Genomic DNA, 57,671 nt, shown 5'->3' with positions numbered 1-57,671 from the left:
CGCCGTGCCCGGTGCGATGACGCCATTGGCCGGCGAGGCGGCGCTGCAGCCGGCGGCGCCGGCGCGCGATTGGAAGACCTGGACGCTGTGGGGCGTGCTGCTGCTCGGCGTGCTCGTGGTCGGCGGCTTCGCGCTGAGCCTGTTGCGCGGACGAAAGGACGTCTGAGGCCGCTGCGCCGCGTTTGCCTGTCCGCGAGGGCTGCGCCGACAATGCCCGGTGCGCACCGCGTCCCGGGGCTTCCCGTGACACGCGATTCCAAGGTCGCGATGCGGCAAAGCGCGCTCCTTTTCCTTCTTCTCTAGCGAGTCCAGTCCCCATGACCATCGTCCGCATGACCGACCTCGACCTCTCCGGAGAGCGCGTGCTGATCCGGCAGGGCGAGCCGGTCTGAGCGGACTGCCTTTCCGGCAGTCCGCGCGGCGAGCGCCCGGCCAGGGATGGCCGGGCAGGTGCATCCGAAGCCGCACTGCGACGCCATGGACGGCATGGCGCGATCCTTTTTCCTTCTTCTCAAGCGAGTCCAGTCCCCATGACCATCGTCCGCATGACCGACCTCGACCTTTCCGGAAAACGCGTGCTGATCCGGCAGGGCGAGCCGGTCTGAGCGGACTGCCTTTCCGGCAGTCCGCGCGGCGAGCGCCCGGCCAGGGATGGCCGGGCAGGTGCATCCGAAGCCGCACTGCGACGCCATGGACGGCATGGCGCGATCCTTTTTCCTTCTTCTCAAGCGAGTCCAGTCCCCATGACCATCGTCCGCATGACCGACCTCGACCTCTCCGGAAAACGCGTGCTGATCCGGCAGGACCTTAACGTCCCCGTCGATGGTGGCAAGGTCACGTCCGATCAGCGCATCCTCGCCTCGCTGCCCACGCTGCGTCAGGCGCTGGCACAGAACGCGGCCGTGATGGTGACCTCGCATCTGGGCCGGCCGAAGGAGGGCAGCTGGAGCGAGGCCGATTCGCTGGCGCCGGTCGCCGCGCGCCTGTCCGAGCTGCTCGGCATCGAGGTGCCGCTGGTGCGCGACTGGGTCGACGGCGTCGAGGTCGCGCCCGGGCAATTGGTGCTACTGGAGAACTGTCGCATGAACGTCGGCGAGAAGGCCGACGACGAGGCGCTGGCGCGCAAGTATGCAGCGCTCGCCGACGTGTTCGTCATGGACGCGTTCGGCACCGCGCATCGCGCCCAGGCCTCGACCCACGGTGTGATCCGCTTCGCGCCGCAGGCTGCGGGTGGTCCGCTGCTGATGGCCGAGCTCGACGCACTGGCCAAGGCGCTCGATGCACCGGCGCGTCCGCTGCTGGCGATCGTGGCTGGCAGCAAGGTGTCGACCAAGCTCGAGCTGCTGTCGTCGCTGGTAGGCAAGGTCGATCAGTTGATCGTCGGCGGCGGCATCGCCAACACCTTCATCGCCGCGCTCGGGCACGGGGTGGGCAAATCGCTGGTCGAGACCGACCTGATCGACACCGCCAAGCAGATCATGGCCGACGCCAAGGCGCGCGGCGCCGAGATTCCGGTGCCGACCGATGTCGTGGTGGCACCCGCCTTCGCGGCCGATGCGCCGGCGACGGTCAAAGCCGTGGACGCGGTCGAGGCCGACGACATGATTCTCGACATCGGCCCGGACACCGCGAAGCGCTATGCGGCGATGATCGCCGATGCCGGCACCGTGGTCTGGAACGGCCCGGTCGGGGTGTTCGAGTTCGACGCGTTCGGCCACGGCACCGAAGCGCTGGCACGCGCGATCGCCTCCTCGAAGGCATTCTCGATCGCCGGTGGCGGCGACACGCTGGCGGCGGTCGACAAGTACGGCATCGCCGACGACGTGTCCTACATCTCGACCGGCGGCGGTGCGTTCCTGGAGTTCCTCGAAGGCAAGACGCTGCCGGCGGTGGCGGCGCTGGAGGCGCGCGGGGCGTGAGCGGCGATGCGCTGTTCTTCGATCTCGATGGCACGCTGATCGATTCCGAGCCCGGCATCCTGGGCGGCATCGCGCATGCGCTCCACACCTTGGGCCATGCGCCGCTGCCGCGCGAGACGCTGCTGCCTTGGATCGGCCCGCCGCTGCGCGACAGCTTCGATGCGCTGTTTGCAGGGGATGCCGACCGGGTCGACCGCGCGATCTCGATCTATCGCGAACGCTACGACGCGATCGGCTGGCGCGAGCACACCGTCTATCCCGGCGTGGCAGCCGCGATCGAGACCCTGCGGGCGGACGGCCGCACGCTGGCGGTGGTGACCTCGAAGAACGAGCGCTTTGCGCGCCGGATCGTCGAGGCGCTGCCGTTCGGCGATGCGTTCGCGACGATCGTCGGCGCCAGCGACGATGGCGCGCGCCGCTACAAGCGCGAGCTGATCGCCGAAGCGCTGTCGCGGCTGGCGCTACCGGTCGCGCGCTGCACGATGATCGGCGACCGGCGCATGGACATGGAGGGCGCGCGCCAGCACCGGATGCGCGCGATCGGTGTGCTGTGGGGGTTCGGGTCAGCCGACGAACTGCGCCAGGCCGGTGCCGACCGCGTGGTCGATTCGCCGGCCGCGTTGCTCGCGGCGGTGGGCTGATCGCAAGCGGTCGCCATGCCGTTGCAAGCGTTTCCAAGTAAGCTCCCAGGCGGCATGCCGTTCCGGGATGCCTCGGGCGCGTTGCCCGCCAGCGCGCGCCTGACCATCGGTGGACACTAAGATCGCGGAATGACTGCCAACGAATTGCCTCCTGTCCCGGCGCATCGGCGCCGCACACGCATCCTCGCCACGCTCGGCCCTGCCACCGACGCGCCGGGCGTGCTCGACGCGCTGATCGCGGCCGGTGTCAACGCCGTTCGCCTCAATTTCTCGCATGGCGACCCGGCCTCGCAGAAGCTGCGTGCCGAGGCCGTCCGCGCCGCGGCCGATCGCGCCGGTGTCGAGATCGGCATCCTGGCCGATCTGCCGGGACCGAAGATCCGCATCGAGAAGTTCGCCGACGGCAAGGTGACGCTGCGCGCAGGCGCGCGCTTCGACCTGGTCGCCGATCCCGACGCGCCCCTGGGCACAGTCGACGAGGTCGGCGTCAGCTATCTGGGCCTGCCCGGCGATGTGGCCGCAGGCGACGTCCTGTTGCTCGACGATGGCCTGATGCAGTTGCAGGTGACCGCCGTCGAGGGCGTGCGTATCGTCACCACCGTGCTCAACGACGGCGTGCTGTCGAACCGCAAGGGGCTCAACAAGCAGGGGGGCGGCCTGTCGCTGGGCGCACTGACCGACCACGACCGCGCGCTGATCCAGGTCGCCGCCGAGATCGGCGTGGACTTCATCGCGGTTTCGTTCTGCCGCAATGCCGCTGACATGGAAGAGGCCCGGTCGATCGCGCGTGCGCACGGCAGCGATGCCGCGCTGGTGTCGAAGATCGAGCGCACCGAGGCGATTGAGAACCTCACCGAGATCATCGACGCCAGCGATGTGGTGATGGTCGCGCGTGGCGATCTGGGCGTGGAAATCGGCGATGCCGAGCTGCCGGGGCTGCAGAAGAAGATCATTCGCGAGTCGCTGGCGCGCAACAAGGTGGTGATCACTGCCACCCAGATGCTGCAGTCGATGGTCGAAAGCCCGATGCCGACGCGCGCCGAAGTCCTCGACGTTGCCAACTCGGTCATCGACGGCACCGATGCGGTGATGCTCTCGGCCGAGACCGCCGCCGGTGCGTATCCGGTGCGGGCGGTCGAGGCGATGGCGCGCGTGTGCGTCGGTGCCGAGCGCCAGTTCGCGCACGACACCGATTTCGAGAAGGCGCAGCGCAACCTGGAACGTGCCGACCACGCGATCGCGATGGCGGCGATGTTCCTGTCCGAGCACGTCGGCGTCGGGGCGATCGTCGCGATGACCGAGTCGGGCGGCACTGCGCGCTACCTGTCGCGCTTCCGCGGGGGCGCTTCGATCTACGCGTTCTCCCGCCACGACGGCGCGCGCCGGCGCATGTCGCTGATGCGCGATGTGTTCCCGTTCAACTACGACAGCCGCGGCCAGACCCCGCGCGAAGCGGCGCGCGGCAGCATCCGCCTGCTGGTCGACGCCGGTCTGCTGGGGCCGGGCGAGCGCGTGGTGTTCACCAGCGGTGAGCACATGGAAACGCATGGCGCGACCAATACGCTGCGCCTGCTGCAGGTCGGTGCCGACGGCCGGGCCGAGGGGCTGGGCGAACTGTAGCCCGCCTGCGCGCGGGACCGGTCAGTTCCGGCCGTCCCGCGCGGATCGCAGCGCGCTGTAAACGTTTTCCCCGACGTTGGGCGCGATTTCCGCGCGCGGCGGGGCTGCGTGCTGGGCGTTTGCTTGAGGTGGGCGGGCTATAATGGGCGCCTTTCCCCGCCGATGGACGTCACCGCCACATGAGCATCGAACAGCTTGCAGACATCGCCCAGGCCATGGTCGCCCCGGGCAAGGGCATCATCGCGATCGACGAGTCCACCTCCACCATCGCCAAGCGGTTCGAGGGCGTGGGCATCCCGAACAACGAGGAGAACCGTCGCGCCTACCGCGAACTGCTGCTGACCACGCCCAAGCTGTCGGACCACATCAGCGGCGCGATCCTGTTCGACGAGACGATCCGCCAGTCGACCAAGGACGGCGTGCCGTTCGCCAAGTACATGAGCGATCACGGCATGATCCCGGGCATCAAGGTCGACAAGGGCACGCACGCACTCGCCGGTTTCCCGGGCGAGCTCGTCACCGAAGGCCTGGACGGCCTGCGCGCGCGTCTGGAGGAGTACTACAAGCTCGGCGCCCGCTTCGCGAAGTGGCGCGCGGTAATCAACATCGGCGAGGACATCCCGTCGGGCACCTGCATCGAGGCCAACGCCCACGCGCTCGCGCGCTACGCCGCACTGTGCCAGGAACAGGGGCTGGTGCCGATGGTCGAGCCGGAAGTGCTGATGGACGGCAGCCACGACATCGAGACCTGCTACGAGGTCACCGAGGTCACGCTGCGCGCGCTGTTCGACGCGCTGTACAACCAGAACGTCATGCTCGAGGGCACGATCCTCAAGGCCTCGATGGTGCTGCCGGGCAAGGACAGCGGCGAGACTGCCGAGGTCGACGAAGTCGCCGAAGCCACGCTGATGTGCCTGAAGTCGGCCGTGCCGGCGATCCTGCCGGGCATCGTGTTCCTGTCGGGCGGACAGAGCGACGAGCAGTCGACCGCGCACCTGGACGCGATGAACCGCCTCGGGCCGAATCCGTGGCCGCTGTCGTTCTCCTATGGCCGTGCAATGCAGCAGGCTGCGCTCAAGCTGTGGTCGCAGGACCTGGCCAACAACGTCGCCAAGGCCCAGGAGACGGTGTTCGCCCGCGCCCGCGACAACGGCCTGGCCGCGCAGGGCAAGTGGAAGAAGGGCTGAGCCTCATCTCCCGTTCGCGCTTTGAGACGCCGGCCTTGCGCCGGCGTTTCGCGTTGTGGTCCCGCCCCGTCTGTCCGCTCGGGTCGCACCTGAGTCGGCGGCCTGACCGCGGGTCGTGCGGTTCAGGCCGCCAGTGCTGCGGTGTAGCGCGCCAGCATCGCGGGGTCGTGGCAGCAAAACAGCACGTTCAATGGGCCCTCGGCCAGGCACTCGCGCACCTGGGCGACGGCGATTGCGACCGCGGCATCGGGCGGATAGCCGTAGACGCCACAACTGATGGCCGGGAACGCGATCGACGCCAGTCCGTGCGCCCGCGCCAGCGTCAGCGCGTTGCGGTAGCAGGCGGCGAGCAGTGCGGGCTCGCCGTGCTGGCCGTCCTGCCAGATGGGGCCGACGGTGTGGATCACATGGCGTGCCGGCAACCCGAAGCCGGGCGTAATCCGGGCTTCTCCGGTCGGACAGCGCACGCCCGGCGGCGATTCGGGCAGGGCGCGGCAGGCGCGCAGCAGGTCCGGCCCGGCCGCCCGGTGGATCGCGCCGTCGACGCCGCCGCCGCCGAGCAGCGACGGGTTAGCGGCGTTGACGATGGCATCGACGTCGCAGCGGGTGATGTCGGCCTGCAGGGCGCGGAGACGGTCCATCGGCGCAGCATATCGATGGCGGCTGGATCGTGGCATCACACCGTCTGCGCGATGCTGGCCGCCGATCTTGTCCTTAAGAGTGACTATTCGATGAGCGATCGCGCGCCCCTGCACGTCCCATCCCCCGTCCACGACCTGATGCGCCGCGGGCGCACGATCGAGGCGATCAAGGCGCTGCGCGATGCCAATCCGGGGCTGTCGCTGCGGGCCGCCAAGGACATGGTCGAGACACTCGATGGGCGCGACGACCCCTACCGCCCCTCATCCCAGGCGCGCCCCGTGGGCGAGGCGACGCTGCCCACCGAGGTCGCGGCGCGGATCGCGACGGGCAATACTGAGGACGCGGCGCGGCGCCTGCGCGAGCTCGACCCGGCGCTCGACGACGAGGCGGCGCGGCAGACGGTGTCCCGGCACGCCTCGCCGCTGCTGCGCGAGGCGCGCCAGGAAACCGTCGTCGTCGGCGACAGTGGCCGCTATGGCTGGCTGCTCTGGGTGGCGCTGTTGCTGATGCTCGGTGTCGGTCTGGCGCTGTGGATGGGGCGGGGCTAGCGCCGGGTGGCGCTCAAGGCAGGCCCGCGAGCCAGTCGTCGTCGGAGCCTTCGTTGACGTCGGCGAACAGCGGCGTGGAGAAGTAGCGCTCGCCGGTGTCGGGCAGCATTGCCAGGATCACCTCACCGTCGCTGGCGGTCTTGGCGACTTCGAGCGCGGCAGCGACGGTCGCCCCGGCGGAGATGCCGACGAAGATGCCTTCCTCGGCCGCGAGTCGGCGTGCGGTCTCGATCGCCAGCGCGTCGTCGATCGACAGCAGTTGCGCGGCGATGTCGCGATTGAGCACCTCGGGCACGAAGTCCGGGGTCCAGCCCTGGATCTTGTGCGGCGCCCAGTCCTTGCCCTGCAGCATCGCGGCACCCGCGGGCTCGACGGCGGTGACCTTGACGTCGGGGCGGGCGACCTTGAGGACTTCGCCCACGCCGGTCAGTGTGCCGCCGGTGCCCCAGCCGGTGACGAAGTGGTCGAGCCTGCGGCCGGCAAAATCGCGCAGGATCTCGGCCGCGGTGGTGTTGCGGTGGTAGGCAGGGTTGGCGGGATTGGCGAACTGGCTGGCGAGGAACCAGCCATGCTGCTCGGCCAGTTCCCGTGCCTTGCGCACCATGCCCGAGCCGCGTTCGGCGGCCGGGGTCAGGATCACCTTGGCGCCGTAGGCGCGCATCAGCTTGCGACGTTCGATCGAGAACGTCTCGACCATCGTGGCGACGAACTTGTAGCCGCGCGCAGCCGCGACCATCGCCAGGGCGACGCCGGTGTTGCCCGAGGTGGCCTCGACGATGGTGTCGCCGGGCTTGAGCAGGCCGCGGCGTTCGGCGTCGAGCACGATGGCCAGCGCCAGACGGTCCTTGACCGAGCCGCCGGGATTGAAGGATTCAACCTTGGCGTAGAGTGTGACGTTGGCCGGCGCCAGCCTGTTCAGCCGGACGATGGGCGTATTGCCGACGGTGTCGAGGATGCTGTCGTACAGGGCCATGGAGAGAACTCGCGGGGCAGGCGCGGTGCGCGGTCGTCCCAGACTGCGACAAAACGCGCCGGTGAACCATGCGTTGACATGGAACGCTGTTTTTTCGACACCATCCGATGGCACGGTCGACGTCACGGGGCAGCGGGTACACTCCCGCGCTTTCACCGTCTCAGGGTCTTCCCTTGTCCGAGCAAGCCCAAGGCCGCCGCGGCACCGTGTCGTGCGCGCTCGTCGCCCTCCTCGCATCGATGCTTGCAGCCTGCGGCAGCCCCGAGAGCGCGTCCCGCCCGGAGGGCGGTGCGGCGGTTCCGGTGACCACGACGGTCGCCGCGCTGCGCGACTGGAACGACACGGTCGCGGCGCTGGGCACGGTCAAGGCGCGCGAGTCGATCATGCTCACCGCGAAGGTCAGCGAAACGGTGCAGCGGGTGCACTTCGATAGCGGCGACGATGTCGACGCCGGCATGGTGCTGGTCACGCTGACCGGCAGCCAGCAGCAGGCGGCGCTCGAAGCGGCCGAGGCCGCGGCGATCGAGGCCGAGCAGCAGTACCGGCGCGGCGCGGGGCTGGTGGATCAGCAATTGATCGCACGCGCCTCGCTCGACACCCTGCGCGCGACCCGCGACGCCGCGCGTGCGAACGTGGCCGAGATGCGCGCCAACGTCGGCGACCGCACCATCCGCGCGCCGTTCGCCGGCGTGCTGGGCATCCGCCAGGTCAGCCCGGGCGCCCTGGTCACCCCAGGCACCCCGATCGCGACGCTCGACGACATCTCGACCGTCTATGTCGATTTCCCCGTGCCCGAGACCCGGCTGGCGGCGATCGCACCTGGCCAGCGCGTGTTCGGGCGCAGCGCGGCGTACCCGGCCGACGAGTTCGAGGGCGTGGTGCAGACGATCGATGCCCGCGTCGATGCCAACACCCGTGCGGTGACCGTGCGCGGCGCGTTCGGCAATCCCGACCGCCGGCTGCGGCCTGGCATGCTGATCCAGGTCCGGCTGCAGCAGCGGACCCGCCAGGCGCTGATGGTGCCGGAGATCGCGGTGATCCAAGTCGGCCGCGACACCTTCGTCTACCGCGTGCGCGAGGACGAGACGGTCGAGCAGGCGCCGGTCGAGATCGGCGTGCGCCAGGACGGCCTGGCCGAACTGGTCGAAGGCCTGACGCCGGGCGAGCGCATCGTGCTCGACGGCACCGGCAAGCTGCGGCCGGGCATGAAGATCGTCGAAGGCACGGTGCAGGAGGCCAAGGCGCAACCGGCCGAGGATGCCGCCACGCCCAAGGACGACGTGCGATGAAACTGTCGGACGTCTCGATCCGGCGGCCCGTGTTCGCCGCGGTGATCAGTCTGCTGCTGGTGGCCCTGGGGATCATGGCGTTCACCCGGCTGACGCTGCGCGAGTTGCCGAACATCGATCCGCCGATCGTCTCGGTCGACGTCAGCTATCCCGGTGCCTCGGCGGCCGTGGTCGAGACCCGCATCACGCAGATCCTCGAGGACGCGCTGTCGGGCATCGAGGGCATCCGCACGATCGAGTCGCGCAGCCGCAACGGCCGCTCCGACGTCACCATCGAGTTCAACCTGACCCGCGACATCGAGGCCGCCGCCAACGACGTCCGCGACGCGATCAGCCGGGTGATGGACCGCATGCCGATCGAGGCCGACCCGCCGGAGATCTCCAAGGTCGAAGCCGACGCCGACGCGATCGTGTGGCTGAACTTGCGTTCGAGCACGATGAATACGCTCGAGCTGACCGACTACACCGACCGCTACATCCTCGACCGGCTGTCTTCGCTCGACGGCGTGGCGCGCGTGCAACTCAGCGGCGGCCATCGCTACGCGATGCGAATCTGGCTCGACCGCGACGAGATGGCCGCGCGCAACATCACCGCGGCCGACATCGAGAATGCGCTGCGCACCGAGAACGTCGAGCTGCCGGCCGGCCGGATCGAATCGCAGACGCGCGACTTCACGCTGCGCGTGGAACGCGGCTTCCGCGAACCTTCGCAGTTCGCGCAGATCCCGGTGCGCCGGGGCAGCGACGGCTATGTCGTACGTCTGGGCGATGTCGCGCAGATCGAGCTGGGCTCGGCCGAGCGGCGCTCCTACATGCGCAGCAACTCGGTCCCCAACGTGGGGCTGGGCATCGTGCGCACCTCGACGGCCAATGCGCTCGATGTCGCGCGCGCCGCGCGCGCCGAGGCCGAGCGCATCCAGCAGACGCTGCCCGAAGGCACCGAGATCTTCGTCGCCTCCGACAACACCGTGTTCATCGATGCGGCGATCACCCGCGTCTACTGGACCCTGGGCGAGGCGATGGCCCTGGTGTTTCTGGTGATCTGGCTGTTCCTGGGCAGCCTGCGCGCGGCGCTGATCCCGGCGCTGACCGTGCCGGTGTGCCTGATCGCCGCGTTCATCGCGCTGTACGTGTTCGGGTTCTCGATCAACCTGCTCACGCTGCTGGCGCTGGTGCTGTGCATCGGCCTGGTCGTGGACGATGCGATCATCGTGCTGGAGAACGTGCAGCGCCGCGCCGATCTCGGTGAGCCGCCACTGGTCGCGGCGCGCCGCGGCACCGCGCAGGTCGCCTTCGCGGTGATCTCCACGACCGCGGTACTGGTCGCGGTGTTCCTGCCGGTCGGCTTCATGGAGGGCAACTCGGGACGCCTGTTCCGCGAGCTGTCGGTCGCACTGGCCGGTGCGGTCGCGCTATCGGCGTTCATCGCGCTGACGCTGACGCCGATGATGTGCTCCAAGCTCGTGCGGCCGCATACCAAGCAGCGCGGTTTCAATGCGTGGATGAACCGGCAGCTGTCGCGGCTGGGCAGCGGCTACGGTCGCCGCGTGGACACGCTGGTGGCCTTGCCTGCCGGGCGCTTGCTGCTGCTTCTCGCCGCGGCGATCGCGGTGTGCGTGGCGGCCGCGGTGCTGCTGTTCGCGCGCGTGCCCAGCGAACTGTCGCCGGCCGAGGACCGCGGACGGTTCTTCGTCGGCGTCGACGGCCCCGAGGGCGCGGGCTTCGATTACACCGTCGGGCAGATGCAGCACGTCGAGGCGATCTTCGCGCCACTGGTCGGCGACGACCAGCCGATCGCCCGCGCCAACTCGCGCGTGCCACGCGGTTGGGGCGGCAGCGAGGACATGCACACCGGTCAGGTGATCGTGTTCCTGCAGGACTGGAAACACCGCAAGCAGAGCACGGTCGAGGTGGTCGAGACATTGCGCGCCGAGTTCGCCAAGCTGCCCGGCGTGCAAGTGCGCGCCAACGTGCCGGGCGGTCTGGTCGGCAGCCGTGGCCAGCGCTACCAGTTGGTGCTCGGTGGGCCGGACTATGCGGAGATCGCGCAATGGCGCGACCGCATGCTCGCGCGCATGCGCGAGAACCCCGGCATCCAGGACCCGGATTCGGACTACAAGGAAACGCGGCCGCAGATGCGCGTGGACATCGACCGCCAGCGCGCGGCCGACCTGGGCGTGTCGGTGCAGGAGATCGGGCGCACGCTCGAGACGATGATGGGCTCGCGCCAGGTCACCACCTTCGTCGACAACGGCGAGGAGTACGACGTGCTGCTGCAGGCCGGTCGCGAGCGGCGCATGAATCCCACCGACCTCGCCGATACCTATGTGCGCGGGCGCGACGACGCGCTGGTGCCGTTGGCCAATCTGGTCACGCTGAGCGAGATCGCCGAGCCCGGCAGCTTCAACCGCTTCAACCGGCTGCGCGCGATCACCATCAGCGCCGGTCTCGCGCCGGGCTACTCGATGGGCGAAGCGCTCGAATGGACGCGCCAGGTCGCCGCCGAGGAACTGCCCGACTACGCGCAGATCGACTGGAAGGGCGAGAGCCGCGAGTTCCAGGAAGCGGGCGGCGCGGTGCTGCTGACCTTCGCGATGGCGCTGATGATCGTCTACCTGGTGCTGGCCGCGCAGTTCGAGAGCTTCATCCATCCGCTGGTGATCATGCTGACCGTGCCGCTGGCGGTGCTCGGCGCATTGCTCGGCCTGTGGGCGACGGGCGGCACGCTCAACCTGTTCAGCCAGATCGGCATCGTCATGCTGATCGGCCTGGCCGCCAAGAACGGCATCCTGATCGTCGAGTTCGCCAACCAGTTGCGCGACGAGGGTCGAAACGTGCGCGAGGCGATCGCCGAAGCCTCGGCGGTGCGTCTGCGTCCGATCCTGATGACCTCGACCGCGACCATCGTCGGCGCGATCCCACTGGTCGTGGCCGGTGGCCCCGGTTCGGCGAGCCGGGCGACGATCGGCATCGTGATCATCTTCGGTGTCGCGTTCTCGACCCTGCTGTCGCTGTTCGTGGTGCCGGCGTTCTACGCGCTGCTCGCGCCATTCACGCGCTCCCCCGAAGCCCTGGCCCAGGAGCTCGAGCGCCTGGAAGCCGAAACGCCCGCCGTCGGCGGCCACGCCTGACCCAAGAACCGGGGTCAGAGTGCATTTTTAGGTGCAATCGCGCGCGCGAAATTGCACTCTGACCCCGGTTCTTGGGTGGAGGCGGGCGATGCGTTGGGACGAGGTGCGGATCGAGGGGGACGGCTTCGTGCTGCGGCGCTGGCGCGACGCCGATCTCGAGGTATTGCTGCGCTATGCCGACGATCCGCTGGTCGTGCGCGGGCTCAGCGATCGCTTTCCCAACCCCTACACGCGCGCCGACGGCGAGGCGTTCCTGGCCGGCAAGGTGGTCGATCTGTCCGGGCCGGTGCTGGCGATCGAGATCGACGGCGAGGCCTGCGGCAGCATCGATGCCCGGCAGGGGACAGGCGAGCGTGCGCATTCGGCGGAGCTCGGCTACTGGCTGGCGCGCGTGCACTGGAACCGCGGGATCATGCGCCGGGTGGTCGCGGCCTATGTGCCCTGGGTGATGGACGTACTCGGGCTGACGCGGTTGCAGGCCAACGTGCTCGATCTCAACCCGGCGTCTGCGCGGGTGCTCGTCTGCAACGGCTTCGTGGAGGAGGGCCGATTGCGCGGCGCGATACGCAAGGCCGATGGCCCACACGATCTTCGCCTCTTCGGATTGCTGCGCGGCGAGCCGCCTGAGTCGGGCTGACCCCTGGCGCCGGAAGGTGCAATGCCCGCCGCTGCGACAGTGCGTCGCATTCGGACCCCTGATCGTGGAAAATCGATCCTTCGTGCGTCGTCCGCGTCACCCGCCCCCGTCCAGCCCGGAGCCAGATCGATGGATCAGTTGCTTACCGCCCTCAATGGTCTGATCTGGAGCAAGGCGCTGATCGCGCTGTGCCTGGGCGCCGGACTGTGGTTCACGCTTCGCACCCGCTTCATGCAGGTGCGCGGCTTTGTCGAGATGACACGGCTCACGTTCACCGGCCAGAAGTCCGATGCCGGTGTGTCCTCGTTCCAGGCGCTGGCGATGTCGATGGCCGGGCGCATCGGCATCGGCAATATCGCCGGCGTCGCCACCGCGATCGCGTTCGGTGGCCCGGGTGCGGTGTTCTGGATGTGGGTGATGGGCTTCCTCGGCGCCTCGACGTCGTACGTCGAGTGCACCCTGGCGCAGATCTACAAGGAGAAGGACGCCGAAGGTCGCTATCGCGGCGGTCCTGCGTACTACATCGAAAAAGCGATGGGACTGAAGTGGTATGCGCTGGCGTTCGCATTCGCGACGCTGTTGGCGGCAGGCCTGCTGATGCCGGGCGTGCAGGCCAATGCGATCGCCGACAGCATCGCCAATGTCTGCGCCGGCAGCACGGTGTGCGGCGATCTGTCCGGCCAGTGGATGGGCATGGAAGCACGCACCGCGCTCAAGGCGGGCATCGGCATCGTCGTGGCGTTGATGCTGGCGGTGATCATCTTCGGCGGCGTCAAGCGCATCGCCGCGTTCGCCGAACTGGTGGTCCCGTTCATGGCGATCGCCTACATCCTCACCGCGGTCACGGTGATGGTCATCAACTACGACTTCGTGCCGACGATGTTCCGCATCATCTTCGAGAGTGCGTTCGGCGTGCACGCCGGCTTTGGCGCGATGCTCGGGTTGGCGGTGGAGTGGGGCGTCAAGCGCGGCATCTACGCCAACGAGGCCGGTCAAGGCACCGGGCCGCATGCCGCCGCGGCGGCCGAGGTCTCGCACCCGGCCAAGCAGGGCTATGTGCAGGCCTGGGCGATCTACTTCGACACGATGCTGGTCTGCACCTCGACCGCGTTCCTGATCTTGGCGACCGGCATGTACAACGTCGTCGGCCCGGAAGGCGCGATGCTGCACGAAGCGCTGCCGGGCGTGGAGGCCGGGTCAGGCTTCGCGCAGGCGGGCATCGAGTCGATCCTGCCCGGCTGGGGCGCGATCTTTGTCGCGGTGGCGCTGTTCTTCTTCGCGTTCACCACGATCATGGCCTATTACTACATGGCCGAGACCAATCTGACCTACCTCAACAATCACGTCGCGCGTCCGGGCCGAACGTTGCTGCTGCGCGTGGCGCTGCTGGGCATGGTGATCTTCGGTGCGATCCGCAGTGCCGAGATGGCCTGGATGCTTGGCGACATCGGTGTGGGCCTGATGGCCTGGCTCAATATCGTCGCGATCCTGATCCTGCAGAAGCCGGCATTGCAAGCCCTGCGCGACTACGAGCAGCAGAAAAAGCAGGGGCTTGATCCCGTTTTCGATCCCGACAAGCTTGGGATTCGCAATGCCGATTTCTGGCGCAAGGTGCCCTGACATGACGAAGTCCCCCTGGTCGGGCAGCGGCCGCGACACGCCCCGCACGTCGGCGCCCACGCCGGGTCGTGACAGCCCATGGGGGGCGCGCGCGCGCACGACATCGCCGGCCGCAGCATCGTCACGGCCGGTCCCTGCCGCAGCGTCTGCGGAAGCATCAGGTGAGGACCGTCGCGAACTGCGCCTGTATGGGCGCAATGCGATCGAGGCGGTGTTCGCGCGGCGGCCCGAGGCGATCCGCAAGCTGTATCTGCTCGAGGCGCGCATTCCGCAGTTGCAGCCGATGCTCAAGTGGTGCGCGGCCAACCGCGTGGGCTACCGCGTCGTCGGCGAGGACGACCTGCGCAAGCTTGCCGCGAGCGCGCATCACGAAGGCATCGTTGCCGACGTGCTGCGCGAGGCGCCGCTGCCGCTCGGCGATTGGCTGCAGGCCCTGCCCGAAGGACCTGCCTGCGCACTGTGGCTCGATGGCGTCGGTAACCCGCACAACCTCGGCGCGATCCTCCGCTCGGCCGCGCACTTCGGGGTCGGTGCGGTATTGCTGCCCAAGGACGCCTCGCTCGCGCTGTCGGGGGCGGCCGCGCGTGTTGCCGAGGGCGGCGCGGAGGCCGTGCGCTTCGTCCGCCTGGGCCGCGACGAGAACGCGCTGGCGCAGTTGCGCAGCGCGGGCTTCAAGCTGGCCGCCACGGTCGTGCGCGGCGGCGAGGATCTGTTCGAGGCCGCGCTGCCGTCGCGGCTGGTCTACGTGCTCGGCGCCGAGGGCGAGGGCATGGACGCCGCACTCGCCGAGGCCTGCGACAGCAAGCTGGGCATCCCCGGCAGCGGCGCGGTCGAGAGCCTCAATGTCGCCTCGGCCACTGCGGTGCTGCTGGCGCAGTGGCGGCAGCAGCACCGCTGACCGCCACGCGTGTGCGCGCCTGAGGGCGCACTGCCTCAGTGCGCCGGCGTGGCGTCGGTCTTGGGCGCGCTGCCGAAGCTTTCGTCGGACTCTGCCGCCAGCCACGCGAAGACCGCATAGGCGGCCGTGTTCTGCGCGACCGCGTCGGGGTCGACCTTGTCGAACGTGTCGTCGGCGTTGTGGTGCAGATCGAAGTAGTCGGTGCCGTCCTGGCCCAGCCAGCCCCAGGCGCCGCCCTTGGCCGCCAGCGGCGAGATGTCCGGGCCCGGGCTGCCCTTGTCCTGCAGATAGTCGATCCCGAGCGGGCGCAGCACCTCGGCGATCGCATCGCTGGTCGCACGCTGCCCCGCTGGGGCGCTGGTGTTGAAGCCGTAGATGCGACCAGCGCCGAAGTCGCTTTCCGCGCCGATCACGTGCCGCGCGATCACATCGGCGCCGCCGTGCGCGTCGGCATAAGCGCGCGCGCCGAGCAGGCCCTGTTCCTCGTTCGCGAACGCGACCACGCGCACGCTGCGCCGCGGACGCTGCGGCTGCTGCGCGATCAAGTGCCCGGCGGCCATCGTGATGCCCACGCCCGAGGCGTCGTCGACCGCGCCGGTGCCCAGGTCCCAGGAATCGAGATGGCCGGCAATCAGTACGATCTCCTCCGGCCGCTCGCGGCCAGTCAGCTCGGCGATCACATTCTGCGAGGTGTACGTGCCATTCCAGCCGCAGTCGAGCGCAAGCGCGACTTCGACCGGCCCCAGCCGCAGCAGGCGGGTCAGCTGGTCGGCGTCGGGCAGCGACAATGCGGCTGCCGGGATCGGCGTGACGTCGGCATCGAAGCGGGTGATGCCGGTGTTGGCGACGCGGTGCGGGCTGGTGCCGATCGAGCGCATCAGGTAGGCGGCCGCGCCCTTGCGCGCGGCGATCGACGGCCCGCGGCTGCGGATCGCGCCGGCGGCACCGTAGCCGCTGCCGTCGCGCGAGCGTGCCATCGGGATGTCGACAAACACGATGCGTCCGCGCAGCGTCGCCGGGTCGGCGGCCTCGAGTGCGGCGAGGCTGTCGAAGCGCACGATCTGCGCCGACACCTCGCCGCCCGGACTGCCGCCCAGTGCGGTGAGCACCAGCGGCTGGGCATGGGCGCCGACGACCGCCGCGTGCTCGCTGCGCCGTTCCCACTTCGGGAAGGTCACCGGTTCGGTCCACACCCGGTCGTAGCCGAGCTCGGCGAAACGCGCCTTGGCCCATTCGACCGCGCGCGCATCGGCCTCGCTGCCCGGCAGGCGCGGGCCGATCTGCGTGGTCAGCGATTCGATCAGCCGGTAGGCGGTGCCATCCTGCAAGGCGCGCTCGCGCAGCTGCGCTGCCGCGTCCAGTGAGGTCTGCGCCACCGGTGCGGAAGCGCGTTCGCGCGCAGTCCCGGTGCCCGGAACCAGCAAGGCGCCCGACAGCAGAGCGAGGGCGAGGACATTCAGAAGCGGGGCAGGACGCATGCGCGATCTCCGGCTGGAATAGGAACGGGCCGTGCGCATTGTCGCGCGCGGCCCGTTCTGAGGCGATGTGCCAGAGGTCCGGCGTGGGAGGCGGGTCAGGCGATCGGGGCGTCGGGCTTGCGAAGCGAATCGCGGATCTCGCGCAGCAGCTTGACTTCTTCGCTCGGCTCGGCCGGCTTCTGCTCGACCGGCGCTTCGGCCTGCTTGCGCTTGAGACGGTTGATGAAGCGCACTGCGATGAAGATCGCGAACGCGACGATGACGAACTGCACGATCGTGTTGACGACGTTGCCAATGCCCAGCACCAGCGCCGGGATCTCCTCTCCGGCCGCATCGACCTGGGCCGCGCGCAGCGTGATCGCCCATCTGGAGAAATCGATGCCACCGGTCAGCAGGCCGATGAACGGCATGATGAGGTTCTCGACGAGTGCGGTGACGATCTTGCCGAACGCCGCTCCGATGACCACGCCGACCGCGAGATCGATGACATTGCCGCGGACGGCGAATTCCCTGAACTCGGCGAGTATGCCCATGGTGTCTCCTGCGCTGTAAGTGGAATGCGCGCAGGACTATAACGGCGGCGAAGTGACCTTGCAGTGGAGCTCGAGCACATCGTCGAGCCGGGCGACGCAGACATCGCCCGGATGCAGGGCGGCGACACCGGCCGGCGTGCCCATGAACACCAAGTCGCCAGCGCGTAGCGCGAACAGCTTGGACAACTCATGCAGGATCTCGGGCACATCCCAGATCAGCTGCGCGAGCGTCGACGATTGCCGCAGCACACCGTTGACCTCGAGCGACAACGTCCGCGGTGCCAGCGTGCCAACGACTGCTGCCGGCACCAGTTCGCCGACCGGCGCCGAGGCGTCGAACCCCTTGGCCACGTCCCAGGGCAGGCCCTTGGCCTTGGCGGCGGCCTGCAGGTCGCGACGGGTGAGGTCCAGGCCGACTGCGTAGCCGTAGACGAGCTCGGCGGCGCGGTCGACCGGCAATTCGCCGGGCGGCGCGTCGCGGCCGATCGCCACGACCAGTTCGACCTCGTGATGCAGTTCGCGGGTGGCGCTGGGGTAGGGCACTTCGCCGGCGGTCACCACCGCATCGGCAGGCTTGGCGAAGAACACCGGCACGCCGCGCTCGGCCTTCGAGGCGGGCGCCTGGGCACCCATCTCGCGCGCATGGTCGGCGAAATTGCGGCCCACGCAGTACACGCGCCGGACCGGAAACTGGCCGCCACCGCGCACAGCCAGTCGGGTTGGCGCCGCAGCGGGCACCACGTCGTACGACGGATCGGTCATCGACTCAGGTCTGGATTCAGGCGCCGCTGCACGCTCAGCGTAGCAGCGGCTGGTCGCGATTGCGCACGACGCGGTACTCGGCCTCGACGATGCGGTCATCGCGGGCCGGCGACGCGTCGCCACGCACCAGCAAGCGGCGGGCAAGTCCGAACAGCAGCATCGCCGCGCCGACGAACAGGCCGGCCACCAGCAACACCGCGAGCAGGGCGACGCCGACCAGGCCCAGCAACACCCGCAACACCGGGTGCCGCGGCTTGCGCGGCGCGAATACCGCACGGACACCGGAGGCATCGAATCGGGCGTGGAGATCGCGGAAGAAGGCGTTGGACATGGCGGCTGCAATGCTCGTGACACAATGGCCGGGTTGGCCGAGGGGTCCAGTATCGGTCGGTCGCCTCCCGGAGTTGTAATGCCTTCGTTAAAACCATGTGACGGCGCCCGTCTGCTCGCAGTCGATGCCATCGCTGATGGCGGCTTCGCCGAGGCGGAAGGCGTCGTCGACGGCGAAGCCGAGTCGCTGGTGCTGCACCGCGACGGCGGTCAGGTCCGCGCCTGGCTCAACATCTGTCCGCATGCCGGCCGTCGGCTCGACTGGGCGCCTGGTCAGTTCCTCGCCTCCAAGGACGGGCACCTGGTCTGCGCCGCGCACGGTGCGAGTTTCCGCACTGACGACGGCGTCTGCGTCGCCGGGCCGTGCAAGGGTGAGGCGCTGCGCGCCGTTCCGGTGCAGGTGCACGAGGGGCAGGTGGTGCTGGGCTGAGCGTCGCGGACTGGGGCGGCACTACGCGCCCGGTAGCCGGACGTCGCCGGCTGAGTCCTCAGTCGAACAGCAGGTTGACCATCAGCACCACGATCGCGGTGTACATCAGCGAGATCGGCAGGCCGATCTTCCACAGCTGCTTGGCCGTGTAGCCCGCCGGGCCGATGATCATCGACATCACCGGATTGGACTGGGTGACGAAGTTGTTGGAGGCCGACAGCGCGACGATCAGCGCGAATGCGGTCGGGTTGCCGCCGGCGGCCAGGGCCAGGTTGATCGCCAGCGGAACCACGACGATCGTCGCGCCGACGTGGCTGATGACCAGCGAGAACGCCGTGGTCAGCAGCGCGACCGCGATCTCCAGCAGCCAGACCGGCAGACCGGTCGGCAACCGTTCGATGCTGTGACCGGCGACCCAGGCTGCCGCGCCGCTGGAGTCCATCGCCCAGCCCAACGGGATCAGGCAGGCCATCAGGAACACGGTCTTCCAGTTGATCGCGCTGTAGGCCTCGTCCATCTTCAGCACGCCGAACACCAGCATGCCCGCCACGCCGGTCATCAGCGCCACCGAGGTGGGGATGCGCGAGGACAGTGCGATCAGCATCGTCACGGCGAAGATCGCCATCGCGATCTTGAACTTGTGCGGCCGCTGCTCGCCCTTGGGGTAGTCGGTCACGATCAGGAAATCGAGCGACTTGGCGGTGCGCGCCAGATCCTGCCAGATGCTGTGCAGGACCAGCATGTCGCCGGCACGCAGGGTCATCTTGCGCACGTTCTCGCGCAGCACGGTCTTGTCGCGGTTGATCGCCAGCAGACGGACGCCGTACTTCTTGCCCAGACTCAGCTCAGCGGCCGACTTGCCGATGAACTTCGAGGTCGGCGGGATCACCGCCTCGGCGATGCCGGCGCGACTGGGATTGAACAGGTCGCCGAAGTGCCGCAGCCGCGAGCTCATGCGCAGGAACTGGTTCTGCGCGAAATCGGCCACCTGCTGCCGCGGACCCATCGCACCGAGCACGCTGCCCACCCAGATGCGCGAGTCGGCCGGTGGCGCCAGGCGCGACTCGTTCTCGGACTTGAGCGCCAGCAGCAGTGGCGCGTGGTGGATCGCCTCGGCCTCGGCGAACGTCATGCCCACCAGCGGGCTTTCGGCGGTGACCACCAGTTCGAACACATCGCCTTCGATGCCATAGGCGCTGGCGAAGTAGCTCTGGGTCCGCGCCGGGGTCACCGGGCCGTCGCCGCCGTCGCTCAGTTCGCCCAACTGCCGGTTGCCGAAGAAATGGAAGTAGGCGAGTCCGGCGATCAGCAGCGCCAGCCCGATCGGCAGCGGCGCGAACATGTTCAGCGATTCCAGCGTCGCCGCGCCGGAGGGCATGTTGGCGTTGGCCGCGGTCAATAGATCGTTGAGCAGGATCAGTGGCGAGTTGCCGACCATCGTCAGCGCGCCGCCCATGACGATGGCCACGCAGACCGGCAGCAGAATCTGCGCCAGGCGCAACCCCGAGCGCGACGCCAGTCGCGCGGCGACCGGCATGTACAGCGCCATCACCGACGGGTTCTGCATGACCGAGGAATTGAGGCCGGCGGTGGCCGCGGTCAGCAGCAACAGGCGGTTCTCCATGCCCTTGGCCCGTCGCAGCAGCCAGCCGGCGAGGCGGTTGAGCGCGCCGGTGCGGTCCAGGCCCATGCCCAGGATCATCGTCGCGATGACGCTGATCACCGCGTTGGAGGAAAAGCCGTTGAAGACATCCTCGGGCGCCACCAGGCCGGTCAGGCCCAGCATCACCAGCACCACCAGCGCCACCAGGTCCGCGCGCACGCGCTGGAACAGGAATAGCACCATCGTCAGGCCCACCAGGGCCAGGACGATCTTCATATCGGTGGTGAGTGCCAGGCCGGTGTCCATCAGGGCGATGACGCTTTCCAACGCGACCGGGACCAGCGGAAGCCGGTGTGCTTCCGCGCCGGGGAGGCGCCCTGCTGGTCCCGATCACGCATCACGGATTACGGATCCCGGTCGTAGAGCAGATCCCAGACCCCGTGGCCCAGCTTCAGGCCGCGGCTCTCGAAATGCGTCTGCGGGCGCCACGGCGGTCGCGGCACATGGCCGCGCGGACCGACGCGGTTGCGCAGACCGGGCGTGGCATCGAGCACGTCCCACATCTGCTCGGCGTAGTCCTGCCAATCGGTCGCCAGATGCAGGCGCCCGCCCAGCCGCAGCTTGGTCACCAGCAGCGCGGCGAACGCGGGCTGTACCAAGCGGCGCTTGTTGTGGCGCTTCTTGTGCCAGGGATCGGGGAAGTAGATCCGGATCTCGTCGAGCGCGCTGTCGGCGATCTCGTTGCGCAGCACCTCGACCGCATCGTGGTGGTACACGCGGACATGGTCGCTGCCGTCCTCGGCCAGGCCGTTGAGGACACGGCCCACGCCCGGGGCATGCACTTCGATGCCGATGTGGTCGCGGGCCGGATCCATGCGCGCCGAATGGCGCAGCGCTTCGCCGTTGCCAAAACCGATCTCCAGAATCCGCAAGGCCTGCCGTCCGAACGCGGCATCGAGGTCGCGCGGCGTGCCGGTGTAGTCCAGGCCGAAGCGCGGCCAGGCGTCGTCGAACGCGCGTTGCTGTGCAGGCGTGAACCGGCCCTGGCGCAATACGAAGCTGCGCACCTCGCGCCGGCCCTCGGTCACCGTGAACGGCTTGGGCGGCGCCTTGGCGCCTTCGCTGGAGAACGGGTCGGTCATCGCGCGGGCGTCAGCCGACCAGACCGTCGACCGGCGAGGATGCGCTGGCGAAGCGCTTGCGCGGGATGCGTCCGGCCAGGAACGCTTCGCGGCCGGCCTCGACGGCCTTGCGCATCGCCGAGGCCATCAGCACCGGGTCGCGGGCGCCGGCGATCGCCGTGTTCATCAGTACGCCGTCGCAGCCCAGTTCCATCGCGATCGCCGCATCCGAAGCGGTGCCGACGCCGGCGTCGACGATGATCGGGACCTTCGCGTTCTCGACGATCTCCAGCAGGTTGTAGCGGTTCTGGATCCCTAAGCCCGAGCCGATCGGCGCGGCCAACGGCATCACCGCCACGCAGCCGATTTCCTCCAGGCGCTTGGCCAGGATCGGATCGTCGGAGGTGTAGACCATGACCTCGAAGCCGTCGGCGACCAACTGTTCGGCGGCCTTGAGCGTCTGCACCACGTCGGGGAACAGCGTGCGCTGGTCGCCCAGCACCTCGAGCTTGGTCAGGTTGTGGCCGTCGAGCAGCTCGCGGGCCAGGCGGCAGGTGCGCACCGCCTCTTCGGCGGTGTAGCAGCCGGCGGTGTTGGGCAGGATCGTGTAACGGTCGGGCGGCAGCACGTCGAGCAGGTTGGGCTCGCCGGGATTCTGGCCAATGTTGGTGCGGCGGATCGCGACGGTCACGATCTGCGCGCCAGCCGCCTCGGTGGCGAGGCGGGTCTGTTCGAGATCCTCGAACTTGCCGGTGCCGGTCAACAGGCGGGAACGGTAGGTCTTGCCGGCGATGACAAGGCCGGCGTCGCGCGAGGGAGAAGGAGTGCTCATCCCGGGATTATCGCCCAAGCGGCGCGGGAGTGCCGGACGCACCGACGGCGCGTTGCGCGAGGTTCTTGGGCGTTCGCCCCCCGCATCCGATGCCGGATGGCATCGGATCGGCGCCCAGGCGCAAGAGGCGCTGTGGCCGCCGTCCATGGCGCGGTCGTGCTGGCGCTGGGCTGTCCTGCCCGCACATCCCTGTGCGGGCGTTCGCCCCCGCATCCGATGCCGGATGGCATCGGATCGGCGCGGGGGCTCACCCCCGCCCAGGGCGTGGACGATCTCGACGTGGTCGCCGTCGGCCAGGACGTGGGCGTCGTGGCGACCCCGCGGGACGATCTCGCCATTAACCTCCACCGCCACGCGGCGCCCGCCCAGTCCCTGGGCCTGCAGCAGGGCGGCGATCGTGCTGCCCGGATCGATGTCGGCGTCTTCGCCGTTGAGTCGGATGTTCATGCGGCGATTGTCTCCGTTCGCGAGGCGCGGCGCACGCCGGCCGGGCCACGGGCATGACGCAGTGCGGCGTGCTGCGCGCAGCGCACAGCGGGATCATCGCGGCAATGCGGTCCCGTACGGGGCCGGTCGCCAATCGGCAGATAATGCCGCCCTTTTTTCAGGAGAGCCCCCCATGTCGTCGTTCAGGCCGATCCGTGCCGCCCTTGCCGTCGCGCTTGCCGCAGCGGCTGTTCCGGCGTTCGCCGCCGACACCTTTTCCCGCACCGTGTTCTTCGGCGACAGCCTGACCGACGCGGGTTACTTCCGGCCGGTGTTGGTGCGTGAGGTCGGGCCAGAGACTGCGATCCTCGGCCGGTTCACGACCAACCCCGGCCTGACCTGGGCCGAGCACGTCGCCGATCGCTACGGCACCGATGGCAGCGCCAACGGCAACGGCCAGACCGGCGACAACTACGCGGTCGGCGGCGCTCGTGTCGCGATCGATACCAACGGCGCCCTCGGTGCGACGCCTTCGCTGGCGACCCAGGTGCGCACCTACCTATCGGCCAACGGCGGCCGCGCCGATGCCGACGCGCTGTATTCGGTCTGGGGCGGCGCCAATGACCTGTTCGCGGTGGCGGCCAATCCGGGCCAGGCGCAGCAGATCATCGGCGCGGCGGTGACCGCGCAGGTCGGCCTGGTCGGCACCCTGCAGGGCGCAGGCGCGCGTTACGTGCTGGTGCCGTCGATCCCGGACGTCGGCCTGACCCCGCAGTTCCGTGCCGGCGGTGCCGCGGCGATGGCGCAGGGCACCGCGCTGTCGACGGCCTACAACGATGCGCTGTACGGCGGTCTCGCCTCGCAGGGCCTGCGGGTGATTCCGGTCGACACCTTCCACTTCCTGCAGGAAGTGACCGCCGATCCTTCTCGCTACGGATTCACCAATGTCACCTCGGTTGCCTGTGCGACCCAGCCGGCGCCTGCCGGTGCCTCGTCGCTGTTCTGTAATCCGAATTCGCTGGTCGCGCCCGACGCGGCCGACACCTATCTGTTCGCCGACGGCGTGCACCCGGCCAGCCGCGCGCAGGCGATGATCGCGGATCTGGCCGTGTCGATGATCGACGGTCCGCAGCAGATCGCCGTGTTGCCGCAGTCGGCGTCGATGACCGGCCGCGCGCGCGCCGATCGCGTCGCCAACCGGATGAGCCTGGCCGCCGCGCCGGTCGAGGGGCGGCGCTGGTGGGCCGACGTGCGCGCCGACATGCAGCGTTACGACCATGGCGACGCCTACGATGGCGTCGGCCCGGCACTGACCGCCGGTCTGGACTGGACGATGGGCACCGCGACCTTCGGCGGCTTCGTCGGCTACGGCCGGCAGGGCAATGATTGGGGCCTGCGCCGCGGCAGTTGGGACCAGAGCGAGGCGACCGTCGGCGGCTTCGCGCATTGGCGCAGCGCGGCCGGCGGCTGGGTGAACCTGCAACTGAGCTACAGCTGGCTGGACTTCGACACCGACCGCGCCGTGCAGATCGGGCCGGCCACGCGGGTGCACAGCGGTCAGGCCGACGGCAGCAACACGACCGCCGCGCTGTATGCCGGCTGGACCTTCGGCAATGGCCCGCTGGAGCATGGTCCGGTGCTGTCGGTGGTGGGGCAGCGCATCGAGGTCGACGGCTTCGCCGAGAGCGATCCGGCGATGTCGACCTCGCTGGCCTATCCCTCGCAGGACATCGACTCGCTGATCGGCAGCGCCGGTTGGCAGTTCGCCTATGCCGGCGATGGCGGCGTGCGGCCGTATGCGCGGCTGACGGTGGATCGCGAGTTCGAGGAGGCACCAACCCAGGCTTGGGCGCGCGCGCAGTCGCTGCCCTCGACGCTGGACTACGCGGTGCCGGCCCGCGGCTACGACCGCAGCTATGGCACCGCGACGCTTGGCACCCAGGCGCGCCTGTTCGGCCTGGATGCCAATGTCGGCGCCACCCTGACGGTCGGTCAGAAGGCTGGCAGCCACACCACGGTGTTTGCGACCCTGGGCGCTGGCTTCTGACCGCCGCGCGGCCGGCACGCCGCCGCCCGCGCGGCGGCGTTGCCAAGCCGCGCCGCGGCGGCATAGACTGGGGCCCTGCGCGGGTGTAGTTCAATGGTAGAACTGCAGCTTCCCAAGCTGCTAGCGTGGGTTCGATTCCCATCACCCGCTCCAGTTCCAGCGGCGGCACCATCGACGATGGTGCCGCCGTTTTCGTTGCAGCTGTTCCCGTCGATCCTCGATGCGGCCCGTCGGCGCCGCGTGCTTGCCCGGTCCTGCGATGAAGCTCGCGATCCTGTCCCGCAACACCAAGCTCTATTCCACCCGCCGGCTGGTCGAGGCCGCACGCACGCGCGGGCACACCGTGCGCGTGCTCGATCCGCTGCGCTGCTACATGCGCATCAGCAGCGAGGGCTTTTCGCTGCGCTACAAGGGGCGTTCGATCGAGGCATTCGATGCAGTGATCCCGCGTTTCGGCACCTCGGTGGCGCGCTATGGCAACGCGGTGCTGCACCAGCTCGAGCTGATGGGCAGCTTCGCGCCCAATCCCTCGGCAGCATTCGCACGGGCGCGCGACAAGCTGCGCTGCCAGCAGCTGCTCGCTGCCGAGGGTATCGGCCTGCCGGTCACGGTGTTCGGCGACAATCCCGACGACACTGACGACTTGCTGGCGATGCTCGGCCCGCCACCTCACGTGATCAAGCTCAACGAGGGCATGCAGGGCGCTGGCGTCATGCTGACCGAGAAGCCATCGGCCTCGCGTGGCGCGGTCGAGGCCCTGCGCGGCCTGTACGCCAACTTCCTGGTGCAGGAGTTCATCGCCGAGGCCCAGGGCGCGGACCTGCGCTGTTTTGTGGTCGGCGACCAGGTCATCGGCGCGATGCTGCGTCAGGCGCCGGCGGGGGACTTTCGTTCCAATCTGCATCGTGGCGGCAGCGCGAGTGCCGTGGTGGCGACCGAGGAAGAGCAGGCGGTCGCGGTGCGCGCGGCCCAAGTGGTGGGCCTGGGGATCGCCGGGGTCGATCTGATCCGCTCCGATCGGGGGCCACTGGTGCTCGAGGTCAACGCCTCGCCTGGGCTGGAGGGCATCGAGGCGGTGACGGGGCAGGATATCGCCGGGGGCATCGTCGAGCATCTGGCCGCACGCGTCGGAGCTGGACGTCCGCGACGTGCGCGGCGTCACGGATCCAACGGAACCTGAACGTTTTTTTTCCGTATTTCGACGGATCCCACCCTAATCTGAGCGTCCGGAATGCGCTTGCGCTCTCTCCCCCGGCTTCGGCCGGGGCGCAGCGGATAACGGCAATCGGGGCAACACTCCTTTGACCCGGGCGGCCAACGTCCGGGTCTTTTTGTGTGTCGCGTCTTGGCATGGGCGGTGGCCCGTTCGATGGCATGATCCGCAGGTGGCGCGACGGTAGCGTCGCGATCGGATCACCAAGGAGTGGCACATGAAGCGGTCGATAGGCTTCGGTCTGGTTTTGATGTGCGCAGTCGCCCAGACATCGTGGGCTGTGGACAGGAAGGTTGACATCACGAGTGGCACATTCGAGCAACAGCGCGCTGAAATTGTGGTCGAGATGTCCGGTGACGCCTACGCAGAGCTTTCTCCGCAGGATCGACAGACGGTGGTTTCGTTGCTCGACCGCATGCAGGGCGTGATGGAGAAGGCGCCGAGTGTGGACGCCTTACGCGAGACAGAGCGGGTGCGGTTGTTCAATGACCAAGAACAGATCAATACGATTTTGACGCGTGCAAAGGCCGACAGTCGGCTGATCTGTCGCCGTGAGGCGCCAGTCGGGTCGCGTATGCAACAGACAGCGTGCATGACCGTCGCCGAGCGGCGGCGTGCGATGGAGACATCACAGGAACGGATGCGGCAGCGTGGTCCAATGAAACGATCTGATTCCAGGTAAGAAGAAGGCACATCCATGCATATCCTCGTCATCGAAGACAACCAGGACATCGCCGCCAATCTCGGGGATTACCTCGAGGACCGCGGCCACACCGTCGACTTCGCCGCCGACGGCGTCACCGGCCTGCATCTGGCGGTGGTCCATGATTTCGATGCGATCGTGCTCGATCTCAATCTGCCGGGCATGGACGGCCTGGAGGTTTGCCGCAAGTTGCGCAACGATGCGCGCAAACAGACGCCGGTGCTGATGCTCACCGCGCGCGACAGCCTCGACAACAAGCTCGCCGGCTTCGACTCGGGCGCCGACGACTATCTGGTCAAGCCGTTCGCGCTGCAGGAGGTCGAGGTTCGCCTCAATGCACTGTCGCGCCGCGGCAAGGGCGCGCACACGCGCGTGCTGGAAGTCGGCGAACTCGAGTACAACCTCGACACCCTCGAGGTGCGTCGTCAGGGCAAGCTGCTGCAACTCAACCCGACCGCACTCAAGATCCTGCAGTCGTTGATGGAAGCCTCGCCGGCCGTGGTCACGCGCCAGGAGCTCGAGACCCGCGTCTGGGGCGAGGAACTGCCGGACTCCGACTCGCTGCGCGTGCATATCCATGGCCTGCGCGCGGTCGTCGATAAGCCGTTCGATCCGCCCTACATCCAGACGCGGCACGGGATCGGCTACCGGATCGCCGTGCCCGATGCCGCCAACTGAGGTCGCGACGGGCCGTCCGGCCCGGGTCCGCGAGCGCCGCTACCGGCGGCGCCTGCGGAGCCGCATCATCCTGTCGTTCGTGCTGCTCGGGCTCGGGCTCACGACCCTGTTCGCGTTCCTGACCCAGGAAGCCCGCGACCGCGTGGAGAACACGCTGGTCGAGGACCTGATGAATCGCAACATCGACGAGTACGCGCGGCGCTACTACGTCGACCCCTCGCGCAACCCCGCCGCCCCGGTGGAGCAGATCCGTGCGCGCGTGGTCAAGCGCGACCGGTTCGAGGAGCTGCGCTACGAGCAGCCCGATTGGTATGAGCTGGGCGACGGCATCCACAACCTCAGCGGCGTCGACGAGGATGGCACTCCGTTCATGTACAAGCTGGCGGTGCGCAAGACGCCGGAGGAGTGGTTCTTCCTGGCCTACGACATGACCGAGACCGTGCGCGGTGCGACCCAGTTCCAGCGCGCCATCTTCGGTTCGGTGGTCATGGTGTCGTTGCTGTCGGCGTTGATCGGCTGGTGGTCGGCTGCGCGGGTCATGAGTCCGGTCTCGGAACTGGCCAAGCGGCTCAGCCGCTCCGGCGACAGTTCACGACCGCAGGCGCTGGCGCCGCATTTTCCCGACGACGAGGTCGGGCAACTGGCCAGTGCGCTGGACGACTACGCCTTCCGGTTGACCGAAGTGGTGCAGCGCGACCGCGAGTTCAATGCCGACGTCAGCCACGAACTGCGTACGCCGCTCGCGGTCATCAAGGGCGCGGTGGAATTGCTGCTGTCGCGACCGGACCTGGACGAGAAGACCCGGACCCGACTGCTGCGCATCCAGCGCGCCGAGCAGCAGTGCACCGACCTGATCAGCGCGCTGCTATTGCTCTCGCGCGAGGAGCGCGGGCATGGCGCGACCGACATCGGCCGTGTCGTCGAGCAGTTGTTCGACGCGCACCGCCCGCAACTGGTCGGCAAGCCACTGGAACTGCGGCTGGAGGCCGAGCAACCGCTCGTCGTCGACGCCCCCGAGGCTGCGGTCACCGTCGCGCTGGGCAACCTGGTCGGCAATGCGATCAAGTACACCCAGGAAGGCGAGGTGGTCGTACGCGTGCGTGCGCACACCGTGGAGGTCGCTGACAGTGGCCCGGGTCTGAGCGCGGAAGATGCAGCCCGGCTGTTCGAGCGTGGCTATCGCGGCACGCACGCCGAGCACTCGCAGGGCGGTGGCATCGGCCTGTCGATCGTACGTCGACTGTGCGATCTGTATGGCTGGCAGGTGCGGGTGGTCCCCGGCGCGGTGCGCGGAGTCGTGGCGACCCTGTCGTTCCGCCCTGATTGAGCCGCGCGTGTGCGGGGCGCCTTCTTCGCCGTGTCCGGCAGCCATCAGCACCAGTGTGCGCAATGACCCGCGGCTAGAGCCGGATCCACCAGCAGTCGAAATGGCGGTGGAGCGAGAACACTGTCTGCGAGGCGCCGGTCCCGCCGGGGCCGGTCTGGGTGACGCGCAGCGACGAGGGCGGTTGCACACGCGCGGCGGCCGGCAGCTCGCGTGCGCTCGCCCACCCGGCGAACCCGCCAGGCGCGCTTGTCGCCGTGGCGGCCGGGCGCTGGGCGACGATATCCACCAGCGGCCGCTGCGCGATCGCGTCCAGGCGGTCGAGAACCCGGTCGCTGCCGGTGCTGTTCATCCCGCGCCAGTGGTAAAGCGATGCCAGGCGGTTGGTGTCGCGGCTGTCGATCGCATGGCTCAATTCCTGGATCAGGCCACGCAGATGGCGCTGGCACCCACTGCGGTAGGCGGTGACCGCGGCCGTGCCGGCGCCCCGCTTGGGACCGGTCGTCGCACCGACCGCGCTGCAGGCCCGGTCGGTGTAGACGGTGCCGCCGTCGGGCGCGACGCAGCGCCGGATCTGGGCATGCGCTGTCTTGTCCGGCATCGCGGCGACGACGGCGAGCAACGGGAGCAGCAGCGTGACGGTGCGACGGGGCATCGGCGCAGCCTAGCGCCTGGCCGGTGACCGCGACAGTGGCCTCAGGCCAGGCGGGACAGGATGGTCTGGGTCGGCTTGGCGAGGTTGAGTGTGTAGAAATGCAGCGCTGGTGCGCCGCCGGCGATCAGCCGCTCGCACAGGCGGGTGACGATGTCGGCGCCGAGCGCGCGGATCGCCGTCACGTCGTCGCCGTGGGCTGCCATGCTGCGTTGCATCCAGCGCGGGATCTCGGCGCCGCAGGCCTCCGAGAACCGACGCAACTGGCTGAAGTTGGAAATCGGCATGATGCCCGGCACGATCGGGACCTCGACACCGGCACGGCGCGCGCTGTCGACGAAGTGGAAGTAGGCGTCGGCGTTGTAGAAGTACTGGGTGATCGCGGCGTCGGCGCCGGCATCGATCTTGGCCTTGAAGTGCGCCAGATCGCGGCGTGCGTCCTCGGCCTGCGGATGCACTTCCGGGTAACAGCCGACTTCGATGCGGAAGCGGTCGCCGAACTCGCTGCGGATGAACGCGACCAGGTCCGAGGCATGGCGCAGATCGCCGGGCTGGCCCATGCCCGAGGGCAGATCGCCGCGCAGCGCGACGATACGGGTGCAGCCGATCGCGCGATAGAGCTTGAGCAGCTCGCGGATCTCCTCGCGGCTGCCGCCGACGCACGACAGATGCGGGGCCGCTTCCAGCCCGTGGTCCTGCTTGAGCCGGCGCACGGTCTCGGGCGTGTGGCTCAGGGTCGAACCGCCGGCGCCGAAGGTGCAGGACACGTACTCGGGCGCATGCGCGGCGAGCTTCCCGGCGGTCCGGTGCAACTGCTGGCGTTGCTCGTCGGTCTTGGGCGGGTAGAACTCGAAGCTGACCGGGATCATGCGCGACCTGGGGCGGAGGTGAGGCAAAAGCATATCTCTTTATCGCGATGGATATAAGCGCTGGTGGATGGGCTGATATCGGGCATTCCCATGGGCTTGACGTCGGATTCACTACGCTCGCCGATGGGTGCCGCATTCGGCTCCTGGCTGGCGCCGGTACCCGATCGTCGAGGAGTCGGAAATGAAAAAGATCTTCAAGGCAGGCGTCGTCGGTCTCGTCGTGCTCGCGATCGCTATCGGGCTGTTCCTGTACTGGCCGCTGTTCGAGCGCGCGCCGCCGGAACCGGAGAATGCCGAGCCGGTGGATGTGGTGCTGATCGGCGCCGGGATCATGAGTGTCACCCTGGCCACCTACCTGCAGGAACTCGAACCGGACTGGCGGATCGAAATCTACGAACGGTTGGACGGGGTGGCGTTGGAGAGTTCGGACGGTTGGAACAATGCCGGCACCGGCCATTCGGGCTTCGCCGAACTCAATTACACGCCCGAGCGCGAGGACGGCTCGATCGAGACCGCGCGTGCGGTCGACATCGCCGAACAGTTCGAGATCTCGCGCCAGTTCTGGTCCCACCAGGTCGAGGCCGGACGGCTGGGGACGCCCACCGACTTCATCAATCCGACCCCGCACATGAGCTTCGTCTGGGGCGACGACAACATCGACTATCTGCGCCGCCGCCACGCGGCGCTCTCCAAGGAGCCGCTGTTCCACGGCATGGAGTTTTCGCAGGATCCAGCGCAGATCGCGCGTTGGGCGCCGCTGATGATGGAAGGCCGGGACCCAGCCCAGCGGATCGCCGCGACCTGGATGCCGCTGGGCACCGACGTCAATTTCGGGGTGATCACCCGACAGCTGACGCAGGCGCTGTCGCGCAGTCCGCGGTTCGGGCTGCACCTGCGCCACGAGGTGCGCAAGCTGCAGCGCGAGGACGATGGCAACTGGACGGTCGCCGTGCACGACCTGGCGAACGATCAAACGCGGTCGATCCGCGCCCGGTTCGTGTTCGTCGGCGCCGGCGGTGCGGCGCTGACGCTGTTGCAGCACTCGGGCATCCCCGAAGCCGCCGACTATGGCGGCTTCCCGGTCGGCGGCCAGTTTCTGGCAACCGACAATCCCGCGGTCACTGCACGCCACGATGTGAAAGCCTACGGCAAGGCCGAAGCGGGCTCGCCGCCGATGTCGGTGCCGCATCTGGATGCGCGCAAGCTCGACGGCAAGCCGGTGCTGTTGTTCGGCCCGTTCGCATTGCAGAGCACGCGGTTCCTCAAGCACGGCTCATGGTTCGACCTGTTCTCGTCGGTCAACAACCACAACGTCACCGGCATGCTGCGCGTCGGCGCCGAGAACCGCGACCTGGTGGGCTATCTGGTCCAACAGGCCCGGCTGTCGGATGCCGATCGGTTTGCCGAGTTGCAGAAGTACTACCCCGACGCCAAGCAGGCCGATTGGCGTCTGGTCACCGCGGGGCAGCGCGTGCAGGTCATCAAGCGCGATCCTGAGAAGGGCGCGATCCTGCAGTTCGGCACTGAGATCGTCACCGACGCCGACGGCAGCATCGCGGCGTTGCTGGGGGCCTCGCCCGGCGCATCGACCTCGCCCAAGATCATGCTCGACGTGCTGCGGCGTGCGTATCCCGAGCGCATGGGCGGGCCGTGGCGCGAACGCATCCAGACGATCGTGCCCTCCTATGGGCAGGCGCTGAACACGGACGTGGCGCTGACCAACCGCATCCGCGGGATGACCAGCCGCGTGTTGCGCCTGCCGTATCTCGAGGTGCCGCCGGCCGCGGTCGGCGACGGGCAGCCGCCGGCCGCGAACGACGAACTGCATGGTCCCGACGAAGGGCCGGACGAGGCTGCGCTCGACCGGCGCATGCAGGCCCTGTAGGCGCCATGGAGGCGGCGCTCTTGGGGGCCGCCTCGTGCTCCGCGCCCCGCGCGGTTACCCTGGCGCGCCATGCCGATCGCCCGCAGATGTCCATCGTTCTCACGCCCTTCGCCCGCCCTCGTCTGTTTCCCCGCGTCCCGCGCGGCAACACGATCCAGGACACGACGCCCGAGGCATTCGAGGCGCATCTCAACGCGCAAGCACCGGTCGCCGTGCTCGACGGCTATGCGCCGTTCTGCAAGCTGCATGTGCACCGCAATTGGACGTCGACACGCTGCCTGACCGCGCCGATCACCGAAGCGAACCGGCATCTGCTGCGCTCGGCCTACGAGGCACGCAGCTCCGCCGAGCTCCCGGTGCTGGTGCGCTGGTTCGAAGGCGTGACGCCGCCGCGTGCGGAGTATCTGGTCGTGATCCTCTACAGTGCCGAGCAACTGGCGAAGGAGGGTGCGCCGATCGATGCCGACTGGGGCGTGGTCGGCTGTCTGTATACGGCCGAGCCTGCGGAGATCCCGATGGCGCCGATCACGATGATGCGCAATGCGCTTGGGGTCGAAGAGGGCGGTTCGGGGGTACCGCTGGACCCGGAGGCCTATCGGCGCAGCGTCGCGTTCTGGGAACGCAACGCCAACTGGCGCCCTTGATCGCGCGACGCCGGTGGCGGCGTCGCGTTGCGGCATCGTGCCCGCGGGAGCGAGGATTTACGGCAGCGAATGCAGGCGCACGCCCTGCACGACCCGGTTCACCGTGCCCTGTGCATTCGGGCTGTCGGGCCGCAGGCCCAGCGCCCGCGAAGCGTGAAAGGCGAACAGCTGCGCCACGGCGACATAGGGCCACAGCAGGTCGACATCGTGCACGTGTTCGAGCCCGGCCACGCGCACCGCATCGCGCACCGGGCCATGCGGCGCGGCGGCGGTGACCTCGATCACGCGCGCGGCCACGCCATCGCCGCGCAACTCGTCGAGCAGGTCGAGATCGTAGCGCCGGGTCAGCGGGTCATTGGACACGAACACCACGACCAGCGTGCGCGCGGTGACGAAGGTCTTGGGCCCGTGGCGGAAGCCCATCGGCGATTCGAAGCAGGTCGCGATGGCACCATTGGTCAGTTCGCCCAGCTTGAGCGCGGCCTCGCGCGCCAGACCCTTGAACAGTGCGCTGCCCAGGTAGACCACACGCTCGAACCCGCACAACGCCAGTTCCTGGGTCAGCCCGCGCGCCTGCTGCAGCACAGTGTCGGTCGCGGCGGCGATCGCGTGCACGCGCGTCTCCAGGGCTTGCGGCCCGCACAGCGCGGCCAGCGTCGCGAGCATCATGCAGCTGAAGCTCGAGGTCATCGCGAAGCTGACATCGTGGGTTTCGGGCGGCAGCAGCAGGGTCATCGACTGCCGCACCGCGACCCGGCCCAGCGCGCCGTCGGCGTTGCAGGTCACCACCAGGTGGCGCACGTCGGCGACCAGCGCCTCGGCCAGTTCCACCGCCGCGACGCTCTCGGGGCTGTTGCCAGAACGCCCGAACGAGACCAGCAGCAGCGGGCGATCCGGATCGAGATACAGCTGCGGCGCACTGACCAGGTCGGTCGTGGGCACCGCATCGACGCGCGCGGCGAGGTTGCGGTCGAGCCACGGCGCCAGGCATTCGCCGATATAGGCCGAAGTGCCGGCGCCGGTCAGGATCACGCGCGCCGTCGGGTCGCCCGACACCGGCGCGATGAAGGCCGCAAGCGACTCGGCCATCTCGGTGACCAGCGCATGGGTGCGCAGAAGCATGCGCGGCTGCTGTTCGATCTCGCGTGCGGTCCACAGCGCGCCGCTGGCGGCCAGATCGGATTCGGGCAGGCCGAGGTGTTCAGGACTGGGCATCGGGGACGCAGGCATGGCGGTAGTCGTCGAGGGCGATGGCGATGTGGGCCATCACGAGGGCGGCGGGATCGAGCGGGGTGCGGTCGGTACGCAGGGCGCGCAGCGCCTGCGGCAGGTACTGGCCGACCAGCGGCATCGGCGGTGGGGTCTGACGCAGGTTGGCGAACAGCTGCTGGCAGGCCGCCTCGATCGCCGGGTCCGGCCAGTAGTAGCGGATGCGGTCGCTCAAGCTGTATTGCAGGTCGATGGTCAGCGCCTCGCCCTGGGCGTGGTAGTAGCGCTGCCAGTGGCCGGGCTGGGCGCGCATGCGTGCCAGCGCGGTCTCGCGCAGCTGCGCACGCCGGTCCGGCGCGATCCACTCGCGCTCGATCGCATCCAGCGCCCACAGCGCCTCGCGCAGCGCGAAGGTCAGGCCGGGGCCGACCTTGAGGATCGCGAAGTGGTCGCGCACCAGCGCGGCCAGTGCGTCCGGGGTCTGGTAGTCGGTCGAATGCGCCTCGAACACCAGACCCGGGACCTGCTCGATCGCGGCGCTGAGCGCGCGTGCGGCCGCCGGCACATAGTCGATGACCTGGTGGTGGTCGAACTCCACGCCCGGCTGCACCACCGAGGCGATCACCCGCGTCCACGCGGCCTGCAGGCCGGCGGCCGCGAATGCATCCCGGTGGGCCTCGATCGTCGCCAGCGCGGCCTCGGGCGCGGTGACTGCCAGGCCCTCGATGGCCTCGGTCGCGCCGCCAGGCACCGGCACCTCGGTGCCGATCACGTAAACCGGCGGCTCGCCACCGGCCTGCGCATGGGCGGCCTCGGCCGCGCGGCACAACCGCACCGCGCGTTCGACGATCGTGGCTTCGGGCAGCGGCACCGGATCGTCCGCGCAGGCCATCGAGCAATCGAGGTGAAGCTTGCGAAAGCCCGCGGCGACGTAGGCGGCGACCATCGTCTCGGCCTTGGCCATCGCCGCCTCGGCCTGGAGCGCGGTCCAGGGATTGGGGCCCAGGTGATCGCCGCCGAGTGCGATACGCGCCGGATCGAAGCCGACCTGCCGGGCGATGCCGCCGACGAAGGCAACGAAATCGGCCGGGGTCATGCCGGTGTAGCCACCGTCCTGGTTGACCTGATTGCAGGTCGCCTCGATGAGCACCAGCGGCAGGGCGTGGCGCCTGGCATGGCGCAGCGCGGCCTCCAGCACCAAGGGATGGGCGCAGCAGATGGAGGTGATGCCAGCAGCGTCACCACGCCGATGGCGGGCGACCAGCTCGAGCAGGGCGTGCATCGCGGTCCTCGTATCAGAAAGGGGGGGCGGGCGCCGCTGGTCAACAGGCCATCGGGCGTGCGCACAAAAGAGTCTGCGACGAAAGACAATGTTTAGCAACGTTTTCTTTCGTTTCTAACGATTCTGGTCCGTTGCGATGCTGGGCAGGCAGTTGAGGCCCGGGCGGGTCTCGCTGGGCCCGCTTGCCTGATCGATGCCGGATCTCGCGCTCGGGAGCGTGGGCGTATGCCTCGGGATCAGCGTGTTCATGACGCTGCGGCACGACCCGAGGCGGGCGACCCGCGTTCAGCCTGCCCAAATTTCGTTACAAGAAGATGTTGATGCCAAACGAAACATGATTTAGGCTGGATTTCGTTTTGTAGGTCGCCCCCACAGCCACCCACATCGAGGATGCTTCTGTGAAGACCGTTCGTCCGCATCGCAATCCGCTTTTCTGCAGCATCGCGCTGGCGCTCGTGGTGCCGGCCGGCGCGTCGGCCCAGGTCCAGGACGCCGGGGACCCCGCGGGACCGGCCGACGAACGGATCGAATCGCTCGACGCGGTGATCGTGACCGGGGTGCGCGGCAGCCTTGCGCGGGCGGTCGAGCTCAAGCGCGATGCGGCCACCGTGCAGGATTCGATCAGCGCGCTGGAACTGGGCAAGTTCCCCGACGACAACGTCGCCGACTCGCTGAGCCACATCACCGGTGTCTCGATCAGCCGCACGGCAGGCGGTGAGGGCCAGAAGGTCAGCGTGCGCGGCCTGGGGCCGGAGTACACCCTGACCACGTTCAACGGCCGACTGCTGGCGACCGACGGCGCAGGCCGCGATTTCGCGTTCGATGTGCTGCCATCGGACGTGATCAGCGGCGCCGACGTGATCAAGGGGGCGCAGTCGTCGTTGGCCGAGGGCGCGATCGGCGGTCTGATCAACCTGCGCTCGGCCAGTCCCTTCGATCGCACCGGCCAGCACGGCATCGTCCGCGTCGAGGGTGACCGCAACCAGATGTCCGAGCTCAACGGGCGCAAGTTCTCGGCGACCTACAGCAACACATTCGCCGACGACACCTTCGGTGTATTGCTCGGCGTGGTCTACGGCAAGCGCCGGGACCGCACCGATATCGCCGGCAACGATGGCGGCTGGACCCGCAACACCGATCCGCGGGATCCCACCTGGTCGAGCAACGCCTGGGGCGGCGACGTCGATCTCAACGGCAACGGCGAGCTCGACCCGAGGAGTACGGCCTGATCTCGCCCGGCCAGTTCCGCGCCGGCTCGATCATCGAGGAGAAGAAGCGGCGCGCGTTCTCGGGCAAGCTGGAATGGCGCCCCAGCGACCGCTTCCGGCTCACGGTGGACGGTCTGACCACGCGGCTCGATTCGCCGCAGGTCGGCTACCAGCAGTCCTACTATCCGCTGTTCGCGCCCGGGCGTTGGTCCGACATCACCGTCCAGAACGGCATCGTCACCGGGTTCACGATGGACAACCCGGATCCGGAGCTGCGGCTCAACCCCGAACTGCTCAATATGACCGAGCACCGGGTGGTCGACACCGATCTGTACGGGGCCAACGCGCAGTGGCAGGTCAACGACGATTTCACGCTCATCGCCGACGTGTACCGCTCGACTTCCAAGCGCTACTCGGGCGGCCAGGATTCCTATGTGGTCCTGCGCATGAACCAGCCCAACACCGCCCGCATCGACCTGAGTGGGGATGCGATGCCCAACGTCCGCGTGGACTTCGACGACGGTCGTTCGCTGGCCGACGGCTTCGGGACCGGCAATTTCGGCGCGTCCGACTTCAACACCCACTACATGGAGCTGCGCGGCGACAACATCGTCGACGAGATCACCGGCGGCGCCCTCGGCGGCGAGCTGTTTGTCGGTCGCTCGTTCTTCGATCGGCTGCGCTTCGGGGTCAATGTCACCGATCGCAAGAAGTCGCGCGACCTGATCAACAACACCCTCAATGGCGGCGCCGATTACTACTCGGGCGACAATGCCATCAATGTCGGCGAGCTGGGGGCGGGCGTGATCTCGCAATCGCTGGCGCCGCCGAGCTTCATGAGCCGGGTCAATGCGGTCTTCCCGAGGTCGTTCATCGCCTTCGACGTCCCCAACTACCTCGGCCATCTCGCACAGTACGACGGCCGGCCGCGTGCGGACGGCACGCCTTACGATTTCTCCAGCGCCGCGCCGCAATGGAACCCGCTCGAGAGCTACCGCGTCTCGGAGAAGACCAACGCGTTCTACGTGCAGGCCGACTTTGTCGGTGAACGCTGGCGCGGCGATATCGGCATGCGCGTGGTCAAGACTGACACCACGGCCCATGCCTGGGACGCCAAGATCCTGCAGATCGTCGAGAACGGGACGTTCAACTACACCGCGGTCTACGACACCCCGAGCGCGATCGAGCAGAAGGGCGACTACACCTTCTACCTGCCCTCGGCGAACTTCATCTGGAGCTTCACCGACGACCTGCAACTGCGCGTGGGCGCCGCCAAGACCATGGCCCGGCCGCCGGTCGACAAGCTGGCGCCGACCAATACGACGGCCAGTGTGTCCTGGGGTGAGTTCACCCAGATCTACGGCGGCAACGTCGATCTGCAGCCCTACAGTGCCAAACAAGGCGATCTGTCGCTGGAGTGGTACTTCACCGACCGGTCGATCTTCAACGTCGCGGTGTTCTACAAGCGCATCGCCAACCAGATCACCACCAGTTGGGAGCCGGGCCAGGACATCGGTGTCGGTCCCATCGTCGATGCCGACGGGACCCCGGTGAGCACCGGCCCGACGCTGTTCAACGTCATGCGTCCGATCAACGGCGACTACGCCAAGGTGCGTGGCATCGAGGCGGGGCTGCAGCACTTCTGGGACAACGGCTTCGGCTTTCGCGCGCAGTACACCCGCAACTGGGCACGCAGTTGGGTCGGCGAGTTCGAGCGCCCGCTCGAAGGCATCGCGCCGTCGGTGTACTCGCTGGGCCTGATGTACGAAAAGGGTCCCTGGTCGATCGGCGCCACCGCCGATCACACCGATGGCTTTGTGACCGCGATCAATGTGCTGGGCGAGGGGTACAACGAGCAGTCCGACCCGATCACCTGGCTGACGGCGCACGCTTCCTACGCCGTCAACGACCGCTTCACGATCTCGCTGGAGGGCAGCAACCTGCTCGACGATGAGAGCACGTCCAGCATCAACGGCAACCCGCTGTTGTCGCAGGGCTACTACCGCTATGGCCGCTCGGTCACGCTGGGCTTGAGCTACCGGTTCTGAACGCGTTCGACGCGGCCGGTCCAGGCGTCGCCCCTGGACCGGCCGCGATCCCATGCCGGCGACGGGAGGGGTAGATCATGGAGCATCATCGAGATCGGCTGCGCATTGCAGCATTGGCCATGCTGTTGGCGGTCGTCGCAACCGCCAATGCGGGCCTCACGCGGCCCCAGGCGCCGGATGGCGCACCGGCTTCGGCGCAGGCACACGGGAGCGCGCATGCAGCAGGCTCGGGCGCACGCTTGGTCAAATCAGCGCCCCTCGCACGCGCCGGCGCGGCAGTGCCTCGACGCGGCAAAGCGGCCTACGTGCCGGTCCCGCTGCAGGCGACGATCGATCGCGTGCAACCGATGACCGGCATCGTGTTGTGGAACGACAATGCGTCGGGCCTGGCGGCGCTCGGCGACGACGTGCAGCTGGAGTTCGCCTACTTCAAGTACAGCGATGTCGTGACCGCGTCGGGCGCCTACGACTGGTCGCAGGTCGACGCCCGGCTGGCATCGGCGGCGGCACGCGGCCACCAGATGATCGTGCGCTTCCACGACACCTATCCCGGCCACACCACGATCTCAATCCCGAGCCACGTGGCCAATGCCGCCGACCACGTGATCGACTACAGGAACGTGGAGGGCGAGCAAACCTTCGTGCCCGACTGGCGCTCGGCCACGTTGCGGGCCTTCATTCTCGACTTCTACACCAAGTTCGCGCAGCGTTACGACCTCGACCCGCGCCTGGCCTTCCTGCAGGTGGGCTTCGGCTCCTATGCCGAGTATCACCTGTGGGACGGGCCGCTGACCCTGGGCCGCACGTTTCCGTCGAAGGCGTTCCAGCAACAGTTCCTCGAGCACCTGGGCGCCACGTTCGCGCAGACGTCGTGGTCGCTGTCGATCGATGCGGCGAGCGCGGCCTACTCGCCGTTCTCCGCCGTGTCGTCGTTGCGGCAGCTGCGCTTCGGGCTGTTCGATGACTCCTTCATGCACGAGACGCATTCGAGCAGCAACAGCGAGTACAACCGCGCTTCGTGGCTGTTCTTCGGCAACACCCGCTACCAGCAAAGCCCGGCGGGCGGCGAGTTCAACTACTACAGCGACTACGACCAGGCGCATGTGCTCGATCCCAACGGGCCCTGGGGGCGTAGTTTCGAATCCTTTGCTTCGCAGTACCGCATCAGCTACATGATCGGCAACGACCAGCCGGGCTATCAGACGCGCGCTCGGATCCGCCAGGCCGCGATGGCGACGGGCTACGCGTTCCGGATCACGGCGCTGTCGAGCGATGGCGAATGCGTGCAGATGTCGGTGCGCAACGAAGGCGTCGCGCCGATCTACTACGACGCCTGGCCCGCGGTCGACGGCCATCGTCTGGGCACGTCGCTCAAGGGGCTGTTGCCCAATGCCGAGCGTTCCGCGTCGGCCTGCATCGGCCCGCATGCGATCGCCACGCTGACCGTTGCGATCGAGAGCGACCGGCTCGTGCCGGGGCAGCAGATCCAGTTCAACGCATCGCTGCCGTAGGCAAAGCGTGGGGCCGGGCAGGCCGGCCCACCAACGAGAACGGGCGCCGCAAGGCGCCCGTTCGTCGTATCCCTGCAGTGGTGCGGATCACTCAGTAGCGGTAGTGATCCGGCTTGAACGGGCCTTCGACCGGCACGCCGATGTAGTCGGCCTGGGCCTGGGTGAGCTTGGTCAGCTTGACGCCGATCTTCTCCAGGTGCAGCCGTGCCACTTCCTCGTCGAGGTGCTTGGGCAGCAGGTAGACCTTCTTCTCGTAGCGGTCCTTGTTCGCCCACAGATCGATCTGGGCCAGGGTCTGGTTGGCGAACGAGTTGGACATCACGAAGCTCGGGTGGCCGGTGGCGCAGCCCAGGTTCACCAGACGGCCATCGGCGAGCAGGAAGATCGCACGGCCGTCCGGAAAGACGTACTTGTCGACCTGCGGCTTGATGTTGATCTGCTGCACGCCCGCCAGCGCCTTGAGCGCATCGACCTGGATCTCGTTGTCGAAGTGACCGATGTTGCAGACGATGGCCTGGTCCTTCATCGCCTGCAGGTGCTCGACGGTGATGATGTCTTTGTTGCCGGTGGTGGTGACATAGACGTCGCCGCGGCCCAGCGTGCTCTCGATCGTGTTGACTTCGAAACCTTCCATCGCCGCCTGCAGCGCGCAGATCGGGTCGATCTCGGTTACCACGACGCGGGCGCCATAGGCGCGCAGCGAGGCGGCGCAGCCCTTGCCGACGTCGCCGTAGCCGCAGACCACGGCCACCTTGCCGGCCAGCATCACGTCCATTGCGCGCTTGAGGCCGTCGGCCAGCGACTCGCGGCAGCCGTAGAGGTTGTCGAACTTGGACTTGGTGACCGAGTCGTTGACGTTGATCGCCGGCACCAGCAGCGTGCCGGCCTGGGCCAGCTGGTAGAGACGGTGCACGCCGGTGGTGGTTTCCTCGGAGACGCCCTTCCAGTCGGCGACCACGCGCGTCCAGTAGCCCGGACGTTCGTTGGCCACGCGCTTGAGCAGCGCCTTGATGACCTGTTCTTCGTGCGAGCTCGCGGGCTCATCGACCCAGGTGCTGCCGTTTTCGAGCTCGTAGCCCTTGTGGATCAGCAGCGTGACGTCGCCGCCGTCGTCGACCACCAGCTCCGGACCGGTCAGGGTGCCGTCGGGCAGGGTGAAGGTCAGCGCGTCGAGCGTGCAGTCCCAGTATTCCTCCAGCGTCTCGCCCTTCCAGGCGAACACCGGCGTGCCGGTCGCGGCGATCGCGGCGGCGGCGTGGTCTTGGGTCGAGAAGATGTTGCACGAGGCCCAGCGCACGTCGGCACCGATGTCCTTGAGCGTCTCGATCAGCACCGCGGTCTGGATGGTCATGTGCAGCGAGCCGGTCACGCGCACACCCTTCAGCGGCTGGGTGGCGGCGTGCTTCTTGCGGATCGACATCAGGCCCGGCATCTCGTGCTCGGCGATGTCGAGTTCCTTGCGGCCCCAGTCGGCCAGCGAGATGTCGGCAACTTTGTAGTCGCCATCCTGGGAGAAGGCGCGCGCGGCGCCGGACTTCAACTGTGCGTTCATTGCATGCTCCGTACGGAATGCGATCGATGCATTCGCGATGACGGGCGCCGTTCGCAGGGCACCTGCGCCGAGCCTGGCCATCGAAGCGTCCGCTTGTGCGGAACGGGTCGTGGACGAAGCCACGCGATGGTCGCAGCGCCCCTCGGCGAGGCGGACCGCCATTCTATCGCAGCTCGCCGCCAGCGGCGGGGCAGGCGCTGGATCGCCGCCGGCTGGGGGAGGCCAGGCGCCGCTTGTGTTCAGGCGTCAGCCGTGTATGACGACACTGCTCTGTGAGCGACTGCGATGCCACTGCAGTGCAGGGCGTGCAATGCAAGTCCCGTCGGTCCCTGGCCGGCACTCGTTGCGGGGCAGGTATGCTCGACGGCCTCGTGTGCCTCTTTACGGATCGCCTTCTGATGCCTGCAACGACCGCCCGTCGCCGATTGTGCCTCGCCGTGTCCGCCACCTTGCTCGTCGCCTCGCTCGGCGTCGCCCCTGCATTCGCGCAGACCGCGCCCGCGGTCGCCTCCGAGGATGGCGGCTACCGTCTGCCGCCCGAAGCGCTGCGCGCGATCGTCGATGCGCCGCGTCCGCCGCGTCTGTTGTTGAGTCCCAAGCGCGATCTGGCCGCCTTCCTGCAGACGCCCGCGCTGCCGTCGATCGCCGAGGTCTCCCAGCCCGAGCTCAAGCTCGGTGGCATCCGGATCAATCCCAAGACCTACTCGGCCAGCCGTGCCTCGTACGTCAGCGATGTCTGGCTCAAGCCGATCGACGGTGGCGGCGAGCAGCGCATCGCCGGCCTGCCCGAGCCGTTGTCGCTGGCCTCGCTGTTGTGGTCGCCCGACCAGCGCCACATCGCCTTCAGCCAGGTCGACACGCACGCGGGCGAAGTGCAGCTGTGGCTGGTCGACGTGGCGACGCGGCAGGCGCGGCGCCTGCTGTCCCAGCCGCTCAACGCAGTCGTCGGCAACGGCTTCGAATGGATGCCCGATGGACAATCATTGCTGGTGCGGTTGCGCCCGCAAGGGCAGGGCGCAGCGCCGCAGGACGACGGCGTTCCGGCCGGCCCCAATGTCCAGGAGACCGGCGCCAGCGGCACGGTGCAGCAGTTGCGGACCTACCAGGACCTGCTGCGCAGCGAGCAGGATGCGCGGGTGTTCGCGCACTACATGACCAGCCAGCTCGCGCGCGTGTCGCTCGACGGCACGGTGTCGCCGATCGGCGCGCCCGGCCTGACCGTCAGCGCCACCGCGTCGCCCGACGGGCGTCATCTGCTGCGCCAGCAGATCGACCGGCCGTTCTCCTACCAGGTGCCGTACACCCGCTTCCCGCGTCGGATCGAGGTGATCGGACTCGACGGTGCGGTCCAGCACACGGTGGCGCGCTTGCCGCTGGTCGAGGGCCTACCGGTTGGCAACGATGCGGTGCCCACCGGCGTGCGTTCGGTCGCCTGGCGCAGCGACGCGCCGGCGACGCTGGTCTGGGCCGAGGCGCAGGACGGCGGCGATCCGGCGCGCGAGGTCGCGGTGCGCGACATCGTCTACGCGCAGGCTGCCCCGTTCCGCGCAAAGCCGACTGCGCTCGCGCAACTGTCGATGCGCTACGCCGGCACGCAGTGGGGCACTGGCGATCTTGCGTTGCTGACCGAGTATTGGTGGAAGACGCGCCGGATCCGCGAGTGGCGCCTGCACCCCGACGGCGCCGCCGCGCCGGTGCTGGTGCGCGACGGGTCGTACGAGGACCGTTACGCCGACCCGGGCATGGCGGTGACGATGCCTGACGACAACGGCAACAGTCGGCTGCTGATCGCGGCCGATGGCCAGAGCATCTACCGTATCGGCGAGGGCGCGTCGGAGGAAGGCGACCGGCCGTTCCTGGACCGCCAGCACCTGGCCGACGGCCGTACCGAGCGGCTGTTCCACTCGCAGGCGCCGGCTTACGAGGCACCGGTCGCGGTACTCGATGCGCAGGCCACGCGACTGCTGACCACGCGCGAGACGCCGGCCGAGCCGGCGAACTTCCTGCTGCGCCGCCTGGACGACGCCGATGCCGCACCGGCAGCGCTGACCGCGTTCGCGCATCCCACGCCGCAGCTGCGCGACGTGCACAAGGAGCTGGTCCGCTTCAAGCGCAAGGACGGCGTCGACCTGAGCGGCACGCTGTACCTGCCGCCGGGCTACGACGCACAGCGCGACGGCCCGCTGCCGCTGCTGATGTGGGCCTATCCGGGCGAGTTCAAATCCGCAGACGCCGCGAGCCAGGTGACCGATTCGCCGTACCGGTTCAACGCGGTCGGCTACTGGGGGCCGCAGGCGTTCCTGGCAATGGGGTATGCGGTGTTTGCCGACGTTTCGATGCCGATCATCGGCGAGGGCGATGCCGAACCCAACGATACCTACATCGAACAACTGGTCGCCAGCGCCGAGGCCGCCGTGGACGAGGTCGTGCGCCGCGGTGTGGCGGATCGTCGTCGGATCGCGATCGGCGGGCATTCCTACGGCGCGTTCATGACCGGCAACCTGCTGGCGCACTCGCGGCTGTTCGCCGCCGGCATCGCGCGCAGCGGCGCCTACAACCGCACGCTCACGCCATTCGGCTTCCAGGCCGAGGAGCGCAACTACTGGCAGGCCCAGGACACCTATCTGCGCATGTCGCCGTTCAACTACGCCGGACAGATCAAGGATCCGATCCTGCTGATCCACGGCGAAGAGGACAACAATTCGGGCACGTTCCCGATGCAGAGCGAGCGCATGTTCGCCGCGATCAAGGGCCTGGGCGGCAACGCCCGGCTGGTGATGCTGCCCAAGGAATCGCACGGCTACCGGGCACGCGAATCGATCCTGCACATGCTCTACGAGACCAATGCCTGGCTCGATCGTTATGTGAAGCATCGCCCTGACGCGCCCGCCGCGCCGTAAACGGCGCGGCCGCCGCAACGCCCGATCCAACGTCGGGCGTTGCGGCCGCGATCAGTGCAGGGCGCTGACTAGCGTGCCCATGGCGGCGCCGGCAACGCGGCGACCGCTTCGCGCAGGCTGTTATTCCAACGCTCGCGGATCGAGCGCAGGTAGGCGTCCTCGTCCTCGAAGCGCTGCTGGACCTCCAACTGCAGGCTGTCGCGGCGATAGACCACCAGGTCGATCGGTGTCCCGACCGACAGGTTCGAGCGGATCGTCGAGTCGAACGACACCAGCGTGCACTTGGTCGCGGTGACCAGGTCGGTCTGCCGGGTCACCACCCGGTCGAGGATCGGCTTGCCGAACTTGATTTCGCCGGTCTGGAAGAACGGGGTCTCGGGCGTGCTCTCGATGAAGTTGCCTTCCGAGTACACCAGGAACAGTCGCGGCGGCTCGCCGCGGATCTGGCCGCCGACGATGAACGTGCCGCTGGGGTCGATCCCGCTGTCGCGCAGGTAGGCTTCGTCGCGTGCACGGATCTCGCGCATCGCATCGCCGATCGCCTGGGCGACCTGGAACATCGACTGCGCATTGCGGATGCCCGGCGTCGCCGGTTCGTGCCGGTCGCGATGCTCGATCAGATTGAGCACGTTCTGGGTCAGCGACAGGTTGCCGGCCGACAAGGTCACGACCACATAGGCGCCGGGTTCGGCGAAGACCCGCATCTTGCCGGCACGGCGGACATGGTCGACGCCCGCGTTGGTGCGCGAGTCGGAGGCCAGCACGAGCCCCTCGTCGAGGTTGAGGCCGATGCAATAGGTCATGGGCGGGGCGGGTACAGCGGAGCGGACGGTCATTGTGCCCGCTGCGCGGGCGGCATGGCACCCGTCAGGCCGTGGTCTGCCAGGGCGCCTGAACCTGCGTCTGCGCCGGCGCCGGTACGGCGCGGGTGGTCATGAACTGATGGTGGATCTCCGCGCCCAGTCGGGTCAGCCGGGTCATCGTGTCCTGCAGCCACGGCTCCAGTCCGCCGGCGATGATCTCGTCCATGCGGGCGTAGCGCGACTGCGCGGCCAGCGCGCCGGCCTGTCGCGCCACTTCCACCGACGCACCGCCGGTCAGCGACTGCAGGATCGAGGAGATCGCCTCGACGCAGGTCTGCAGCGAGCGCGGGTTGTCACCGTTGAGCAGCATCAGCGCCGCCACGCCGGCAGGGCTGACCGACTCGCGGTAGAGCCGTCGATAGGTCTCGAACGCCGACAGCGCCTGCAACAGTGCGCTCCATTGGAAATACTGGACTGCGTCGCGCGCCTCGCCGGTCTCCGGCAGTTCGTCGTCGCTGGCGATCATGTCCAGCAGCCGGATCGACCATTCGGCGCGCTCGATGAACGCCCCCAGTTGCAGGAATTGGTAGCCCTCGCCGCGGCCGAGCGTACCGATCGTGATGCCGCGAAACGACGCCGAGCGGGTCTTGACCCATTCGAGCGTGTTGCTCAGCCCGTTGCGGCGCAGTTGCGCGGCATCGAGCTTGCGGATCTCCAGCCACGAGCTGTTGAGGTCCTCGTACATTTCCGAGGTGATCGCCACACGCTGGGCGCGGGCGTTCTCGCGTGCGTTGCGGAAGCAGCTGTGGATCGAGCTGGGGTTGTCGGGCGCCAGCAGCAGGTGCCCGACCACGCCCTCGGCATCGATGCGTCCGTGGCGTTCGAGGAACGGCTGCACCAGCCCCAGCGAGTCGAGCGAACGTCGCCATGCAGCGGCCTGCGCCTTGCCGCGATCCAGGCGCTCAGGCAGCAAGGCGATGCGTTGTGCGACATCGAGCAGGCGCGCGGTGTTCTCGGCGCGTTCCATGCTGCGCGCCACCCAGTACAGATCGTTCGCGGTGCGACAGAGCATGCGTGCGGCCTTAGTTTTCCATGATCCAGGTGTCCTTGGTGCCGCCCCCCTGGGACGAATTGACCACCAGCGAGCCTTCGCGCAGCGCCACCCGCGTCAGCCCGCCCGGCACGACCTGGATGCGGCGGCCGCTGAGGATGTAGGGGCGCAGGTCAATGTGGCGCGGTGCCAGCCCGCTTTCGACGAAGGTCGGGCAGGTCGACAGCGATAACGTGGGCTGGGCGATGTAGTTACCGGGGTCGGCGAGGATGCGGGCACGGAATGCCTCGATCTCGGCCTTCGTCGACGCCGGGCCGACGAGCATCCCGTAGCCGCCGGCGCCGTGGACTTCCTTGACCACGAGCTCGGGCAGGTGCGCCAACGCGTATTTGAGGTCGTCGGGATTGCGCAGTTGCCAGGTCGGTACGTTGTGCAGGATCGGCTCCTCGCTGAGGTAGTAGCGGATCATCTCCGGCACGAACGGATACACCGACTTGTCGTCACCCACGCCGGTGCCGGGCGCATTGGCCAGGGTCACGTTGCCGGCGCGGTAGGCGCCGAACAGCCCGGGCACGCCCAGCATCGATTCGGGCCGGAACACTGTCGGGTCGAGGAAGTCGTCGTTGATGCGGCGGTAGATCACGTGCACGCGCTGTGCGCCGCGCGTGGTCTGCGCATAGACCATGTCGTTCTGCACGAACAGGTCGGCACCCTCGACCAGTTCCACGCCCATCTGCTGGGCCAGGAAAGCGTGCTCGAAGTAGGCCGAGTTCGCCGCACCCGGCGTGAGGACGGCCACCACCGGGTTGTCGATGTTGGCCGGCGCGCACTGACGCAGCACGTCGAGCAGTGCGTCGGGGTAGCGTTCGACCGGCGCGATCTGCTGACTGGAGAACAGTTCGGGCGTCAGGCGCGCCATCATCCGCCGGTTCTCGAGCATGTACGACACGCCCGACGCGACCCGCAGGTTGTCCTCGAGCACGTAGTACTCGCCGTCACCGGCGCGCACCAGATCGATGCCCGAGACATGCGAATAGGTGTTGCAGGCGACCTGCAGGCCCTGCATCTCCTTGCGGTACTCGCTGTTGTCGAGGACCAGTGCCGCCGGAATGCGGCCGTCGCGCAGGATGCGCTGCGGGCCGTAGACATCGCCCAGAAACAGATTCAGCGCGTGCACCCGCTGGCGCAGCCCGGCCTCGAGCATCCGCCACTCGGCGGCCGGCACGATCCTGGGCACGATGTCGAAGGGGATCAGCCGCTCGGTGCCCGACTCCTCGCCGTAGACCGAGAACGTGATGCCGACGCGGTGGAACGAGATCTCGGCCTCACGCCGCTTGTGGGCGACCTGCTCGGGCGGGGTGCGTTGCAGCCAGTCTTCGAACGCGCGGTAGTGCGGCCGGACTGCGCCCTGTGCATCGCGCATCTCGTCGTAGCTGGCTGACATCGAAGAAGCTTCCCCTGGCTGTCCTTGGCGCCGCACCGTGCGACGAGATATAGCATGTCGCCCGCCGGGTGCACGCCGGGTGAGACGATGGGGCGCCCGTGGAGCAGGGGAGCGGGCCGGCCCGCCGGGCCAAACGACGACGGGCCGCTTGCGCGGCCCGTCGTGGCAAAGCGGCGGAAGGCGCCGGTCTTACTTGAGCTTGGCGTCGGCGCGCAGGGCCTCGGCGCGGTCGGTCTTTTCCCACGAGAACGCGGTGGCGGTGTGCTGTTCGCCAGCGCCGTCGGTGTAGCTGACCTGCTGCGGCTTGCGGCCGAAGTGGCCATAGCTGGCCGTGCGCTGGTAGACCGGGTGGATCAGGTCGAGCATCTGGATGATGCCGTAGGGGCGCAGGTCGAAGTGGCGGCGGATCAGCTTTTCGATCTGCGCGTCAGGGATTTTGCCGGTGCCGAACGTAGTCACCGAGATCGAGGTCGGCTCGGCGACGCCGATCGCGTACGACACCTGCACCTCGCAGCGATCGGCCAGGCCGGCCGCGACCACGTTCTTGGCGACGTAACGCGCGGCGTAGGCGGCCGAGCGGTCGACCTTCGACGGATCCTTGCCCGAGAACGCGCCGCCGCCGTGACGGGCCCAGCCGCCGTAGGTGTCGACGATGATCTTGCGGCCGGTCAGACCGCAGTCGCCCACCGGCCCGCCGATGATGAACTTGCCGGTCGGGTTGATGTGGAACTTGGTGCCCTTGTGCAGCCACTTGGCCGGCAGCACGGGCTTGATGATCTCCTCGCGGACGGCCTCGATGAGGTCCTTCTGCTTGACGCCCGGATCGTGCTGGGTCGACAGCACGACCGCGTCGATCGCGGTCGCCTTGCCATCTTCGTAGCGCAGCGTGACCTGGCTCTTGGCATCGGGGCGCAGCCACGGCAGCGGCGAGTTCTTCTTCTTGCGCACCTGCGCCTGGCGCTCGACCAGACGGTGCGACAGATGGATCGCGGCCGGCATGTGGCTGTCGGTCTCGTTGGTCGCGTAGCCGAACATCAGGCCCTGGTCGCCGGCACCCTGTTCTTCGGGCTTCTTGCGGTCCACGCCCTGGTTGATGTCGGGCGACTGCTTGCCGATCAGGTTCAGCACGCCGCAGGTCTCGCCGTCGAAGCCGACGTCGGAGCTGTCGTAGCCGATGTCCAGGATCACCTTGCGAGTCAGCGCCTCCAGGTCGATCCACGCGCTGGTCGTCACCTCGCCGGCGACGATCGCCACGCCGGTCTTGACCAGCGTCTCGCAGGCCACGCGCGCGCGCTTGTCCTGGGCCAGGATCGCGTCGAGCACGGCATCGGAGATCTGGTCGGCAATCTTGTCCGGATGGCCTTCGGAGACGGACTCGGACGTGAAGAGATAGCTGGACATCAGGGCTATATCCCTATATTCGGATGAAAAGATGGCCGCGAATGATACACCCCCGGCCTGCGCAACGCATCTTGTCGTCCCGTGTGTTGCCGTAGAGTTAAGGGGGCCAGGGCTGGTGCCAGTTCACGAGCCTGCCCGCCGTGTCAGGTCGCGACGTGTCCACCCCGCTTTGGCCCCGGGCGACGCGACGAGCAGCGCCACCCGGGATTTCCAAGACATCACTGGCTGGGCGCGACCAGTATCTGCCATGCGTGGTCACTGCCCGTCTGATGCAGGGCAGTCGCAGTCTGGAGTAGGAACGTCTGGAAATGTCCTGCTCCGTTGAGGATGAAGACCTCGGTTCTGCCGGAGGCGCCGCCTTGCTTTCTGATGGCGTAGAGGTCAGGGGCGCCGTCAGAGTTCTGGTCCTGTAACGCGAACGACCAGCTTGGATCGTGCCCGGTCGTATGCAGCGCCGTCGCCGTCTGCATCTTGAAGGACTGGAATCCAGTCGCGCCGTCTAGGATATGGACTTCTGTGGAGCTGGCGCCCTGGCGATTGACTGCGTAGAGGTCCAAGGTGCCGTCCCGGTCATAGTCTGCGAGATCGAACATCCAGGTCGAATCCGAGCCTGTGGGATGGAGCGCGGTTGCGGTGTGCAGCAAGAACGATTGGAAACCAGTGGCGCCGTTGAGAACGTGGACCTCGGTCCTGTTGGAACCACCGCCCTGCTTCTGGATCGCGTAGAGATCCAGAGCGCCATCGCGGTCGTAGTCGCCAAGCGCAAAGGTCCAACTCGAGTCGCTTCCCGTGTGATGAAGAGCTGTCCCTGTCTGCATGAGGAATGTCTGGAAATGGCTGGCGCCGTCGAGAACATGGACCTCGGTTGAGCTCGTTCCCTGCTTGTTGATCGCGTAGAGGTCGGTCACGCCGTCGGCGTTGAAGTCGCCGAGCAGAAAGACCCAGCGCGCATCGGCGCCAGTCACGTGTAAAGCGGTCGCAGTCTGCAGCGGAAAGGACTGGAAGCCATCTCCGCCATCGAGGACGTGAACTTCAGTCGTGCTCCCGCCTTGCTTGTTGATGGCGTAGAGGTCGGGTCTTGCCGGGGCGACGGCTTCGACAGCGGCCCGCGCGTTGACGATGCCGGTCCCGATCGGCTGCGATGGCGCCGTTGGAAAGGGTGTCGCGGTGTTTCTGAGAATGGTGCCTGCCTGGGAGGGCGTGAGCGGATTGCGCGCTACCGATTGCATCAGGGCGAGGACCCCCGACACATGCGGCGCTGCCATCGATGTTCCGCCGTAGTAGGCGTAGGTCTCGCTCGCCGGTGTCGTGGCGCCGGCATTGAGGGTCGAGAGAATGTCCGAGCCCGGAGCAGAGAGATCCACTCGGCTTCCGTAATTCGACGCCTGTCCGCCCCCCCAGATCGAACGGACGCCGTTGCGGTCGACGGCGCCGACTGTGATGACATTCGCGCAACTTGCGGGTTGGAAGCCCGCAGCGTCGGCATTGGAGTTGCCCGCTGACACGACGATCGTACTGCCGCGCGAGACGGCACCATTGATGGCGCTCTGGTAGGTGGCCGAGCAGTTACCGGCGCCGCCCAGTGACAGGTTGATCACCTCCGCGGGGTTGGCATTGGTCGGCACCCCGGGGACGCTGCCGCCCGACGCCCAGACAATGGCGTCGGCAATGTCAGAGACCATGCCGCCGCATCGACCGAGGACGCGCACGGGTACGATTCTGGAGTCGAAAGCGGTGCCGGCGACCCCTTTCGCATTGTTCGTTACGGCGGCGATGGTGCCAGCGACATGCGTGCCATGCCAGCTCGAGTTCGCGGCTGAAATACCGGCGCCACATTCGTTGGCGGCTCGCCAATCTCCTTCATCGGCTGGATTGGGATCCCTGCCGTTGCCGTCTCTGGCTCTGGCAGCATCGCTGATGAAGTCGTAGCCCGGGAGCACATTGGCGTTGAGATCGCTGTGCGGGGTCATCCCCGTATCCAGCACCGCGACGACCACGCCTGCGCCGGTTGCGGCCTCCCACGCCTGTGGCGCACGGATTCCGGCAGCCTGACCGGTGTAGCCCCATTGCTCGCCGAATCGAGGGTCATTGGGTGTCATCGTCGGGTACATCCGCGCATCGACTTCGACGTATTCGACCCTTGGGTCGGCCGCGATGGCTCGGAGCAGGGTCGTTGCCTCGGCCGGTCCGAGCGCTTGGGTGGTCCGGATCACGTCCGCACCCAGCGCGGTACGCCGCAGGTGCCGGACATCCACGACGCCGCGTGTCGCCGTCAGGCCGCTGGCGGCACGTTTTAGCGAGGCCGAGAGTGACGGGCCTTCGGCACCCTGCAGGCTGCCGGTTCGATACTTCACGATGAACTGATCGTACGTGTGGCCGCCGCGAAGTGATGAGGTGTCGACCGTGGCCCCGATGGCAGGGAACGCGAAGAGGGACAGCAACGTTGCAGTGACGGCGGGCGCGACCATCCCCGAGTGCATTGTTCTGGAGCTTGGCATGTCGAGTTCTTCCTCTGGCAGGTTGACGATCCACGAACGGGCCTGACAGGGGCGAAGTCGAGCCGCCGTCCCTGGCATTCCCCTTGACACCGGGGGCGAATCCATCGCCGATTCCTGACGGTAGCAGGCGTGTCGTTCCACTTCCAATCGACGCTCGGCGAGTCCGCGGTCGAGGGCTGCCTTCCCCAGGATTGGGCCTCGTCGCGTGGCATCGGGCGCGCCATCGAATGGAGCAGGGTGTCTGCGTCTAAGATTGCGGTATGGATTCCCTGACCCAGATCGTCCTCGGTGCGTCGGTCGCCGCGGCCGTCGTGCCGGCGGCGCATCGCCGGGCGGCATTGCTGGCCGGTGCTGCGCTGGGCACCGTGCCTGACTTCGATGGCCTGGTGATCGCGCTGCTGACCGATGACCCGGTGCTGCGGATGACCCTGCATCGCGGGATCACCCATTCGGTGTTGGTCCTGCCGCTTGCCGCCGCCGCGCTGTGGTGGGCGCTGCGCCGCTACGGCAACGGCCGGGTTGCGGCCTCGCCGGGGCGTTGGTTCTGGGCGATCCAGCTTGCGCTGGTCACGCATCCGCTGCTCGATGCGTTCACGGTCTATGGCACGCAGTTGCTGTGGCCCTTCCGGCCGCCGCCGGCGATGTGGTCGAGCGTCTTCATCATCGATCCGCTGTATACGATCTGGTTGCTGATCGGCGTACTGGTCGCGACGTTTGCCGGCGCACGCCGGGTCGGCGGCCGCGCGCTGGCGGTCGGGCTGGCGTTGAGCACGGCGTATCTGGGTTGGTCGCTGGTCGCCAAGTCACGCGTCGACCGCGAGGCCGACCACGCGCTGGCGGCGCTGGGCCTGGCAGACGCGCCGCGCTTCTCGGTGCCGATGCCGGGCAATACCGTGCTGTGGCGGGTGGTCGCGATGACACCGGACGGGTATGTCGAGGGCTTCCGGTCGCTGGTCGCCGACCGCGGCCCGATGCAATTCGCGGCTTATCCTTCCGACAACGCCGCCTTGCGGGCGAATGCCGCACTGCCTGCGGTGCAGCGGCTGACCTGGTTCAACCGCGGCTTCATGGGCGCGACGGTGGTCGATGGCCGGTTGCAGCTCAGCGACCTGCGCATGGGCAACGAGCCCGACTACTTCTTCCGCTTCACCGTCGCCGAGCGCACCGCCGCGGGCTGGGCCGCGTTGCCGCCGACCCAGGCGCCGATGGCGCGCGATCTGGGGGCGACGTGGAACGCGACCTGGGCGCGGATGTGGCACGAGCCTGTGGCGCCGGGGCCGGCAGACCATCAGGCTGTCGGCAGTCCCTGACGCCGCGCGTGCGAACGCGGCCCGTCAGGCGGCCAGCGTCGGCTGCGCGTCGCCGGCGATCAGCGCGTCGAAGTAGGCGCGTGTGAGCGCGAGTTGGTCCTGCGCGGTGTCGGCGCGGTTGACCACTGCGCGGAAGGCGTGATGCTCCGGTCGATCCTTCGCATACCAGCCCAGGTGCTTGCGCGCGATGCGCACGCCGGAGGTTTCGCCGTAGAACGCATGCAGTGCCTGGAGATGGCCGAGCAGGATGTCGCGGATCTCCTGTAACGACGGCGGCGGCAGGTGCTGGCCGGTGGCGAGAAAGTGCGCGATCTCGCGGAAGATCCAGGGCCGCCCCTGCGCTGCGCGACCGACCATGACTGCGTCGCATCCGGTGTGGCGCAGTACCGCCAGCGCTTTCTCCGGCGAGTCGATGTCGCCGTTGGCGATCACCGGGATCGACAGGTGCGCCTTGATTGCCGCGATCGTGTCGTACTCGGCGCTGCCGGTGTAGTGCTGGTCGCGGGTGCGGCCGTGGACGGCGAGGGCGGCGATGCCCGCGTCCTGTGCGATACGCGCGATCGTCGGTGCGTTGCGATGCGCGGCGCACCAGCCGGTGCGGATCTTCAGCGTCACCGGCACGTCGACCGCAGCGACCACCGCTTGCAGGATGCGTGCGACCAGCGCCTCGTCCTGCATCAGCGCCGAGCCGGCCCAGGCATTGCAGACCTTCTTGGCCGGGCAGCCCATGTTGATGTCGACGATCTGCGCGCCTTGCGCGACGTTGTGGCGCGCCGCCTCGGCGAGCATGGCCGGCTCGGTGCCGGCAATCTGTACGCCGACTGGGGCCGGCTCGCCGTCGTGGTCCATGCGGCGCAGCGACTTCTCGGTGCACCAGAAGCGCGGATCGCTGATCGTCATCTCCGACATGGCCAAGCCCGCGCCCAGACGCTTGCACAGCTGCCGGAACGGCTTGTCGGTGACGCCGGCCATCGGGGCCAGCACCACATTGGGTTCGATGCGGTACGGACCGATCTGCATGCGCCCATTGTCGCCGATCGGCGGACCCGGGTCTCGCGCCTGGCGCCCGGGTTCAGCGGCGCAGCTGGTAGAGCTCGAAGCGTGGACCGTCGACGTCGAGCACCATCAGCAGTTCACTCTCACCGGTGCGCACCAGGCGGCCGACACTGTCGCCCTCGACGCGCGCTGCCGGCGGCGATGGCCACTGGCGGCTGTAGCCGGGGGAGGGGTCGTCATTGACCGATTGCGAGCCCAGGAATGCGAGCGTATTGCGATCGATCGGCAACAGCCGGCCCTGCCGGCGCTGCGAACCGCTCGTCTTGGCGAATGTCAGCACGCCGTCGTGACGCGCGATCGTGGCATCGAACCAGGGATAGGCGTAGGCGCCGCCGCGGCCGTCGAACTGCAGCGAGCGGACCTGCCAGGCGCCGGTGATCGTGCCCAGTGGGCGTCCGCTTGCGGCCAGCGCCAGTGCCCGTCGCGCGTCGGCCAGCACCGGGTCATGGTCGTCGAGCGCCAGGTCGAATGTGGGCTCGGCGAGGATGATCTCGCGGTCGGCTGGCCAGGCCTGCGCGCGCCAGTCGTCCGGCGCGGTGTCGTGTTCGTCCGCCCGCGCTGGCGCCGCCGTCTCGGTCGCGGGCGCGGCAGCGGCGTTCGCGGAATCGACCGCAGTCGGCGTGGTGGCGGGCGACGCCGGTGATGGCGCCGGGGCGGCCGGGCCGCAGGCTGCCAGGACGATCAGGACCGCCAGGCCGGCGCCGGCACGCAGCCGCACAGAACGTGAACAACAGGGCATCGGCAGGACTCCGCCGCGATCCGCGATGCCGCGGCCGGGCAAGGGTAGCGTGTGCGGTGTCGTCAGTCCGTCGGGGGCGCAGGTGCGGCATCGCGGCAGCGGCCCCGACCCGCTCGGTCGAGCGTCCGGCGTAATGCGCAGCGAAGCGCACGTGGCTGTCGAACGGCGCCGCCGGGTCACCGGCGAGCGAGGCGGCCAGTGCGCCATTGAAGGCATCGCCCGCACCGGTGGTGTCGATCGGCTCGACCTTGTCGGCCGGCACACGATAGAACGGCCGCGTATCGCCGCGGGTCAGGTCCTCACGGTGGGACACGAATGCACCGGCGGCGCCGAGCGTGATCACCACCGTGCCGCGCGGCAGCAGCGTGCGGCACCAGCGGTGCAGTTGCGCGTCGGCGGTGCCGGCGATTGCCTCGCTATCGATGCGATGGCTGGTATGGCGCTCGAGCAGGCCGGCAAACTCGGTCTCGTTCGGCGTGAGGATGTCGGCCGCGGCGAGCAGTTCGCGCAGGCACTGCGCATTGGCCGGCGCCGGGTTGAGCATCGTCGAGGTGCCGGCGGCGCGCGCCAGGCGCATCGCTTCGAGCACGCTGTCGAGCGGGGATTCGAGCTGGGTCAGCAGCACCCGGGCGCCGGCCAGCGCCTCGGCCTGCCGGCCGACCCAGGAGGCGCACAGGTCGCCGTTGGCGCCAGCACCGATGACGATGGTGTTGTGGCCGGCCTCGTCGACATAGATGCCGGCCGTGCCGGTCGGGTGGCTGCTCTCGCGCACCCGCATCGCGATCCCGTCCGCCTGGGCGAGTGCGCGTGCCTGGCGGCCGCCGTCGTCGTCGCCCAGCGCGCACAGGAAGGTGGTCTGTGCGCCTGCCCGGGTCGAAGCGACGGCCTGATTGAAGCCCTTGCCACCTGGCCCGGTGTGGTAACGGCCGCTGAGCGTCTCGCCGCGGCGCGGCAGGGTGCTGCAGTTCCAGACATGGTCGACATTGAACGACCCGACGACGACGACACGACTCACGCGCACATCCTCTCTGTCCCGCTTTCGCAGTGATCCGGCGTCAGGCGCCGATGTAGGTCAGCACGCCGGCGATCGTCGCGGTCATCAGCGTGGCGATGGTGCCGCCGAGCACCGCGCGCAGGCCGAACCGCGCCAGATCCTGGCGGCGGTCGGGGGCCAGACCGCCGATGCCGCCGATCTGGATCGCGATCGAGCTGAAGTTCGCGAAGCCGCACAGCGCATAGGTCGCGATCAGGCGTCCCTGCTCGGTCAGCGCGATGCCCTCGACGCGGCCGTTGACGATGTCGGCCAACTGCAGGTACGCGACGAATTCGTTGATGACGATCTTCTGGCCGATCAGCGAGCCGACCACCGACGCGTCCTGCCACGGCACGCCGATCAGCCAGGCGATCGGGGCGAGCACGAAGCCGAAGATCGTCGCCAGGTTGGTCGGGCGGCCGATCGCCTCGGCCAGGCCGGTGGCCTCACCGATCCATTCCAGCGGCCAGTTGATCATCGCGATCAGCGCGATGAAGGCCAGCAGCATCGCGCCGATGTTCAGTGCCAGGCGCAAGCCGTCGCCGGCGCCGGCGGCCGCGGCATCGATGATGTTGCCGGTGGTCTTCTCGACTTCCATCTTGACCGTGCCGCGGGTCAGCGGCTCGCGCGTCTCGGGGATCAGGATCTTGGCGATGACCAGCGTCGCCGGTGCGGCCATGATCGAGGCGGCCAGCAGATGCTTGGCGTAGAACGCCTGTTCCTCGGGGTTGCCGCCGCCGAGCATGCCCACATACGCGGCGAGCACGCCGCCGGCGATGTGCGCCATGCCGCCGATCATCATCGTGATCAGCTCCGACTCGGTCATCCGCGAGATATACGGGCGCACGGTCAGCGGCGCCTCGGTCTGGCCGATGAACACGCTGGCGCACACGCTGGTGGTCTCGGCGCCCGAGACCCGCATCACCTTGGTGATCGCCAGCGCCATGACCCGCACGATCGCCTGCATCACGCCCAGGTGGTAGAGCACGCCCATCAGCGCGGCGAAGAAGATGATCGTCGGCAGCACCTGGAACGCGAAGATGAAGCCGTAGGTCTCCACATTCATCAGGCTGCCGAAGATGAACTCCGAGCCGGCGTTGACGAACGAGAGCACCTTGACGAAGCCGTGGCCCAGCGCATCGAACACCTCACGCCCGCCGGGCACGCGCAGCACGACCGCGGCGAACGCGATCTGCAGGGTGACGCCGGTGGCGACCAGCTTCCAGTCGACGGCGCGCTTGTTGTTGGAGAACAGCCACGTGATCGCGAGCAGCACGGCGAGTCCGAACAGGCCGAAGCCGATCCGCGTCAGGTCTTCCATCGTGGCCCCCAGGCCCGTCGACAAGTCGCGCAGCCTAGTGCAGCGGGCCGGCACGGGCAACCACGGGCGCTGTGAAGGCCGTGTCGTTCAGGCCCGTGGCGCCGTCGACGCGGTGCGCCGGGCGGCACCGACGGCGCGCGGGCACGGCTTGCATACACTGGTGCGCCCGACAGCGAGGAACCCGCCCATGCATTACCGTCGTCTCGGCACCTCCGGCCTGCAGCTCTCGGCGCTCTCGTTCGGCGCCTGGACCACCTTCGGGCGTCAGGTCGGCCGGGGCCAGGCGCGCGAGTTGGTGGCTGCGGCCTGGGACCACGGCATCAACTTCTTCGACAACGCGGAAGGGTATGCCAACGGCGAGGCGGAACGGGTGATGGGCGATGTGATCGCCGATCTGCGTCTGCCGCGCGACGGCTACTGCGTGTCGAGCAAGGTGTTCTTCGGCGCGGCGGCCGACCCCCTGCCCACCCAGCGTGGCCTGTCGCGCAAGCACGTGCGCGATGCCTGCGACGCCGCGCTGCGGCGGCTGCGGGTCGATCATCTCGACCTCTACTTCTGCCACCGCCCTGATCCCGATACCCCGGTGGCCGAGACCGTGTGGGCGATGGACACGCTGATCCGCCAGGGCAAGGTGCTGTACTGGGGCACGTCCGAATGGCCGGCGGCCGCG

The 57,671-nt window shown here is 68.4% G+C and carries 46 protein-coding genes, 1 tRNA gene, 2 pseudogenes and 1 other annotated feature (2 of these 50 cut by a window edge); of the genes and pseudogenes, 26 read left to right on the top strand and 23 right to left on the bottom strand.

What is annotated here, in order from left to right; genetic code table 11:
* From BEN78_02550 to BEN78_02530, 5 genes are all read left to right on the top strand, one after another.
* A protein-coding gene (locus tag BEN78_02550; protein ID ASR42438.1) for a hypothetical protein crosses the window boundary here: on the top strand, positions 1-166 show its 3' portion. 1,187 nt of this gene lie to the left of the window's left edge; only the last 166 of its 1,353 coding nucleotides appear in the window; its start codon lies beyond the left edge, outside the window; it ends in the stop codon at positions 164-166.
* Positions 167-743: 577 nt separating this feature from the next.
* Positions 744-1,919 carry a phosphoglycerate kinase gene (locus BEN78_02545; GenBank protein ASR42437.1) on the top strand — a complete coding sequence of 392 codons (1,176 nt, stop codon included), beginning with the start codon at positions 744-746 and terminating at the stop codon, positions 1,917-1,919.
* Positions 1,916-2,560, top strand: a complete 645-nt coding sequence (locus BEN78_02540) for an HAD family hydrolase (protein ID ASR42436.1) — start codon at positions 1,916-1,918, stop codon at positions 2,558-2,560. Before BEN78_02545 ends, BEN78_02540 begins: the two co-directional genes overlap by 4 nt.
* A gap of 129 nt (positions 2,561-2,689) precedes the next feature.
* The gene (locus BEN78_02535; protein ID ASR42435.1) at positions 2,690-4,180 is read left to right on the top strand and encodes a pyruvate kinase; all 1,491 of its coding nucleotides are present in this window, start codon (positions 2,690-2,692) and stop codon (positions 4,178-4,180) included.
* A 179-nt stretch (positions 4,181-4,359) separates the two neighbouring features.
* Positions 4,360-5,367: a fructose-bisphosphate aldolase gene (locus tag BEN78_02530; GenBank protein ID ASR42434.1), complete on the top strand. Its 1,008-nt coding sequence runs from the start codon at positions 4,360-4,362 to the stop codon at positions 5,365-5,367.
* A 122-nt stretch (positions 5,368-5,489) separates the two neighbouring features.
* Here BEN78_02530 and BEN78_02525 read toward each other — a convergent pair whose 3' ends face one another.
* Entirely contained in the window at positions 5,490-6,008 is a 519-nt protein-coding gene (locus tag BEN78_02525; protein ASR42433.1) for an O-acetyl-ADP-ribose deacetylase, read from the bottom strand.
* 90 nt (positions 6,009-6,098) lie between these two features.
* Here BEN78_02525 and BEN78_02520 point away from each other — a divergent pair, with 90 nt between their 5' ends.
* Positions 6,099-6,557: a hypothetical protein gene (locus BEN78_02520; GenBank protein ID ASR42432.1), complete on the top strand. Its 459-nt coding sequence runs from the start codon at positions 6,099-6,101 to the stop codon at positions 6,555-6,557.
* A 13-nt stretch (positions 6,558-6,570) separates the two neighbouring features.
* On the opposite strand, the gene BEN78_02515 is transcribed toward BEN78_02520, so the two are convergent.
* A complete protein-coding gene (locus tag BEN78_02515) occupies positions 6,571-7,530 on the bottom strand; it encodes a cysteine synthase A (GenBank protein ID ASR42431.1) in 960 nt (319 codons plus the stop codon).
* Positions 7,531-7,769: 239 nt separating this feature from the next.
* On the opposite strand from BEN78_02515, the gene BEN78_02510 reads away from it, so the two are divergent.
* The 5 genes from BEN78_02510 (at position 7,770) to BEN78_02490 (ending at position 15,105) form a co-directional block, all read left to right on the top strand.
* Complete coding sequence (locus BEN78_02510; protein ID ASR44862.1) at positions 7,770-8,819, top strand: efflux transporter periplasmic adaptor subunit; 1,050 nt, start codon at positions 7,770-7,772, stop codon at positions 8,817-8,819.
* Entirely contained in the window at positions 8,816-11,950 is a 3,135-nt protein-coding gene (locus tag BEN78_02505) for a multidrug transporter AcrB (GenBank protein ASR42430.1), read from the top strand. The genes BEN78_02510 and BEN78_02505 overlap by 4 nt, the downstream gene beginning before the upstream one ends.
* A gap of 88 nt (positions 11,951-12,038) precedes the next feature.
* The gene (locus BEN78_02500; GenBank protein ID ASR42429.1) at positions 12,039-12,587 is read left to right on the top strand and encodes a GNAT family N-acetyltransferase; all 549 of its coding nucleotides are present in this window, start codon (positions 12,039-12,041) and stop codon (positions 12,585-12,587) included.
* 129 nt (positions 12,588-12,716) lie between these two features.
* Positions 12,717-14,207, top strand: coding sequence for a sodium:alanine symporter (locus BEN78_02495; GenBank protein ASR42428.1), 1,491 nt, complete (start codon positions 12,717-12,719; stop codon positions 14,205-14,207).
* Position 14,208: 1 nt separating this feature from the next.
* Positions 14,209-15,105 carry an rRNA methyltransferase gene (locus tag BEN78_02490; protein ID ASR42427.1) on the top strand — a complete coding sequence of 299 codons (897 nt, stop codon included), beginning with the start codon at positions 14,209-14,211 and terminating at the stop codon, positions 15,103-15,105.
* A gap of 35 nt (positions 15,106-15,140) precedes the next feature.
* Here the strand turns inward: BEN78_02490 and BEN78_02485 are convergent, their stop codons facing one another.
* From BEN78_02485 to BEN78_02470, 4 genes are all read right to left on the bottom strand, one after another.
* Complete coding sequence (locus BEN78_02485; GenBank protein ID ASR44861.1) at positions 15,141-16,448, bottom strand: aminopeptidase; 1,308 nt, start codon at positions 16,446-16,448, stop codon at positions 15,141-15,143.
* 230 nt (positions 16,449-16,678) lie between these two features.
* On the bottom strand, positions 16,679-17,116 hold the full coding sequence (locus BEN78_02480) for a mechanosensitive ion channel protein MscL (GenBank protein ASR42426.1): 438 nt from the start codon (positions 17,114-17,116) through the stop codon (positions 16,679-16,681).
* 36 nt (positions 17,117-17,152) lie between these two features.
* Positions 17,153-17,878 carry a fumarylacetoacetate hydrolase gene (locus BEN78_02475; protein ID ASR42425.1) on the bottom strand — a complete coding sequence of 242 codons (726 nt, stop codon included), beginning with the start codon at positions 17,876-17,878 and terminating at the stop codon, positions 17,153-17,155.
* Positions 17,879-17,912: 34 nt separating this feature from the next.
* A complete protein-coding gene (locus tag BEN78_02470; GenBank protein ASR42424.1) occupies positions 17,913-18,209 on the bottom strand; it encodes a hypothetical protein in 297 nt (98 codons plus the stop codon).
* Positions 18,210-18,287: 78 nt separating this feature from the next.
* Here BEN78_02470 and BEN78_02465 point away from each other — a divergent pair, with 78 nt between their 5' ends.
* Complete coding sequence (locus BEN78_02465) at positions 18,288-18,638, top strand: ferredoxin (GenBank protein ID ASR42423.1); 351 nt, start codon at positions 18,288-18,290, stop codon at positions 18,636-18,638.
* A gap of 58 nt (positions 18,639-18,696) precedes the next feature.
* On the opposite strand, the gene BEN78_02460 is transcribed toward BEN78_02465, so the two are convergent.
* The 3 genes from BEN78_02460 to BEN78_02450 all read right to left on the bottom strand — a co-directional run bounded on the left by BEN78_02460 (position 18,697) and on the right by BEN78_02450 (position 22,194).
* A complete protein-coding gene (locus BEN78_02460; protein ASR44860.1) occupies positions 18,697-20,547 on the bottom strand; it encodes a potassium transporter TrkA in 1,851 nt (616 codons plus the stop codon).
* Positions 20,548-20,645: 98 nt separating this feature from the next.
* Positions 20,646-21,383: a tRNA (guanosine(46)-N7)-methyltransferase TrmB gene (locus BEN78_02455; GenBank protein ID ASR42422.1), complete on the bottom strand. Its 738-nt coding sequence runs from the start codon at positions 21,381-21,383 to the stop codon at positions 20,646-20,648.
* A gap of 10 nt (positions 21,384-21,393) precedes the next feature.
* Positions 21,394-22,194: a thiazole synthase gene (locus BEN78_02450; GenBank protein ASR42421.1), complete on the bottom strand. Its 801-nt coding sequence runs from the start codon at positions 22,192-22,194 to the stop codon at positions 21,394-21,396.
* Positions 22,195-22,410: 216 nt separating this feature from the next.
* On the opposite strand from BEN78_02450, the gene BEN78_02445 reads away from it, so the two are divergent.
* The 7 genes from BEN78_02445 to BEN78_02415 all read left to right on the top strand — a co-directional run bounded on the left by BEN78_02445 (position 22,411) and on the right by BEN78_02415 (position 28,588).
* The gene (locus tag BEN78_02445; protein ASR42420.1) at positions 22,411-22,698 is read left to right on the top strand and encodes a hypothetical protein; all 288 of its coding nucleotides are present in this window, start codon (positions 22,411-22,413) and stop codon (positions 22,696-22,698) included.
* A 115-nt stretch (positions 22,699-22,813) separates the two neighbouring features.
* Positions 22,814-24,667, top strand: a complete 1,854-nt coding sequence (locus tag BEN78_02440; protein ASR42419.1) for an esterase — start codon at positions 22,814-22,816, stop codon at positions 24,665-24,667.
* Positions 24,668-24,746: 79 nt separating this feature from the next.
* Positions 24,747-24,820 (top strand) — tRNA-Gly (locus BEN78_02435).
* 106 nt (positions 24,821-24,926) lie between these two features.
* Complete coding sequence (locus tag BEN78_02430; GenBank protein ASR42418.1) at positions 24,927-25,847, top strand: ribosomal protein S6 modification protein; 921 nt, start codon at positions 24,927-24,929, stop codon at positions 25,845-25,847.
* A gap of 250 nt (positions 25,848-26,097) precedes the next feature.
* Complete coding sequence (locus BEN78_02425; protein ID ASR42417.1) at positions 26,098-26,562, top strand: hypothetical protein; 465 nt, start codon at positions 26,098-26,100, stop codon at positions 26,560-26,562.
* Positions 26,563-26,577: 15 nt separating this feature from the next.
* Positions 26,578-27,261, top strand: a complete 684-nt coding sequence (locus BEN78_02420; GenBank protein ASR42416.1) for a DNA-binding response regulator — start codon at positions 26,578-26,580, stop codon at positions 27,259-27,261.
* A complete protein-coding gene (locus BEN78_02415; protein ASR42415.1) occupies positions 27,248-28,588 on the top strand; it encodes a two-component sensor histidine kinase in 1,341 nt (446 codons plus the stop codon). Before BEN78_02420 ends, BEN78_02415 begins: the two co-directional genes overlap by 14 nt.
* Positions 28,589-28,661: 73 nt before the next feature.
* On the opposite strand, the gene BEN78_02410 is transcribed toward BEN78_02415, so the two are convergent.
* The gene (locus BEN78_02410; GenBank protein ASR42414.1) at positions 28,662-29,240 is read right to left on the bottom strand and encodes a hypothetical protein; all 579 of its coding nucleotides are present in this window, start codon (positions 29,238-29,240) and stop codon (positions 28,662-28,664) included.
* Positions 29,241-29,281: 41 nt separating this feature from the next.
* Positions 29,282-30,106, bottom strand: a complete 825-nt coding sequence (locus tag BEN78_02405) for a methylenetetrahydrofolate reductase [NAD(P)H] (protein ID ASR42413.1) — start codon at positions 30,104-30,106, stop codon at positions 29,282-29,284.
* 181 nt (positions 30,107-30,287) lie between these two features.
* Here BEN78_02405 and BEN78_02400 point away from each other — a divergent pair.
* Positions 30,288-31,883: pseudogene (locus BEN78_02400) on the top strand (malate:quinone oxidoreductase).
* A gap of 194 nt (positions 31,884-32,077) precedes the next feature.
* Entirely contained in the window at positions 32,078-32,635 is a 558-nt protein-coding gene (locus BEN78_02395; protein ID ASR44859.1) for a hypothetical protein, read from the top strand.
* A gap of 57 nt (positions 32,636-32,692) precedes the next feature.
* Here BEN78_02395 and BEN78_02390 read toward each other — a convergent pair whose 3' ends face one another.
* Together BEN78_02390 and BEN78_02385 are read right to left on the bottom strand one after the other, a co-directional pair.
* Entirely contained in the window at positions 32,693-33,850 is a 1,158-nt protein-coding gene (locus BEN78_02390; protein ASR42412.1) for a sugar isomerase, read from the bottom strand.
* Entirely contained in the window at positions 33,837-35,126 is a 1,290-nt protein-coding gene (locus BEN78_02385) for a D-tagatose-bisphosphate aldolase, class II, non-catalytic subunit (protein ID ASR42411.1), read from the bottom strand. Before BEN78_02385 ends, BEN78_02390 begins: the two co-directional genes overlap by 14 nt.
* Before the next feature lie 398 nt (positions 35,127-35,524).
* Here BEN78_02385 and BEN78_02380 point away from each other — a divergent pair.
* Positions 35,525-38,382, top strand: a pseudogene (locus tag BEN78_02380) (TonB-dependent receptor).
* A 278-nt stretch (positions 38,383-38,660) separates the two neighbouring features.
* On the top strand, positions 38,661-39,893 hold the full coding sequence (locus tag BEN78_02375) for a hypothetical protein (protein ASR44858.1): 1,233 nt from the start codon (positions 38,661-38,663) through the stop codon (positions 39,891-39,893).
* 91 nt (positions 39,894-39,984) lie between these two features.
* Here the strand turns inward: BEN78_02375 and BEN78_02370 are convergent, their stop codons facing one another.
* Positions 39,985-41,445 (bottom strand): adenosylhomocysteinase, encoded by a 1,461-nt coding sequence (locus BEN78_02370; protein ID ASR42410.1) that lies wholly within the window; start codon positions 41,443-41,445, stop codon positions 39,985-39,987.
* Between the two features lie 35 nt (positions 41,446-41,480).
* Positions 41,481-41,595 (bottom strand) — a binding site (S-adenosyl-L-homocysteine riboswitch).
* A 248-nt stretch (positions 41,596-41,843) separates the two neighbouring features.
* Between BEN78_02370 and BEN78_02365 the strand changes: the two genes are divergently transcribed.
* The gene (locus tag BEN78_02365) at positions 41,844-44,345 is read left to right on the top strand and encodes an aminoacyl peptidase (protein ASR44857.1); all 2,502 of its coding nucleotides are present in this window, start codon (positions 41,844-41,846) and stop codon (positions 44,343-44,345) included.
* Positions 44,346-44,413: 68 nt separating this feature from the next.
* Here BEN78_02365 and BEN78_02360 read toward each other — a convergent pair whose 3' ends face one another.
* From BEN78_02360 to BEN78_02340, 5 genes are all read right to left on the bottom strand, one after another.
* Positions 44,414-45,148, bottom strand: a complete 735-nt coding sequence (locus BEN78_02360; protein ID ASR42409.1) for a peptidase — start codon at positions 45,146-45,148, stop codon at positions 44,414-44,416.
* A 64-nt stretch (positions 45,149-45,212) separates the two neighbouring features.
* The gene (locus BEN78_02355; GenBank protein ASR42408.1) at positions 45,213-46,220 is read right to left on the bottom strand and encodes a hypothetical protein; all 1,008 of its coding nucleotides are present in this window, start codon (positions 46,218-46,220) and stop codon (positions 45,213-45,215) included.
* 10 nt (positions 46,221-46,230) lie between these two features.
* Entirely contained in the window at positions 46,231-47,643 is a 1,413-nt protein-coding gene (locus BEN78_02350; protein ASR42407.1) for a hypothetical protein, read from the bottom strand.
* 189 nt (positions 47,644-47,832) lie between these two features.
* Positions 47,833-49,044 (bottom strand): methionine adenosyltransferase, encoded by a 1,212-nt coding sequence (locus BEN78_02345; GenBank protein ID ASR42406.1) that lies wholly within the window; start codon positions 49,042-49,044, stop codon positions 47,833-47,835.
* 218 nt (positions 49,045-49,262) lie between these two features.
* The gene (locus BEN78_02340) at positions 49,263-51,524 is read right to left on the bottom strand and encodes a hypothetical protein (protein ID ASR42405.1); all 2,262 of its coding nucleotides are present in this window, start codon (positions 51,522-51,524) and stop codon (positions 49,263-49,265) included.
* A 278-nt stretch (positions 51,525-51,802) separates the two neighbouring features.
* Between BEN78_02340 and BEN78_02335 the strand changes: the two genes are divergently transcribed.
* Positions 51,803-52,852, top strand: a complete 1,050-nt coding sequence (locus BEN78_02335; GenBank protein ASR42404.1) for a hypothetical protein — start codon at positions 51,803-51,805, stop codon at positions 52,850-52,852.
* Between the two features lie 24 nt (positions 52,853-52,876).
* Here BEN78_02335 and BEN78_02330 read toward each other — a convergent pair whose 3' ends face one another.
* Genes BEN78_02330 through BEN78_02315 form a run of 4 tightly spaced genes read right to left on the bottom strand, consistent with a single transcriptional unit; the run spans position 52,877 to position 57,001 of the window.
* Positions 52,877-53,872, bottom strand: coding sequence for a tRNA dihydrouridine synthase DusB (locus BEN78_02330; GenBank protein ASR42403.1), 996 nt, complete (start codon positions 53,870-53,872; stop codon positions 52,877-52,879).
* A 52-nt stretch (positions 53,873-53,924) separates the two neighbouring features.
* Entirely contained in the window at positions 53,925-54,347 is a 423-nt protein-coding gene (locus BEN78_02325; protein ASR42402.1) for a hypothetical protein, read from the bottom strand.
* Between the two features lie 4 nt (positions 54,348-54,351).
* On the bottom strand, positions 54,352-55,668 hold the full coding sequence (locus BEN78_02320; protein ID ASR42401.1) for a hypothetical protein: 1,317 nt from the start codon (positions 55,666-55,668) through the stop codon (positions 54,352-54,354).
* Between the two features lie 34 nt (positions 55,669-55,702).
* Positions 55,703-57,001, bottom strand: coding sequence for a Na+ dependent nucleoside transporter domain-containing protein (locus tag BEN78_02315; GenBank protein ID ASR42400.1), 1,299 nt, complete (start codon positions 56,999-57,001; stop codon positions 55,703-55,705).
* Positions 57,002-57,188: 187 nt separating this feature from the next.
* On the opposite strand from BEN78_02315, the gene BEN78_02310 reads away from it, so the two are divergent.
* A protein-coding gene (locus BEN78_02310) for an alcohol dehydrogenase (protein ID ASR42399.1) crosses the window boundary here: on the top strand, positions 57,189-57,671 show its beginning. It continues 483 nt past the right edge of the window; 483 of the gene's 966 nt are visible here — the first part of the coding sequence; the start codon lies at positions 57,189-57,191; its stop codon lies off the right edge, out of view.

Source organism: Xanthomonas citri pv. mangiferaeindicae, assembly GCA_002240395.1.
GTDB classification, from domain to species: domain Bacteria; phylum Pseudomonadota; class Gammaproteobacteria; order Xanthomonadales; family Xanthomonadaceae; genus Luteimonas; species Luteimonas citri_A.
This window is presented reverse-complemented; position numbering and strand designations above follow the sequence as displayed.

Bases quoted from the DNA above. Each gene is read 5' to 3' on its own strand.
- BEN78_02445 (ASR42420.1), top strand. From the start codon at position 22,411: ATGCCGGATGGCATCGGATCGGCGCGGGGGCTCACCCCCGCCCAGGGC.
- BEN78_02440 (ASR42419.1), top strand. From the start codon at position 22,814: ATGTCGTCGTTCAGGCCGATCCGTGCCGCCCTTGCCGTCGCGCTTGCC.
- BEN78_02415 (ASR42415.1), top strand. From the start codon at position 27,248: ATGCCGCCAACTGAGGTCGCGACGGGCCGTCCGGCCCGGGTCCGCGAG.
- BEN78_02360 (ASR42409.1), bottom strand. From the start codon at position 45,148: ATGACCTATTGCATCGGCCTCAACCTCGACGAGGGGCTCGTGCTGGCC.
- BEN78_02340 (ASR42405.1), bottom strand. From the start codon at position 51,524: ATGCACTCGGGGATGGTCGCGCCCGCCGTCACTGCAACGTTGCTGTCC.
- BEN78_02510 (ASR44862.1), top strand. From the start codon at position 7,770: ATGCTTGCAGCCTGCGGCAGCCCCGAGAGCGCGTCCCGCCCGGAGGGC.
- BEN78_02330 (ASR42403.1), bottom strand. From the start codon at position 53,872: ATGCAGATCGGTCCGTACCGCATCGAACCCAATGTGGTGCTGGCCCCG.
- BEN78_02490 (ASR42427.1), top strand. From the start codon at position 14,209: ATGACGAAGTCCCCCTGGTCGGGCAGCGGCCGCGACACGCCCCGCACG.
- BEN78_02505 (ASR42430.1), top strand. From the start codon at position 8,816: ATGAAACTGTCGGACGTCTCGATCCGGCGGCCCGTGTTCGCCGCGGTG.
- BEN78_02515 (ASR42431.1), bottom strand. From the start codon at position 7,530: ATGGCCCTGTACGACAGCATCCTCGACACCGTCGGCAATACGCCCATC.
- BEN78_02500 (ASR42429.1), top strand. From the start codon at position 12,039: ATGCGTTGGGACGAGGTGCGGATCGAGGGGGACGGCTTCGTGCTGCGG.
- BEN78_02520 (ASR42432.1), top strand. From the start codon at position 6,099: ATGAGCGATCGCGCGCCCCTGCACGTCCCATCCCCCGTCCACGACCTG.
- BEN78_02455 (ASR42422.1), bottom strand. From the start codon at position 21,383: ATGACCGACCCGTTCTCCAGCGAAGGCGCCAAGGCGCCGCCCAAGCCG.
- BEN78_02355 (ASR42408.1), bottom strand. From the start codon at position 46,220: ATGCTCTGTCGCACCGCGAACGATCTGTACTGGGTGGCGCGCAGCATG.
- BEN78_02370 (ASR42410.1), bottom strand. From the start codon at position 41,445: ATGAACGCACAGTTGAAGTCCGGCGCCGCGCGCGCCTTCTCCCAGGAT.
- BEN78_02395 (ASR44859.1), top strand. From the start codon at position 32,078: ATGTCCATCGTTCTCACGCCCTTCGCCCGCCCTCGTCTGTTTCCCCGC.
- BEN78_02495 (ASR42428.1), top strand. From the start codon at position 12,717: ATGGATCAGTTGCTTACCGCCCTCAATGGTCTGATCTGGAGCAAGGCG.
- BEN78_02470 (ASR42424.1), bottom strand. From the start codon at position 18,209: ATGTCCAACGCCTTCTTCCGCGATCTCCACGCCCGATTCGATGCCTCC.
- BEN78_02530 (ASR42434.1), top strand. From the start codon at position 4,360: ATGAGCATCGAACAGCTTGCAGACATCGCCCAGGCCATGGTCGCCCCG.
- BEN78_02465 (ASR42423.1), top strand. From the start codon at position 18,288: ATGCCTTCGTTAAAACCATGTGACGGCGCCCGTCTGCTCGCAGTCGAT.
- BEN78_02525 (ASR42433.1), bottom strand. From the start codon at position 6,008: ATGGACCGTCTCCGCGCCCTGCAGGCCGACATCACCCGCTGCGACGTC.
- BEN78_02480 (ASR42426.1), bottom strand. From the start codon at position 17,116: ATGGGCATACTCGCCGAGTTCAGGGAATTCGCCGTCCGCGGCAATGTC.
- BEN78_02365 (ASR44857.1), top strand. From the start codon at position 41,844: ATGCCTGCAACGACCGCCCGTCGCCGATTGTGCCTCGCCGTGTCCGCC.
- BEN78_02420 (ASR42416.1), top strand. From the start codon at position 26,578: ATGCATATCCTCGTCATCGAAGACAACCAGGACATCGCCGCCAATCTC.
- BEN78_02430 (ASR42418.1), top strand. From the start codon at position 24,927: ATGAAGCTCGCGATCCTGTCCCGCAACACCAAGCTCTATTCCACCCGC.
- BEN78_02385 (ASR42411.1), bottom strand. From the start codon at position 35,126: ATGCACGCCCTGCTCGAGCTGGTCGCCCGCCATCGGCGTGGTGACGCT.
- BEN78_02410 (ASR42414.1), bottom strand. From the start codon at position 29,240: ATGCCCCGTCGCACCGTCACGCTGCTGCTCCCGTTGCTCGCCGTCGTC.
- BEN78_02390 (ASR42412.1), bottom strand. From the start codon at position 33,850: ATGCCCAGTCCTGAACACCTCGGCCTGCCCGAATCCGATCTGGCCGCC.
- BEN78_02425 (ASR42417.1), top strand. From the start codon at position 26,098: ATGAAGCGGTCGATAGGCTTCGGTCTGGTTTTGATGTGCGCAGTCGCC.
- BEN78_02405 (ASR42413.1), bottom strand. From the start codon at position 30,106: ATGATCCCGGTCAGCTTCGAGTTCTACCCGCCCAAGACCGACGAGCAA.
- BEN78_02460 (ASR44860.1), bottom strand. From the start codon at position 20,547: ATGGACACCGGCCTGGCACTCACCACCGATATGAAGATCGTCCTGGCC.
- BEN78_02475 (ASR42425.1), bottom strand. From the start codon at position 17,878: ATGACCGATCCGTCGTACGACGTGGTGCCCGCTGCGGCGCCAACCCGA.
- BEN78_02315 (ASR42400.1), bottom strand. From the start codon at position 57,001: ATGGAAGACCTGACGCGGATCGGCTTCGGCCTGTTCGGACTCGCCGTG.
- BEN78_02545 (ASR42437.1), top strand. From the start codon at position 744: ATGACCATCGTCCGCATGACCGACCTCGACCTCTCCGGAAAACGCGTG.
- BEN78_02535 (ASR42435.1), top strand. From the start codon at position 2,690: ATGACTGCCAACGAATTGCCTCCTGTCCCGGCGCATCGGCGCCGCACA.
- BEN78_02450 (ASR42421.1), bottom strand. From the start codon at position 22,194: ATGAGCACTCCTTCTCCCTCGCGCGACGCCGGCCTTGTCATCGCCGGC.
- BEN78_02350 (ASR42407.1), bottom strand. From the start codon at position 47,643: ATGTCAGCCAGCTACGACGAGATGCGCGATGCACAGGGCGCAGTCCGG.
- BEN78_02345 (ASR42406.1), bottom strand. From the start codon at position 49,044: ATGTCCAGCTATCTCTTCACGTCCGAGTCCGTCTCCGAAGGCCATCCG.
- BEN78_02335 (ASR42404.1), top strand. From the start codon at position 51,803: ATGGATTCCCTGACCCAGATCGTCCTCGGTGCGTCGGTCGCCGCGGCC.